Raw genomic sequence first — 57,671 nt, forward strand, 5'->3', positions numbered from 1 at the left:
CGGTGGGCGGCCGTCGCGGCGTCGGGCGCGCCGGCGCTTCGGGTGGCTTCGTCGTCTGTCATGCGTCCTCCGTGAACAAGTCTGACCCCGCGGCGGCCGCCGCGCCCGCGACGTCCATGGGATAGTCACCCGTGAAGCAGGCGGTGCACAGGGTCGAACGGGGCTGGGCGGTGGCGCGCACCATCCCGTCCAAGGAAATGTAGCCGAGGGAGTCGGCTCCGATGGCACGGCGGATCTCCTCGACGTCCATGCCGTTGGCGACGAGCTCGCCCCGGGTCGGGAAGTCGATGCCGAAGAAACACGGCCACGTCACAGGCGGCGAGGAGATGCGGACGTGGACTTCGGCCGCCCCCGCCTCGCGCAGCATAGCGATCAGTGCGCGCTGCGTGTTCCCCCGGACGATCGAATCGTCGACGACGACGAGCCGCTTGCCGTCGACTACCTCGCGCATCGGGTTGAGCTTGAGGCGGATCCCGCGCTGGCGCGACAGCTGGGTCGGCTGGATGAAAGTGCGCCCGACGTAGGCGTTCTTGACCAGTCCCTGCCCGTAGGGTATGCCCGAGGCTTGGGCGTAGCCGATGGCCGCGGGAGTGCCCGAGTCGGGGGTCGCGATGACCAGGTCGGCGTCCACCGGATGCTCCGCGGCGAGGATGCGCCCCATCTCCAGGCGGGCCGAGTTGACCGAGCGCCCGCGGATCGCCGTGTCGGGCCGGGCGAGGTAGACGTACTCGAAGACGCATCCCGAGGGGCTGGGCTCGGCCCATCTCAAGGAGCGCACGCCGCCGGCGTCGACGACCAGGAGCTCGCCGGGGGCGACTTCGCGCACGAAGTCCGCACCGACGATGTCCAGGGCCGCCGTCTCCGAGGCGACGGCCCATCCCCCCTCCAATCGGCCGAGGACGAGAGGGCGGAAGCCGTGGCGGTCGCGGGCGGCGTAGAGCGTCGTCTCGTCCATGAAGGCCAGAGAGAACGCCCCTTTCAAGCGCGGCAGGAACGAGAGGGCGGCGTCTTGGAGACTGGGGGCGTCCACGGCGCCCAAGAGCGCCGTCATGACGGCAGTGTCGGTCGACGAGCCGCGGCCGAGCTCCCCGCGCAGGTCGTTCCCCGAGGAGGCGAGGATCTCGGCCATGAGCTCGGTCGTGTTGGTGAGGTTTCCGTTGTGGGCGATGGCGACGGTGCCGGCGCCGTCGCGGCCCCCCACGGCGCCGGAGGCGGGCCGGCCATCCCCCGGCGCGGGGAACCGAGTGGGGCCGAGCGTGGGCTGGGCGTTCTCCCAGGCCGACCGTCCCGTGGTCGCGTAGCGTACGTGCCCCACCCCCAGGTGGCCGTCGAGGATCGACAGGGATTTGTCGTCGAACACCTGGGAGACCAGGCCCATATCCTTGTAAACGAGGATCGCGCTCCCGTTGGAGACGGCGATTCCGGCGGACTCCTGGCCGCGATGCTGGAGCGCGTAAAGCCCGTAGTAGGCGAGCTGGGCGATCGGCTGGCCCGGCGCGAATACGCCGAACACGCCGCATTCGTCCTGCGGCTTCTCCCCGGGGAAGAGATCGCCTGTCAGCCGCCCGCCAGCCTTCACCCGCCAATGGTCTCACAATACGGGCCGCGGCGCGCATTCGCCGTCCGCGATCCGGACAGCGGCTGCGCCCGGCCGGACCGGCCGCTCAGGCGGGCTGGTCTACGCGAACGGGCTCGAACTCGACCGTCGACGTGGAGAGGTCGACTCGCCGGAGGACGGCCGTGATCTCCCGGCCGCGCTCCAGGCCGTCTCCCACGACGGGAGCCAGGACGGCCGGCTCGCCGAGCATGACGGTGCCGGATCCGCGAAGCGGAACCACGGTCTGCTCCGACGAGCCTCCCGGGGCTTCTCCCGCCCCGCCCCTCCCGTCGCGCCGACTTTTCCGGCCTTCGCGCCGGCGCCGGTGGAACACGTCGACGACGACGCCCTCGAACTCCTCCCCCTCCCGTCCGGCCAGGACGAGGGCCTCGACGGCGTCCAGGGCTCCGTTCTCGTACTGGCAGACCACGCGCGCTCCGGCCGTCATGAGCGTGGGAAGCCGGTACAGCCCCTCGTACACCCACTGCGGGATGCCCTCGCCCGCGCAGACGCAGCGGCAGATCTCCAGCCCGTACCGATCGACGAGCCTGCGAAGCGGCGCCGTGACGTGGGCGTAGCGCGACGCCAAGGCGGCATGCTCGGGAGCAGGGACGCCGCGGTGGCGCCCTTGCTCCTGCGACCATCCGAACAGAGGGAGGGTATGGTAGCCGGCGCCGCGGAACAGACTGGCAGCCTCGGTGAGGAACGCGGCCCCGGCGGGGGTGTCCCCGCCGACGGAGCGCACGAAGTCCCTGTAGTCCACGTCGTCCGGCCAGTCGAGGCGGAGGGCGCGGGCGACGGAGCGCAGGCGGTCGACGTCGCGCGGCATGGCGGGCGGCATCGTGCGGAGGACGCCGACCGCGGCCCGGCTCATGATGTCGGCGGCGGCCATGCCGGTGACCAAGGAGATCTGGGCGTTCCACTTCTCGACGTCCGTCAGGGCCCGGAAAGCGAGTCTGTAGCCGCCATCGCCTTTTTCGACGACCTGTTCGGGAAGCGCCAGGGACACGCCTCCGCGCGCGATCTCGCGTTCGACGCGCAGTGAGCCCACGCGCCGGAGGAGCTCGGGGAAGTCCCCCGGGACGCCGGAGTCGAGGGCGGTGCGTCCATCCACAGCGTCCTGGACCTGCTCGTAGCTGAGCTTGGCGACGGAGCGGACGAGCGCCAGCTCGACCCACTTGTGGCGGAGTTCCCCGTCGGGGTTGAGGTGGAGGTACCACAGGTAAGCGGGACGGTCCTCGTTGGGGAGCAGCGAGGCCGCGCCGTGGGACAGCGCGTGCGGGTGCAGGGGAATGGAGCCGTCCGGGCCGTAGACGGTCTGGGTGCGCCGATGCGTCTCCCTCTCGAGCGCTCCCCCGGGCCGGATGAAGAGCCCGACGGCCGAGATCGCGTAGCGGACGAGGTAGCCCTCCCCCTCTCGCTCGATGTGCACGGCCTGGTCGAGGTCCATCGAATCGGGCGGGTCGATCGTCACGAAGGGGTATTCGCGGCGGTCCGCCAGCGCCATGTCGGCCAGGCCCGCCTCGGCGCTGGCCGCCGCCTCGTCGAGGACGTCGTCGGGGAAGTCCTCCGCGATCTCCAGGCGCTCGCGAAGCGCACGCAGAACCGCGCTCACCGTCTCGGAGCCGGCTGTGTTCGTCGTCATCGGGCGCTTGGGCACGTCACCCAGACTATCGGCTTGATATCGCCAAACGCCACCGTAGGTGACCTCTCCCGCCGCGCCCCGGTCAGGCGCCGATCATCGCCATCTCGCCAGGATCGCGTCGCCGTAGAGGGGGACCAGTCCGGAAAGGCTCGCGCGCACGCCCGACGCGCTGACCTCCCCCGCGGCCACGGCCTCGTCCCATGTGGATCTCCCCACACACAGGTCGACGAAGACGCCGATCGCCATCTCGACGACGTTGGGGGGAGTCCCCCGGCGATGGCTCGGACCGGGAAGGATCTGCACGGCGCCGGCGAAGGGGACGCGCACTTCGACGCTGCGTCCGGGGTGGCGCTGCGCGAGCTCCCGGAGGGCGAAGCGAGCGGCGGTGCGGGCCTGGTCCGCTTCCAGGGTCTCTCCAGCCGCCGCCCTGGCCAGGAGCGGCATGGCCTGATGCGATTCGATCGTTCCCGGCATGCTCCCCAGGCTATACCCGCGCGAGGCGGCTGGGCTGCGGGCCGCGGGATTCGACGCCCAAGAGGCGAGCGGCGTCCAAGGCGCATGCAGGCCGGCCATGCCCGGGACTGTCCGGTCGGTTAGGCGGCGGCCACCACGGCCCCGGCCACGCCCGAGGTTCCGACCCGCGGGCCGTCGAGCCGGCCCCGGGCACTCAAGTGCCATGTATTCAAGACATCAAAGGCAACGCGAACAGGCGTAAACTGACAGGCGGACGAGCGTTCAAGTCGACATCATCGATTCGAGCGGGCATACGAGTGAGCGTGCCCCGGCGAGGAGGCGACGACGCACGCCAAGGGACGCCAGCAGGCCATCGTCCAAAACGTTGGCCTCGCCATCATCGGCACCGATGGCATCGGCACGCGCTACAGCTTGCCCGCCTCACTTGCCACACATGTTCTCCGAAGTTGAACAAAGGTTCTGATTATATGATCGTCACCCTCACCCCAAACCCGTCTCTCGATCGCACCGTCACGCTGCCGGGTCCGCTGCTGCGCGGGGCCGTCAACCGTCTGGACTCCGTCACGGTGGAGCCCGGCGGGAAGGGCGTCAACGTCGCCCGCGTGCTGGCGGCCTCCGGCCAGCAGGCCACCGCCCTGGTGCCCGCCGCCCCGGGCGACCCGCTTCTCAAGGCGATCGAGTCCCTCGGCCTGGCGGGCCTGACCTGTCGGGCCGTTCCCGTAGACGGGGCGGCCCGAGTCAACACCGCCGTCACCGAGCCCGACGGGACGACGACGAAGCTCAACGAGTCCGGCGCCGGCCTGAGCGAGGCCGAGATCGCCGCCATAGAGGGCGCGCTGTCCGAGGAGCTGCGACTCGCCTCCGACGGGCGCAGCTGGGCCGTGCTCTCCGGGTCGCTGCCGCCGGGTGCCCCCGTCGACTGGTACGTCCGCCTCGTCGGCCTGCTGCGCCCGCTGGGCGTGCGCATCGCCGTCGACACCTCGGACGCCCCGCTCGTGGCCCTCGCGGCCGGGCTTCCGGACTGTGCACCGGACCTAGTCAAGCCCAACGGGGAGGAGCTCGCCCAGCTGGCCGGCCGGGGCGCGACGGACTTGGAGGACGCCGCCGTCGCCGGCGACTTCGGCCCGGTGGCCGAGGCCGCGCAGGTCCTCGTCGGGCTCGGGATCGGCACCGTCCTGGCGACCCTGGGGCCCGCGGGGGGCGTTCTGGTCACCGGCGAGGGCGCCTGGCACGCCACGGCTCCTTCGGTTCCGGTGGTCTCCACGGTCGGCGCGGGGGATTCCTCCATCGCGGGCTACATCCTGGCCGACGTCCACGGCGGCGGGCAGGCCGAGTGCCTGCGCACCGCCATGGCGTACGGTTCGGCCGCCGCGAACCTGCCCGGCACCACTCTGCCCACGCCGCGCGATCTGCCCGCGCAGGCCGCTGCGATCACCCCGCTCGCCTGAACGCGCCGATCGCACATCGACGAGATCCCGCTGCGCTCCGCCTGGACACCGCCGAGCATACGCCTCAATCCGTAAGCAAGAAAAGGAAGTAGCAAAGGAAACACTGTGACCGAACAACCACCCAGCGAGCAGACGCCGCTCATCATTCCCGAACTCGTCGCCCTGGACGCGGCGGTGGGACCCCACAAGAGGGACGTCATCAAGTTCCTCGCGCGCAAGATCGGAGACTCCGGGCGAGCCGACGACGCCAACGGCCTGGCCGGAGACGCCCTCGCACGCGAGGCGACCGCCCCCACCGGCATTCCCGGAGGCATCGCGATCCCGCACTGCCGCAGTTCCCACGTGCTCACCGCGAGCCTCGGCTTCGCCCGACTGGCCGAGCCGGTGGACTTCGGAGCGGACGACGATCAGGCGGCCGACATAGTCTTCATGATCGCGGCCCCCGACGGCGCCGACGACGTCCATCTTCAACTCCTGGCCAAGCTGGCGCGCGGACTGATGAACGACGCGTTCACCGACGCGCTGCGCGCGGCCGCGAGCGCCGAGGAGGTCACCCGCATCGTCACCGGGCAAGTCCAGCCCGAGCTGCTCGAGGCGGCGACGGAGCAGGTCGCAGGCTCGCCAGCTGCAGGCTCACCAGCCGAAGAGGGGAAGGCGTCGGCCTCGCAGGAGGCCTCGGCTCGGCAGGCCGCCGCGCCGGAGGCGGAGGCGCCGGCCCATACGCCCGCCGGGGAGGAGCCCGCCGGGGGCGGGGGATCCGCTCCGTCCGGCAAGAAGGTGATCGTGGGCGTCACCTCCTGCCCTACCGGTATCGCGCACACGTTCATGGCAGCCGAGGCGTTGGAGCGGGCGGGCCACGAGCGCGGCATCACCGTCGCGGTCGAAGGCCAGGGGTCGGGGAAGATCGACATTCTCGACCCCGAGCTCGTCAAACGGGCCAGCGCCGTGATCTTCGCCCATTCCCTTCCTGTCAAGGGAATCGAACGCTTCGCGGGCAAGCCCGTGGTCGACGTGGACGTCAAGGCCGCCGTCGACGACGCCGGAACGCTGGTCGACCAGGCCCTGGCCGCCGCCGGAGACCCGCACGCCAAGCGAGTCCAGGCCGACGCGGGCGACGCGCAGGAGGCGGACGAGGAGGAGAACGTCCACTGGGCTCGCAGGCTCCAGCAGGCCGTGATGACGGGCGTGTCCTACATGATCCCCTTCGTCGCCGCGGGCGGTCTGCTCATCGCCCTGGGCTATCTCTTCGGCGGCTACGACATAAGCGGCTTCGAGCACAACGGCGCCAAGGTCGAGGTGGCCAAGAACATCGTCTCCCATTCGTCCCTGTGGAACCTGCCCGACATCGCCGAGACCGTGAACGGGAAGGCCAACACGATGTGGGCGCCCCACGCCCTGTTCGGCTCTCCCTTCTTCGCCTATCTGGGAGCGGTCTTCTACATGATCGGCACGGCCGCGATGGGCTTCCTGGTGCCCGCCCTGGCCGGCTACATCTCCTTCGGGCTGGCCGGACGCCCGGGTATCGCCCCCGGATTCGCCATGGGCGCGGTGGCCGTCGCCGTCGACTCGGGATTCATCGGCGGCCTCATCGGCGGAATACTCGCCGGGTACGTCGCCGCCTGGTTCGCCAGGCTGCACACCGCGCGCTGGCTGCGCGGGCTCATGCCGGTGGTCGTCATTCCGCTCGTAACGACGCTGCTGGTCGGCTCGATCATGTACATGCTGCTCGGCCGGCCCCTGGAAGCGCTCATGCACAACCTCGACCACGGCTTGAAGTCGATGAGCGAGGGCGGCGGCTCCGTCTTCCTGGGGATCATCCTGGGCCTCATGATGTGCTTCGATCTGGGCGGCCCGATCAACAAGTCCGCCTATCTCTTCGCCACTGCCGGCCTGGCGGCGGAGTCCACCGCATCCTACGAGATCATGGCGGCGGTCATGGCCGCGGGCATGGTGCCTCCGCTGGCCCTCGCCCTGGCCACGGCGGTGCGCCCGCGCCTCTTCACGAGCGGCGAGCAGGAGAACGGCAGGGCCGCCTGGCTGCTGGGGGCCTCGTTCATCTCCGAGGGGGCGATTCCCTTCGCCGCGGCCGCCCCGTTGCGGATCATCCCGGCGACCATGGTCGGCGGCGCCGTCACCGGCGCGTTGACGATGCTGCTGCACGTGGGGTCCCGCGCCCCGCACGGCGGTATCTTCGTCGCTTTCGCGATCGACGGATTCGCCAAATTCGCCCTGGCGATCCTGGCCGGCATGGCCGTCACGGCGGCCCTCGTCATCCTCTTGAAGAGCCTGAACAGGGAAAAGAGCCCCGGCAAGGTTCAGGCAGCCGCCTGAACCCGACGGGCGGCTTCAACAGTTTGCGGGCGGCCGCTTCCCCCGGCCGCCCGCAAACAAATTGGGCTCTTCGACAAGGCCTTGCCGCAAGATCAGGCCGAGCCCGAGAGCTTGTTCGACACGCTCCAAACCCTTGGTCGGGTGCTGGTGATCGTTGATGGGATGCTCGCGGGAGTGGAAAGCTCAGCGGGCACGCAGCGACTGGTTGCGTGACGTGCTGCCCGGTGTACCGAGTCAAGGCTCCGAAGAGGCTTAGAATCTGACGGCAACGACGAGAGGGGACGACGTCGATGGAAGTTTCCTCCCAACAGGTGCTCGCATGGCGGCTGCACAGGCAGTGCCTGGAACCGTTGACGGACGCAGGCCCTGTTGAGATCGTCGGACGGCTCTGCGGTGTGCAGGCGCAGGTGGCTTCCGCCGCTGAGACCGCTATCGCCTTACGGCAACGCAATCCGCGACCTGAAGGCGTCAAGCGCGCGTACGCCGACCGTTCGCTTGTCAAGACTTGGGCGATGCGCGGAACGCTGCACGCGATGCGGTCTGCGGACGCAGCGGAGTACCTGTCGCTGCTGGCCGGCGCTCGTACGTGGACCAAGCCCGCCTGGTCACGGCACTTCGGCGCTACGCCAGAGGAGGTCGATCAACTGACGGAATTTGTCGCCGACCTCCTCGACGGTCAGGCGCTGTCTCGCGATGAGCTGGTGAGCGAACTGGTTCAGGACAAACGGTTCAAGGGGATGGAAGAACAACTGCGCTCCGGGTGGGGTGCTCTGCTTAAGCCGCTCGCATGGCAGGGTGCCTTGTGCTACGGCCCGAGCCGTTCTTCGAAGGTGACATTTACCAACCCTGCCGGCTTTCTAGAGAACTGGAACGGGCTGCCTGATCCCGCGGAGGCAGCACCGGCGGTCATCAAGCGATACCTCTCCGCTTACGGCCCAGCGACCCCTGAGACCTTTGACGCATGGCTTTCGCGCAACAGCAACAAAAAGTCAACGCTCAAGGACTGGTTCGCCAGCCTTGGCGAGCAAGTCGTCGAAGTGCGGGTGGAGGGCGAGGCACGATATCTGCTCGCCGAGCATGAGGACGAGCTCGCGGCCACCCAGCCCAGCCGCGCCACCTGCCTCCTAGGAGCGTTCGACCAGTTCGTCCTTGGCCCTGGGACTAAGGACACTCACATGCTGGCGAATGAGCATCGCTCGCGGGTGAGCAAGGCTGCGGGTTGGATCGCTCCCGTCCTGACCCAGGGAGGGCGGATCACCGGCGTCTGGGAAATGGATGACGGGGATCTTGTCGTCACCCCGTTTCCAGGCGAGCAGGCGCCGTCGTCCAAAGCGCTGGAGGATGCAGCTGCGCGGCTTGCAGCGGTGCATGGTTTGGTGAAGGTGACACCGCGGGTGGGATGAGCCCCCGCAGTGTCACCGCACCATTCCGCCTAGTTGGGACAAGCGCTTCCCCGGTGATTCTGCCGCCCGGTACAAGCCCATCAAGCCGACAAAACGTGGTCAAAGCAAGCGAAGGTAACGTCAGGCACGTCAAGGCCTCCCGGATGGACAGCGTCAGAACTTCCATCCTGGGAGACCTCGACCCCTACACCGGGAACGACGCGCCAGCCTCGACTACACCCCCAATTGCGAAGAGCCGCACATTGAATCAGACAATCAGATGATCCCGTGAGCGATCATGACGTCGGCCACGCGGGTGAAGCCCGTGACGTTCGCACCGAGCACGTAATTGCCCGGCTGGCCGTAGCGCTCGGCGGTCTCGACGCACGAGTCGTGGATGTCGGCCATGATGTCAGTCAGCTTGGCATTGGCGGTTTCGAAATCCCACCGGGTGCGTGAAGCGTTTTGCTCCATCTCCAGGGCGGAGGTCGCCACGCCTCCTGCGTTCGCGGCCTTGCCCGGGGCGTAGAGGATCCCAGCCTTCTGGAAGACCTCGATGGCCTCGGGAGTGGAGGGCATGTTGGCGCCCTCGGCCACGACGCCGCACCCGTTCTTCACGAGGGTGGCCGCCGCGTCGCCATCGAGCTCGTTCTGAGTTGCGCACGGCAGTGCGACGTCGCACGGCACCTGCCACACGCTGCCGCCGGTGGCCACGCGGGCGCCGGGGCGGCGCGCGGCGTAGTCGGCCACGCGTCCGCGCTCGACTTCCTTGACCTGCTTGAGCAGGTCGAGGTCGATGCCGGCCTCGTCGACCACATAACCCGAGGAATCCGAGATCGTCACGGCCTTGCCCCCGAGGGCCTGGAGCTTCTCGACGGCGTAGATCGCGACGTTGCCCGAGCCGGAGACGGCGACCGTCTTGCCCTCGAGCGAGTCGCCCTTCGTGCCGAGCATCGACTGGGCGAAAAGGACCGTCCCGTAGCCGGTGGCCTCGGTGCGCGCGAGCGAGCCGCCGAATCCGAGGCCCTTGCCGGTGAGGACGCCGGCGTCGTAGCGGTTGCGAAGCCGCTTGTACTGGCCGAAGAGGTAGCCGATCTCGCGGCCGCCGACGCCGATGTCGCCGGCGGGGACGTCGGTGTTCGGGCCGATGTGCCGGGAAAGCTCGGTCATGAAGGACTGGCAGAACCGCATGACCTCGGCGTCGGACTTGCCGTGCGGATCGAAGTCCGATCCGCCCTTGCCGCCGCCGATCCCCTGACCGGTCAGGGCGTTCTTGAAGATCTGCTCGAAGCCGAGGAACTTGATGATTCCGATGTTGACCGACGGATGGAAGCGCAGGCCGCCCTTGTAGGGGCCGAGCGCCGAGTTGAACTCGATGCGGAAGCCGCGGTTGACCTGGACGTTTCCGGCGTCGTCGACCCACGGCACGCGGAAGACGATCTGCCGCTCGGGCTCAACCAGGCGCTCGAGAAGTCCGTTCTCCGTGTACTCGGGATGTCCCTCGAGGGCCGGCGTGAGGGAGTCGAGGACCTCGCGAACGGCTTGGTGGAACTCGACCTCTCCGCGATTGCGGGCCACGACCTGTTCGTAGACCTTGTCCACCTGTGCGTTCATATCAGCTCCTTACTGTTTCGAGAAGAGAACACAAACCGAGTATAAGTGTGGGGCATGTTTCACCCGAAGGGAAGGGACTTCCGGAATGTGACACAGGCCGAACTCCCTCTCGTTTGCGTATGATTTTCACCAAAACACTCTAAAAGGCGCCGGCTTTCCGTCCGGGCGTCCGCTCGGCCCGGACGGAAAGCCGGCCCCGTTCCGGCGTCTCAGTCTACGCCCCGTCCGCGGCGACGATTCGAACCGTCCTCACCGGCGACGCCTCAGGGCCATCAACACGCCCGAGAGGGTGAGGGCGCACCATACGCCGAGAAGCGCCCAGGAGCGGCCCGGAACGGTGAAGTCGCCCGACTCTAGACCCGCTCGGAGCACCTGCGCCATGGGCTCGAAGGGGAGCCACTCGTGTGCGCTCTGCACCCACTGGGGCAGGCGTTCGACGGGGAAGGCGATCGGCGCGAAAAGCATGACGATGAAGACGCAGATCTGGCCGACGAGCATGGACAGCTGGGCCGCGAGCAGCACAGCCGCCGCATACCCCACCGAGGCGGCGATGAGCGAGACGAGCAGCGCGCCCGGAACCAGCCACCACGTGGGCGACAGGCCGATGTCGAACCGGAGTGCGCCCACGATCGCGCCGACGACGAGGCCCGGCAGGGCGAGCAGCGCCCACACGACGAGGTCTCCCAGGAGGAACATCAGCCGCCCGATGGGCAGGGTGAGCATCCACCCGTAGCTCCCCTCGGTGCGGGAGGCCGCAACGAACTGCGAGGTCAGCGCGAATCCGAGAACGAGAACGGAGATGGAGGGCCCGGCCGTCACCAGGTACAGGCTCTCCTGGCGGTCGACGTCGCCCATGATGTAGCTGTACCCGTACACGACGGCGACGGCCATGAGAAGCTGTAGAGCGATGAAGACGGGCGCCGCGATGGCCTGGCGGCGGAGTTGCCACTGCACCATCAGGCCGAGCTGCCTGAGCGGCCCCACGGAGGCCTGCGCCGCGCGCGCTCCGCCCGCACCGCGGACCAGTGCCCCGGTCCCGCGCGGTTCCTCTCCGGCCTGCGGCGCACCCCCGGCCGGTGTGGCGTCTTCCGCCGGCGCCTCGTCCGCCGCGGGCGTTCCCATCGTCGCATTCATGCCAGTCCCTCTCCGCTCGTCGTTCGCGTGGCTCGTGTTCTTTCCGCCTGTCATGCCGTTCATGCCGCCCTCGTCTCGTCCGCCTCGGTGGTCAGGGCCACGTAGACCTCTTCGAGAGAGACGGGCCCGAGTTCGTAGCGCACAATCTGCCCGGCGGCGCGGGCGTGGGTGGCCCACTCCGCCGCCTCCACACCGCCGCCCTCCGGCACGCTGACGGACCAGTGCGCGGCGTCGTGTCTGTGCACGCCCCATCCGTCGGGGAATGCGGGGACGGCCCCTCGGGCGACGTCGACGTCCAGGCGGAACCCTCCCCCGAACTCGGAGACGACGGAGGCGGTCGTGCCCTTGGTGAGGATCTTCCCGTGATCGAGGAGCACGAGGCTGTCGACGGCCCGTTCGGCTTCGCGCACGTTGTGGGTGACCAACAGGACGGCTGCGCCGTCGTCGGCGACCCTGCGGACCTCGTCCCACAGCAGCTGTCTGCGCACGGGGTCGACGTCGTTGGTCGGCTCGTCCAGGACCACCAGGGCTCCCGGACGGGCGACCGCCATCGCGAAGGCCGACAGGCGGGCCACCCCGCCCGACACCTTCTCGGCGGGCCTGTCGGCCCACTCCCCCATGTCGAGCGCGTCGATCAGACCCTTCGCGCGCTGGCGCATCGCCGAGCGCCTGCCGCCGCGGATTCTGCCGACGAGCTCGACGGCCTTTCGCGGGCTGATGCCCGTGATGGGCACGTTCTCCTGGGCCTGGACGCTCACGAGCCGTCTCGCGGCAGCGGGGTCGGCGACGACGTCCACGCCGTCGACCGCGATCCTGCCCGAGTACGGCCGGTACAGGCCGACGATCTGGTTGACGAGGGTGGTCTTGCCCGCCCCGTTGTGGCCGAGGAGTCCGACCACCTCCCCTGCGTTCACGGACATGGTGATCCCGTCATTGGCCCAGACGAGGCGCCGCCCCGATCCGAAGCGTTTGTGCAGGTCCTCGACGAGGAGTGTCTGTGACATCGCGTCTCCTTTCAACGTTCCGTTCATACTGCATGGTACATACCATACGGTACAGTATTCAAAATCGACGCGGCCTCCTTCCCCCGAATTCGCGTGTGATGAAGGCCCCCGTCCGGCTGCGGGGCGCACAGCTGGAGCGGCCGGACTCGCTAGAACGGCCGGGAGTCCACCCTTGCTCCGGTCGCGGCGGCCCGCAGGGGATCGCCGGTCCGGCTCGCCTCACACCCCCCTGCGCGACAGGAGCGCCGAGACCGCCTCCGTGCGCTCGGCGGAACGGGCCGCCTCGTAGCGCCCCAGTGTGACGTCCTCAACGACCCGACCGTCGACGAGCAGCACCACGCGATCCGCCCGGACGGCCACCGCCGGGTCGTGGGTCACGAGGACCACCGTCGTCCCCCGGGAGCGGACCCGGTCGAGGATGTCGAGTATCTGGGCCGCGGCGGCCGAGTTGAGGGCGCCCGTGGGTTCGTCGCCGATCAGGATCTCCGGTTCGTTGATGAGCGCGCGGCATATGCCGGCTCGCTGGAGCTGGCCTCCCGAGACCTGAGTGACGTCGCTCTTCGCCAGGTCCGCTATCCCCATGTCGTCCATGAGCGCCCGGCCCCGCGCGACGATCTCGGCCCGGGGTTCGTCGCCGGCGAGGAAACCGGGTAGGACGACGTTGTCGAGCAGGCTGAGGGTTCGCATGAGGTGAGGGCTCTGGAAGACGAAACCGAGCCGCCGCAGACGCAGGGCTGCGAGATCCTTCTCCGTCATCGCCGAGATGTCGTGGCCGGATACGCTCACGCTTCCGCTGGTGGGCCTGTCCATGCCGGAGAGGATGTTGAGAAGGGTGGTCTTGCCGGAGCCCGAAGGCCCCATGACCGCGACGAACTGCCCGGCCTCCACGGCCAGGTCGACGCCGCGCAACACCCGGTTCCCGACTCCGGTCCGGCCGGAGTAGTCCTTGGTCACGGCTGTGGCTTGCAGTATTGACATTGCTGTCTCCTCGCTGAGTTGTCGATGCTTGTCGCCGGCGTGCCGGCGTTCGGAACGGGGCGCGGAGCCGGCCGGTTCCTCTCCCGCGCCCCGATTTCCGAGGTTGACGGGGTCTCGGCCCGGTGCGTCGGCGCTCATTCGCGGTCCAGAACCGTCGTCATGCGTACGCGGCGCATGGCCAGCAGCACGGCGGCGACCACGGCCAGGGCCAGAGCCCCCGGCAGGACGAGCCGGACGAGCCACGGGTTCGTCATGAAAGCTATGTCCGGCGCACCCATGTATCCGAGCACTCCGCCCACGGCGGCCTCGCCGAGGGTCTCGACGACCGTCGTGCCCAGAACCACTCCGGCCAGCAGCACGGCGCAGAAGCGGACGAGGTACTGGACGCGCAGGCGCCGGGTGCTCATGCCGATTCCCCGCTGGATGCCGATCTGCGAAGATTCCCGGGCCACGACCAGCACGGCGAAGAGCGCGGCGACGAGGAAGGCCAGGGCGATCGCCACCGCCGCGGAGAAGACCGCCACCGACCGCATCTGCGACAGCGTCGCGCCGAGCGTCTGGGAGATGTACTCGCTGACCTGGGCCACGGAGGCCCCGGGAAGCCGCTGCCTGAGGGACTGCGCAGTCGCCTTCGCGTCGGCTCCGCCGGCGACGTCGGCGTAGACGACTCGCCTGAGCGGCGTCGAGGCGTCGCCGGCGACGGCGGCCTCCGTGGTCTTGGCGGTCTTCCCTCCGTTGGTGATGTCCTGATAGAGGCCCACCACTCGCAGGCTCACGGTCCTCTCCGCCGCGGCGGGCCGCCCAGGCCCGCCGGGAGAGGCGGGCAGTCGCACGTCGACGACGTCGCCGAGTCCGACCTTCGCTTCGTCGGCCTGGTTGCTCGACAGCGCGATCTCCTTCGCAGTCGCGGGAGCGCGGCCGCGCAGGTACCTCCCCGAAAAGGCGCTCTGATCGCCGCTCTCCACCAGGGCGGAGCCCCATGCGCCTCCCGGTTTCCTCATGTCGTAGCGATGGTCGGTCATCTGCACGGCGCGGCCGACGCCTGCCTCCGCCGCGACCTTGGAGTAGGCCGTGTCCAAGTCGGCCGAACCCGCCGGCACGTCGATGCGCAGGTCGGCCCGGCCTATGCCCATGTAGGAGGCGAATCCGGGGTCGCCCATCGTCGTGACGACGTTGGCGGGGAGGATGAGCACGATCGTGCACACCGTCAGGACGGCCAGGAGAAGGGCGTTCGCGGGCCGAAACGCCTCTCTCAGCCCCAACCAGACGTCGACGGGAAGCCGTCTGCTCGACGCCAGCGACAGGCGGTGGCGCCGCCGGCGGACTCTCCCGCTGACGCCGGTGCGCAAGGCCTGGACGGCCGAAAGCCTGTCGATGCGCCTGAGCAGGATCCAGCAGAAGCCGACCATCGAGGCCGCGAGCGCCACGGCGGCCGCGATGGAGCACAGAATCGGCCACGCGCCGGCGCTGGACTTGCCGAGGTAGAGGAGGACGGCGTCGCTCAATTGCGCCGCCATGGGGATGGACAGGAGGTAGCCGACGAGGGCCCCTCCGGCCGTCAAAGCGGAGTATTTGGCGAGGTAGAGCCGTTTGACGCCCCGGGGCGGCGCCCCTATCGCTTTGAGGACGCTGATCTGCGCCAGATCCTCCTCCATCGCCGCCAGGAAGGCGTAGCGCAGGACGAGCGCGGCGACGACGGCCAGTAGGATCGCCACGAGCAGGGCCACAGCGGCCACGGGGACGGTCGTCAGGCCGTTCATCAGCTTGAATATCGACGTGTCGACGGTGATCCCTTGGCTCGACAGCCCGCTGGACTCGAAGGCCTTGACGAACGCCGAGGCCTCGACGCCGTCGGCGAGCCGGAATTCCACGATGTACTCGGGCTTCAGCCGCTTGTCGAATTCGGCGAAGTCGCTGGGGTGGACGACGAGGCGCTTGGATGTGACCATCGAGGGGTTCATCTGCGGGTCGCGGACGAAGTCGACCACCTTGAGCTCGCGAACCCACGAGCCGCTCCTGACCCGCACCGTGTCTCCGACGGCGGCGGCGCCCTGCGCCTTGTAGTGAACTGGGAGGGCGATCTCGCCGGGGCCGGGGTTCGCGGGCTTCCCGTCTTGGCCCAGCAGGAGGTCGAAGCGCTTGGGCGCGGTGACGAATGCGGGTTCGAGGACGGAGTCCGCCTGGCTCTTGCCGGCTATCGTCAGTTGCTGCACGGGTACCGGCAGCGTCCGCATGAGGTGGTAGTCGGCGACGTCGGACCGGCGGTCGACCCACGCCCTCAGGGCGTTCGCGTCGGGCGTCCCGGTGTGCATGTGCGCGACATCGGGGGGCACGGCGCGTTTCCACAGCGCGTTGACGGCCGAGCCGGCGCGGATGCCGAGGGTGGTGCTCATGGCGGCCAGCGCCACCGCCAAGGCGATGAGGACCGTCAGGGCTGCGGACTGGGCGACGCCGCGGCGCAGGTCTGCGCGGAGCATGCGTATCAGCACGATGCGGCCTCCTTGCCGTCCGTCGCGTCGGCCTTCTCCGGCATTCGCCTCGCTCCACTCCCCGCGGTCGAGGCTCCCGCGCCCGTGGTCGGCGCCGCCTCCGGCCGGGCCGGCGGTCTGCCCGGACGAGCGGTCGATGCGAGCGCTCTCCTGCCGGAGATCGTCACGCAGGCCAGGACGAAGGCCAGTGCGCCGACGCATGCCACGAGCAGGGCGGTCCCCCGGCCCGGCCCGGTGCCGAGAGCTTTCCCGACGGTCGCCGCGAGTCCGCCGCCGGGCCGCAGGAGCGGCTCGAAGACGCGATCGGCCAGGGGGCCGGCGACGATGTAGGCGGCGATGTAGCCGAACTGGGAGACCATGCCGATCGCCCCCCACGCGCGCGCCTGGCGCTCGTTCGGGATGGCCATGCGCACGATCACCTCGGCTCCTGCGTTGCACAGCGCCAGCGCGGCGAAGAAGGCGAATCCGGTGGCGGCGGCCCACCACGCCGCGGGCCGCAGGGGCAGGAGGATCATGGAGACGGCCGCGGTCAGCAGCCCGGCGCACAGCAGAGTCGTCGGACGGGCGCCGGACATGAGGCCGACGAGGCCCGCCCCCGCCAGCATTCCGACGGCCATGACCGTCTCCACCGTCCCCATCGTCGACGTGGGCACGTGCGGGAGGAGGATCGGCTTGACGAGGGTCTGCACGAATCCGATCGCGAAGGTCAGGCAGGTCATGAGGGCCACGAGGCGGCGGACCGCGGAACGCGAGGCCACTGCGCGCCAGCCCGCGGCCAGCTGGGCGAGGAAGCCGCTCTCCTCCGCCAGGCCGCGCTGATGCCCGACGGCCTTGTGGACGGCCGCGGAGCAGGCGACCGTGACCACGCACGTGCTCGCGTCCAGGAGGAGGATGGCCCGCAGCCCGACGGCCGGCAGGAGCATCCCCGCCAGGAACGGCGAGAGCAGGTACCTCGCGGAGGAGGCGATCTGAAGCATGCTGGAGGCGCGGACGTACTCGTCGGGGCCGACGAGGTCGCTGACGCTGGCGCGCAGTGCGGGCTCGGTCAGGGCCGCGAAGCAGGAGGAGGCCGCGATCCCGCCGCAGACGAGCCCGATGCCGGGTCGCTCGGACGAAACGGCCGCCATGACGATGAGGAGCCCTCCGATCGATCCGCCGTCGCCGATCGCCATCATGACTCGCCGATCGAAGCGGTCGGCCAGGACCCCGGCGACCGGGGCGAGCAGCACGATCGGGGCGAAGGCGGACAGCTGCACGAGCACGACGGAGGACGCGGTGCCGTATGCGTCGAACATGAAGATCGCCAAGGCGAAAGCGCTCAGCCCCGTTCCCACCGAGTTGACGAGGGCGCCGCAGAAGAGAATCGAAAACCGCTTCATGCCCACCGCCCCGCGATCGACCCCAGCGTTCCCTCGGGGCAGCCCAGGAGCCTCTCCGCCGCTCGAACTACGCCGAGCGTGCGCCGCTGCATGTCGGCTGCGTCGCCGGGGATGATGCCCTCGTCGAGCAGCAGCCCGCCGGACGTGAGGAGGATTTCGACCGTCTCGCGCGGCTGGTCGGTGGTGAAGGCCCCCTCCTCGACGCCTTCGGCGACGATCTCCGCGAGAATCGGCGTGAGGCGCCGAACCGTCTCGACGATGGACATGAGATGGAATTCCGCGTTGCCGGGGGCGTGGAACTCGCCGACCAGCTCGGCGTCCTGCCCGTCGACTCGCGTGGCGGCGAGGACCGCGAAGAACTTCTCCACTGCCGGGCCGTCGCCTTCGGCGATGGCCTTCGCCTGGTCGGCCATCCGGTTGACCGTGCGCAGGATGAGGCCCCGGAGAACTTCGTCCTTGCCCGCGAAATGGTAGTACAGGGTCCCTTTGGCGATGCCGACGGCCGCGAGGACGTCCTCCACCGTCGTCGCCTGGAATCCCTTGGTTGTGAACAGGTGCTGGGCCGCGTCGAGGATCTCGTCCTTGCGCCGCTCGGCGGGTTTGCTCGTGCGTGGCATCCGCTTCTCCCTTCCGGCTGGATCTGCATTCCCGGTCGTCCGGCACTCAGTCGCCCTACACTTACCGACCGACCGTCGGTTCAATATTAGGCCGTTCCCGGTCCGCCCTGTCAACCCGCTGCGTCGATCCGCTCGCAGGCTCGCCGCCCGGCCGGCATTCTCGCCCCTCGCCGGCCGGAGGCTGCGGTACTGTGAGCACATGAGCAGCGACGGGAAGGACGCCCCCCGAGAAGCCGAGGACGGCGGGGAGAGCCTGGCATCGGCGACCCGCGCCCTCACAGAGGCGCTGGGGCAGCTCTCGCGCGCCGTCAAGCGGGAAGCGGGGAGAAGAACTCAAGAGACGGCGAAGAAGGCGCAGGAGACGGGGAAAAAGGCGCTGTCGTCCTCGCTCCGCAAGACCTCCGAGGAGCTCGCCGCAGTCGCGTCGTCGATCGCCGATGCGCCGGAAGACGCCCGCAACGGTCGGCGCCGCGGCCGCGGCAAGGCCGAACGCACCCGCCAGGACATCCTGGAGGCAGCCCATCACATCTTCGCGGCGAAGGGCTATGAGGGGGCGTCCGTCGCCGACATCGCCGCCGCAGCCGGATACACGAAGGGTGCGCTCTACGCGAACTTCCCATCCAAGGAGGCCCTGTTCCTGGAGATGGCCCGCGAACTGCACCGCAACCAGAAGGACCTGCTCGACCAACACCGGAAAGCCGGAACCGAGCCGCCGCTGCTCTGCGACTCTCCGGCGGAGTATTCGGATAAGGAACTCGAATCCATCCTGATCGGCCTGGAATGGTGGACCTACGCGGTCCGTCACGAGGAAGCCCGCGAGGAAGTGGGAACGATGTGGCGCGAAACCCTCCACCTGACGGCCGGCATCGTCGCGCAGGGCAACGGCAGGCCAGAGCCTTCGCCCGACGACATCAGCGCCGCCTTCGGCCTGGTGGCCGTCCACACGCTGGCGAACATCGCGGCCGCCATCATCGGCCCCGAGGAAGTGCGAGCTATGGCGGAAAGCCTGATAGAGCGGAAAGCCTGATAGAGCGGGCCGCGGAATCCCCAGGCGCCGTGAGCTCCTCGTCTCATTCACCTTTTCGGGCAACGTGTGGGCCTGACGACAACATGCACGTTGCCGCGCGACTTGTTTTCCGGTTTTATGCGAGAATTTGAGGAACAAGGCATCGAACTATGGAGGCACAAGTGGCAGAAATCGCACCGGTCCGGAGAGAGCCCGAGATTATTCCAGCCGCCGAGGCGAAGACGTATTTGGCGTCGATGGGCATCCCGCTTGAGGCGGTCTATCATGCTCTTAAAACTGGCGAAATTGAAGCTAGTAACACTTCAAAATACGCGCCATTGACTGCCGCGGGAACAAAGAGGTGGATAGCTGTAGTTGAGGTTGCACGCCGAATGCTAGACGAAAAAGAAAATTGGGTGCGAAGTGACGCACAAAACCGACCTATTGCGGTATCTTCCTCGAAGGAATACACACTCGCTTTCGTCGGTGGAAATGCTGAGACAGGAGACCCTCGGCCAGAAGCGAATCCCAAAGCAGCACGACGTAAAGGGCCAGCCACAGAAAGAGCCCACAAAATAGAACAATTATCAATTGTGCTACCAGAATCAATCACTGGAGAAATTGAACGTGCAGAGAATGTCGAGCACGAAAGGCCTCGCATAGGAAATTGGGTATTACTTTACTATCGCGATAAGGAAGAAATCCGCTGCGAGATATCGTTTCCTTCTGGAGTCGAAGACGGGCAGTTCACTGGGTGGTTTGTTCGCGTTCTTCTCGAATCTTTGCCTTACAAAGATGCTTCATTGGAAAACACCCCAGAAGACATCGGCGGAGAAGACATTGACTTCTATATCGCTTGACGATCGGCTCAACCCTGGACGCATCAAGCTCGCCCGCATGCGTCGCGGCTGGAATCAGGCAAAACTCGCCAGCCGGCTGGGACTGACTGATCGGACGGTACGCGCATACGAAACGATGGGCGCTCCACCGAATGCCCTTTCCGAGCTCGCGGATGCACTCGGCTTCCCCGAGGGATACTTCACCCTGCCATCGGAGCCGACCGTCGAGACCGAAAGCATCCGATTCCGCGCAGGCAGGGCTACTACCCGTCGTCAACGAGACGCGGCCGTCGCCGCCGGAGCTTCAGGCATCGAGGTGGATCGTTGGATCGCCGAGCGTTTCACCCTCCCGAAGGTCGACCTTCCGACGTTGGAGGGCGAAACCCCTCGGTTCGCAGCGACGATGTTGCGCAGTCTGTGGGGGCTCGGTTCCCGGCCCTTGCCGAATCTCATCCAGTTGGCGGAATTCCGAGGCATCCGCGTCAACGGGCTACCCGAAGTCGCAGCGTCAGTCGATGCGTATTCGACGTGGTATGAGGGTTTTCCCCACGTCTTCCTCGCACGAAGCAAGACGCCGGAACGGGCGCGATTCGACCTCGCCCATGAGATCGGACACCTCGTGCTGCACCGACATCGCGGCCCCGGTTCCCGTGCCGAAGAAGAGCGGGAGGCGGACGCATTCGCTTCGGAATTCCTCATGCCTGCGGAGAGCGTCGTCGAGTATCTGCCGCCCAATCCCACGATCGATGAGATTCTGCGAGTCAAGCGCGCTTTCGCCGTATCGGCCATGGCTCTGACCTATACGGTCCACAAGCTCGGGCGCATGACCGACTGGATCTACCGGACGACGTGCACGGCCCTGTCGCAGCGAGGGTTTCGGGGCGGCGAACCGGACGGCATGGTCTCCTACGAGCGATCGCGAGTGTTTCCGCAAATCCTCGCCTCGTCGAAACTCGGCGTCGTCACGGGGAAGCGCATCGCCCTGGAGCTTCGGATCCCGGTCGAGGACGTCCGGGCGGCAATGCTCGACGCCGAACTCCATGCGGTTCCCGACGGACCCGGGCAACGCCTCGTGGATCGCGTGCGGCAGAGCGCCCCCGACCGCACCGGTCGTCGACCCGCACGGTCGGGGGCGCGCGCCGAAGGCCTGCGCCCCGTCTGAGACCCGCCTACTGTGCGCCGTCCGGCGATTGCCCTCCGCGATCGGACGCCGGCGCACCCTTCTCGCCTGAGGCCTTCGACGGGTCGGTGCCGTTCACCGGCGTCTTCGACGGCTCCGGCTTTGATGTCCGCGGCGATGAACCGACGTCCGCGAGGCCGCGGGGATCCGCCTCGGCGCTGACGAAACCCGACCTTCCGGCCCCCGCCCCCGCTCGCTTCGCAGCGGTCTGCGGCGCTGCGGACGCCACACCATCCGCGCCATCCCGCGGCTCCGCGCCCGCGCCATCCCGCGAAGATTCCGCGGGCAGCTTCGCCTTCAGCTGGGAGATGGACAGGGAGAGGAAAATCGTGGCGAACAGCACCGACGCCATGTTCAGCAAGGCCTGCCTGTCCTCGCGAACCAGCCGGCAGCCCTCCTTCCAGTCCTCGACCACCGAATCCGCTTCCTTCTTGAGGTCGTCGTCGCGATCGACGTCGGAACTGCCAGAGGAGCCGTAATACTTTCTATACCGGCGTTCGACGAGGTCGGAATCCGGCTTGTCGCCCTTGCCGTGGCCTGAATGGTCGAATGCCAAAGGGGCGCAGGAGAGTTCTTTGTCATACCCCAACGGTTCGTATGATGGTGGAACGAAATACAGCCATCCGAGAACTATGATCGCCAACACAACGCAAATTGAACGTGATTTCACCACGAATACCCTTTCTCGAATTTTATTCGATTTTCTTCACGTTAAGTTAAATTATTTCAAAACGTCTTCACTTTCCTCAACGTCTTCTCCGCAAGATATCCAACCTCCGCTCTCACTTTAATCAATGACTCCGACTCCCAAAAGTCCCCCACAGGGTAGGACGCCCCGAATCGTCCATTCCCAAGCGAGATGCAAGTATCCCAGCGCCCCGTTCGCCGACGCTCCCCCATGCGGGAGCGTCGGCGCAGGCCTCGGCATCATCGGCAATCTCCTGCGGTCAGCTCCCCATGTGGAGGGAAATCGGGCGCATCCTCAACGTGACGTCGCAAGCGGCCGTCGGCTCCCCCATGGAGGGATCCGCCGAGCATGTGCGGGCCGCCGTCCACGGCGTCGGCTCCCCTATGCGGGGAGGCGTCGCACGTCGGCATGCTGAAGAGCGGGCGGTCGCGCGTTTCCCCGCACGGCTCGAAACGGCCTGCAGCCGGACTCGGCGCACGGCGGGCGGTGTTCGTCGACGATCCGGTCTTTCACGCCCGCGCGGACGCCAGGGAGTGGACGACGTCTGCGCGGGAGGCGAGGGCGTCGTCGTGCGTGGCGATGACGACGCACGCCCCGGCTTTCGCCGCGCGTTCCAGCAGGCCGGTGACGATGCGCCGGTTGTCCGGGTCGAGGGAGGCCGTGGGCTCGTCGGCGAAGACATAGGAGGCTTCCTTGTACAGAGCGCGGGCCACTCCCGCCCGCTGTTTCTCGCCGCCCGACAAGACGGACGCCGTCTCGGCCTGTCGCCCGGCGAGGCCCACAGTCTCCAGGATCCCGTCCAGGCGGGCGTCGGGGCGCGGGCGGCGCAGGAGCCCAGGAGCTCTGAGCGTGACGTTGTAGGCCAGGGTCTCCTCCTCGATCAGCCCGTAGTCCTGATAGATGAAAGCCGCTTCCCTGCGCCAGAAGCGCCGGCGCGCCCGATCCGAGGCCGCGTCGTGCCCGTCCACCAAAACAGTGCCGGCGCTGAGGCGTTGAAGCAGACCCAGGCAGTTGAGCAGAGTGGTCTTGCCGCAGCCCGACGGGCCGACGAGAGCGATCACCTGGCCGGGTCGACACGTCAGGGTGACGCCGTCCAGGATCCTGCGGCCGGCGATCGTCACGCCGAGATCGGATGCTTCGATGCTCATGTCAGTTGCTCCTTTGTCGGAACGTACGGAGAAGTCAGCGGCGTTCGCCGCCGGCGCCGGCGTGGCGGGCGGCCTTTGTCGGGGCGTACGGGGAAGTGAGGCGCGGGCTTGGCCATAGGGCAGGTCCTGCCCGCCTTCGTCGGGGCGTATGGGGAAGTGAGGGACGCATTGGTCTACGCCTTTCTGCGCAGCGCGCGGCAGAAGGCCCGCCTGGCCGCCGAGCGGTAGGCCAGAACCGCGCCCGCAGCGTAGACGGGGGCGACCGCGCAGCTCACGGCAAGGGCCCAGCCGAACGGCAGTTTGAACCTGGCGACGGCGAAGGCCGCCGCCAGCGTTCCCGCGACGGCGATGAAGGCCGCCTCCCCCAGGAGCGGGCCGGCCGCGACCCTCCGATACGAGTGCCCGGCGCTGCGACGGGCGAAAATGCGCCGCTGGTTGCGGCCCGCCCAGGTGTGGGCGGCTTGGACCGCGGCCACTGCGACGGACAATCCCGCGAGGATCGTCGCCAATGCGGCCATCCAGGCCTGCTGGGCGTATGTCTGCGCGGAGTCCAGCAGAGTTCCCACCGCGCTGTCGACCGAGGTGACCGCCGAGTCCAGCCCATACGCGTGGACGAGCCGGCGCAAGCGCTCGGCGTCGGTGAAGATCAGGTGCCCGTTGGTGATGAACGTGTCGACGGCGCTCGGATTGAAGGAGCTCAGGGGCCGGTCCACCAAGACTATGAGCGGATGGCTGACCTTCGCCGGGTCGGCGTCGGACAGCGTGGTGCCGATCGTCGGCAGGCGCTCGCCTCCCGTGTACGTGTAGTAGGCGACTTTCTGGGGGCGGTTCGAATTGGGCCACATTCGGAAGCTGTCGTGATCCCCGAACAGGTAGTTCCGAGCCGCCGCCGGAATGGCCGCGGCCGGCACGGGCGTGAGCGCTCCGTGCGGTCCGGGCCTGTTCACGCCTATGCCCATGATCGACAGGAACTTCTCGTCGGTCATGACGATGCGGTCGAAGGGGGCGATTCGCTCGGGTGGAACCTCGACCGCGCTCACCGTGGTCGACAGCGCCGCGAGCCCCTCGCCCTGCACCGCGTCGGCGAACTGCCCCAGCCGCCTCAGGTATTCCTGCCGGTAGGCGGGCTCGCAGGTCGCTTCTAGCTGCGCACTTCCCCGCTTCAGCTCGCCTTCTCGCTGCGGCGCGTCTCCTCGCCGCCGGCCGTCCTTCCGCCGCGCCGGCGGCCGGTGAACCCGTCCATCGTCGAGGAGACGCCGAAGGCTTCGGTGACGGCGTCGAGCAGGGGGACCGGGAGCGCTTTGAGGGTGAGGACGGCGTTGGCGAAGCGCGGCAGCACCCGCCGTTGATCGCCGCGTTCGACGGAGTCGAGCACCGCGTCGGCGACCTTCGCGGGTTTGAGGATCGGCAGGAGCAGCGGCACCCTGGTCCGCACGCCGTCGAACATGCCGGTGTCGATGTAGTAGGGCGCCACCACCAGCGTATGGACGTGCGAGCCGGAATGCCGCAGCTCGCTGCGCAGCGACTCGGTGAAGCCGACGGCCGCGAACTTCGAGGCGGAGTAGTCCGCCTGGCGCGCCACTCCCACGAGCCCGGCGGCCGAGGCGATCGTGACGATCGAGCCCCGGTCCCTCTCAACCATTCCGGGCAGGAAGCGGCGCACGGTGCGGTAGAGCGAGAAGACGTTCACCTGGAAGGTGCGTTCGACGTCGTCCTCGGTCATCTCCGCGAAGCGCTTCCCGGTGACGATCCCCGCGTTGTTGACGAGGATGTCGACTCGCCCGAAGGCCGCGAGGACCGAGGCAGCGGCGGCGTCCACGCAGTGCCCGTCGGCCACGTCCACCCGCCAGGCCCGGGCGGCGCCGCCGCGTCTTTCGATCTCGTGGGCTACGCGCGAGGCGGCGGCTGCGTCGACGTCCCACACGCACACGGCCTTCGCCCCCCGTTGGGCAGCGCCGACGGCCATGAGCTCGCCGATTCCCGAGCCGGCGCCCGTCACGAGGACGACGGCGCCGCGGACCGGTGCCTTCGCCGGACGGAAGAGGGCCATGTCCGCCGCTTACCGGTCGAATCCCGGGAGGCGCCTGAGGACCTCGAGGTAGGAGACGAGGGCCCGCGCCCACGTCTCCTGCCCCATCCCGCGCGGGGCCTGGAGGTTGACCAGACGCTGCACGGCGATCGTCTGGGCCTCCGTGTACTTCAGGATGCCCTCCGCCCCGTGCCGGCGTCCGAGCCCGGAGGCCTTCATCCCGCCCATGGGCGCGTCCAACGACGCCCATGCGGCGGCGTATCCTTCGTTGACGTTGACGGTCCCCGCGTGGATCCTCTTGGCGATTCGCACGCCTCGCCGCGCGTCGCGGGTCCAGACGGACGCGTTGAGCCCGTAGGCGGTGGCGTTCGCCAGGCGCACGGCCTCGTCCTCGCCGGAGACCGGATAGACGGCGACGACGGGGCCGAACGTCTCCTCGGCGAACACGTCCATGTCCTCGGTGACCCCGGCCAGGATCGTGGGGGCGTAGCCCGCCGGGCAGGCTTGGGCGACCGCGTGGCCGCCCGCGAGGAGGCGGGCGCCCTTGCCGAGGGCGTCGCAGACGTGGGCGTCGACCTTGGCCAGGTGCCCGGGGTCGATGAGCGGCCCCATGTCCGCCTCCCAGTCCATCGTGCGGGCCACGCGCAGTTTTCCGGCCGCCCGCGCGAAGGCGGGGACGAAGCGGTCCCACACCCTTTCGTGGACGTAGACGCGTTCGACGGACACGCACAGCTGGCCCGAATTCGAGAAGCACGCCTTGAGCGCGCCCGGCACCGCCCGGCCGAGGTCGGCGTCCTGGCAGACGATGAGAGGATTCTTTCCGCCGAGTTCGGCGGAGGCGGCCACGAGCCGGGCGCCGGCCTGGCTCGCCACCTGGGCTCCGGTGGCCGATGATCCAGTGAACATCAGGCAGTCGCAGGCTTCGACGAGGGGCGGTCCGAGCTCGGCTCCCTTGCCCGTGACCACTTGGAAGAGCCGGTGGTCCAGGCCTGCGCGGACCAGCAGGCTGCGCACGGCGAGGGCGGTGTGGGGCGTCTGGCTGTCCGGTTTGAGGATGACGGCGTTGCCCGCGGCGAGCGCCGCCAGTGCGTCCGAGGCTGCCAGGGTGAGGGGATAGTTCCAGGGCGCGATGACGCCCACGACGCCTTTGGGCTGGCGGTGTTCGACCGTGCGGGTCAGGGCGGGGACCAGGCCGCGGCGGCGGCGGTCGGCCAGGTGGCGCGCGGCCGTGTTCGCGTAGTAGCGGGCCGTCATGGCGACGTCGGCCACTTCCTCGAAGGCGTCGGCGCGCGCCTTGCCGCTCTCCCACTGCACGAGGTCGAGGAGCGCCCTGCGCTCGGCCAGGACGAGGTCGTGGAATGCCTTGAGGATGCGCGAACGGCGGGGCATCGGGGTGGCAGCCCATTCCCGCTGGGCCGTTCGCGCCCGGGCGGCGGCCGCGGCGACGTCCGCGGCCGTCTGGCGCGGGAGGGAGCCGATGAGGCTTCCCGTCAGACTGGAGCGGACGTCGAAGGCGGTCGGCGCTTCGGGCGACGGACCGGAGACGGCGAGGCTCTCCAGGGCCCGCCGTCCGCGCTCGTCAAGTGCGGCGAGGCCGGGGGCGTCGGCGTCGGAACGGTCGTCCATGGCCGGAGTCTATCAATCGAACAGGCCGCGCAACACGCCGTCAGAAACGGCGGCGAGTTCGGCGACGTCGAAGGCGAGCACCTCGTCGGAGCTTCCCGTCGGGCCTCCAGGATCCGACCCGGCGGCAAGTTGGATCGTGAGCAGCTCCCCGCCCGTCGTGCCGATTCGCACGGCCGGGACGCCCTCGGCCTCGGCCGCGCGCAGCACCAGGTCGAGATAGCCTTCGGACACGGCGAGCACCGCGCGGGCCTGCGACTCCGAGAAAAGCGCGGTGAAATCGTCGATCCCCGCCTCGTCGCACAGGGCCGTCAGATCGATCGATGCGCCGACCCCCGCCCGCACGGCCATGTCCGCGAGCGCCTGGACGAGGCCCCCGTTGGAGACGTCGTGCGCCGCGGCCAGGACGGGCCCGAGATCGCCGGTGTCGGCGTCGTGCAATGCCAAAAGCACGCGCCCCAACGCCATTTCCGCCTGAAGGTCCGCCTTCGGCGGCCTCCCGCCGAGATGCCCGTGGATCGCGCGCGCCCAGGCGGAGCCGTCGAGCTCGTCGCGGGTGCGGCCGAGCAGCACGACGGCGAGGCCGTCCTCCCTCCAGCCGGACGGCACAGCGGTGCGCACGTCGTCCATGACTCCGAGGACGCCGACGACGGGCGTCGGGTTGATCGACGAATCGACGCGGCCTTTCTCCTTGCCGTGCGAGTTGTAGAGCGAGACGTTTCCGCCGGTCACGGGCACGCCCATCTCCTTGCAGGCGTCCGCGAGCCCGGTTATCGCCTGGACGAGCTGCCACATGGCGTCCGGGTCCTCCGGCGATCCGAAGTTCAGGCAGTCGGTGACGGCCAGGGGCTTCGCGCCCACGGTGCAGACGTTGCGGTACGCCTCGGCCAGCGCCTGGCGGGCGCCCTCGTACGGGTCGAGCTTCGTGTAGCGCCCGTTGGCGTCGGCGGACATCGCGATGCCCCGCCCGGTCTCCTCGTCGACGCGGATCACCCCGGCGTCGTCGGGCTGGGAAAGGGCCGTGTTCCCGCGGACGAACCTGTCATACTGGTCGGTCACCCAGCCCGCGCCCGCCTGATTCGGATCGGTGAGCACGCGCAGGGCATGCTCGCGCAGCTCGGCCGGCGAACCGGGGCGGGAGAGCCGGTTCGCGCCGTCGGCGTTGAGCGCGTCCTGCCACTGCGGGCGGGCGTACGGCCGCTCGTACGCGGGGCCTTCGTGGGCGACGGACCTCGGGTCGACGTCGACGATCCTGTGCCCGTGGTGGTCGATCGTCAGCCGCCCCGAGGAGTTGACGGTCCCGATGACGGCGGCCTCGACCTCCCACTTGCCGACGACGTCCATGAACGCGTCGAGCCTGTCAGGGGCGACGACGGCCATCATCCGCTCCTGCGATTCGCTCATGAGGATTTCCCCGGCGGTGAGCGTGGGGTCGCGCAGAAGAACGTTCTCCAGGTCCACGTGCATGCCGCCGTCGCCGTTGGAGGCGAGCTCGCTCGTGGCGCAGGAGATCCCGGCCGCCCCGAGGTCTTGGATTCCCAGAACGAGGCCCCCGGCGAAGAGCTCGAGGCAGCATTCGATGAGGACCTTCTCCATGAACGGGTCGCCCACCTGCACGGAGGGCCGTTTGGCGGGCATGCCGTCCTCGAAGGCCTCGGAGGCGAGGATCGACGCCCCGCCGATGCCGTCGCCGCCGGTGCGCGCCCCGAAGAGCACCACCTTGTTGCCCTCGCCGGAGGCGTTGGCGAGGTGGACATCGCCGTGGCGCAGCACGCCTGCGCACAGGGCGTTGACGAGCGGATTCTCCTGGTAGGACGCGTCGAATTCGGTTTCCCCGCCGATGTTCGGCAGCCCGAGGCAGTTGCCGTATCCTCCGACGCCGGCGACGACGCCGTGCACAACGCGCGCCGTGTCCGCGTGGCCGACGTCGCCGAAGCGCAGCTGGTCCATGACCGCCACGGGGCGGGCCCCCATGGAGACGATGTCGCGCACGATGCCGCCCACGCCGGTGGCCGCTCCCTGATACGGCTCGACGTAGCTCGGGTGGTTGTGCGACTCCACCTTGAAGGTGACGGCCCAGCCGTCGCCGATGTCCACGACGCCGGCGTTCTCGCCCATGCCCACGAGCAGGCGCTCGCGCATCGCCTCCGTGGTCTTCTCGCCGAACTGGCGCAGGTGGACCTTCGAGGACTTGTACGAGCAGTGCTCGGACCACATCACCGAGTACATGGCGAGCTCGGCGGCCGTTGGGCGCCTGCCGAGGATGCCTTTGATGCTCGCGTATTCGTCCTCTTTGAGCCCGAGCTCGGCCCAGGGCATGGGCTGGTCGGGGCTCGCCGCGGCTTCCTCGACGGTGTCGTAGCTTTCGTTGCGGTGCTCGGCCGAAGCCATGGATTCTCCTGTTCCGAGGGAGCGTCCGGCCCTAGGCGGGGCGGCGTCCCGAAGTGTGGGCGCTGGATTCTGTGAAACTGGATTCTGTGAAATGACGGCTGCGGGCGACGGCGTTCTCGATCGTGGGCGGCTGAGCCTCGGTTGAGTCTCGTGCACCGCGCGATCGAGATCCTCGTGCGCCGCTAGGCGAGAACCGATTCGAGGACGGACGTGAAGAAGGTCAGCCCGTCGGTTCCCGAACGGAGCCCGCCGGCCCCGACCGGCCCGAAACCCGGTTCGACGGCGTGCTCGGGGTGCGGCATGAGCCCGACGACGTTCCCAGAATCGGAGGCGACCCCGGCGATGTCGTTGATCGAGCCGTTGGGGTTGACTCCGACGTATCGGAAGGCCACGCGCCCCTCGCCCTCCAGGCGGGCAACGGTTTCGGCGTCGGCCTGGAAGCACCCTTCGCCGTTCTTCAACGGAATCGTGATGACCTGCCCGCGCGTGAAACCGGAGGTCCACGGCGTGTCCGCGTTCTCGACCGCAAGCTTTTGCTCGCGGCAGACGAAGCGCTGCCCCTCGTTGCGGACCAGCGCCCCGGGCAGCAGGTGCGCCTCGCACAGGATCTGGAATCCGTTGCAGATCCCCAGCACGGGCACGCCCTTGTCCGCCGCCTCGACGACGGCGGACATGACGGGGGCCAGCGCGGCTATGGCCCCGCATCTGAGGTAGTCGCCGTAGGAAAAGCCGCCGGGCAGCACGACCGCGTCGACTCCCCCGACGTCGTCCGAGGCGTGCCACAGTGCGACGGGCGTGCCTCCGGCCAAGCGGACGGCGCGCGCGGCGTCGCCGTCGTCCAACGTTCCGGGAAACGTCACCACGCCGATCCTCACCGCTCGCCCTCCGCAGCATAGACGGCGACGACGTCCTCGATGATCGGATTAGAAAGGCTCGTCGCGGCGAGTTCGCGGGCAGACTCCAGATGCGCCTCGGTCACCGGCCCCTCCACGGAAAGCTGGAAACGCTTGCCCTGCCGCACGTCCGTGAAGACGTCCACTCCGTGCCGAAGGAAGGCACCGCGCACGGCCTTGCCCTGCGGGTCGAGGATTTCAGGCTTCGGCATGACTTCGACGATGATCAGCCCCAAGGGCTTCCTCCTGTCTCATAATTCAGGCATCACGTGATGCCTCGTGTCCATGATACGAGCGCAGGGTGGGAGCCGTCCGGCGGTCTTAGACTCCCCCGCCCCGGTTTTCACTGCCAGGCGCGGCCGGTGAGCCGCTCGTACACCTCGCAGTACCGTTCCCGCGTCTTCTCGACGACGTCGTCGGGCAACTCCGGCGGACGGGCGCCCGAATTCGGGTCCCAGCCGGAACTCGGCGAGAGCAGCCAATCGCGCACGAACTGTTTGTCGAGTGACGGCTGAGGCTTGCCCGGTGCGTAGGAGCCGGCGATCCAGAACCGGGAGGAGTCGGGAGTGAGCGCTTCGTCGCCGAGGATGATCGCGCTCTCCCCCGAGTCGGTCGACACGCCGAATTCGAATTTCGTGTCGGCGATGATGATGCCTTTCTCAGCGGCGATTTCCCGGGCACGGGCGTAGGTCGCCACCGACTTCGCCCGCAGCTCGCGGGCGACTCCTTCTCCGACGCATTCGGTCACTTCGGCGAAAGTCATATTTTCGTCGTGCTGTCCGATCTGCGCTTTCGACGTCGGCGTGAAAATGGGATACTCGAGGCGGGCGCATTCGAGGATCCCCGGCCGGAGTGCCAGCCCGCACACCGTCCCGGTTTTGCGGTATTCCTCCATTCCCGAGCCGGCGAGGTATCCGCGCACGATGCATTCGATGGGAAGCATGACCAGGCGTCGGGCGATCATGGCCCGTCCGACCACTTCCGGCGGGACGTCGGTCGACAGGACGTGATTGGGGGTGATGTCGGCCAACTGTTCAAACCACCACAGGGACAATTGGGTGAGTATCTTGCCTTTGTCCGGGATCTCGGTCGGCAGCACGAAATCGTATGCGCTGATGCGGTCGGAAGCGACGATGAGGTAGGTGTCGGCTCCGCTATGAGCGCTCACCCCCGAAGGAACGTATACGTCGCGTACTTTTCCTGAATATACGTGGGTCCAGCCGCTCAGTTTCGCGATGCCGAGTCCGCTCATACTTCACACTCACTTCCTAGTGGGTCCCCAGCACAGCATAATCGCTGCGCACGCGAATAGCACGAGTCGCCGATTTCCGTCCGCCAGGTGGACTCGCCCCGAGATGCCTCTCAACACGAGGAGTGGACGTCGGCGGCGATGTCGCCGCGGAAATGAGCTCCTTCGAGGTTGATTTTGCGCAGCGCTGCGTATGCTGCGTCGCGCGCCTCGGGGACGGACGGCCCGATTCCGACGGTGGCCAGCACGCGTCCGCCGGCGCTGACGATGCTCCCGTCCGGGCGCTCCTCGGTTCCTGCGTGGACGACGTAGGCGCCGTCCGTGGCCTCCGCCTCGCGCAGTCCCCGGACCGGATCTCCCGTCCGAGGAGCGCCGGGGTATCCCGCCGCGGCGAGCACCACCGTCACGGCGGAGGACTCCGACCAAGCGAGCACGGCCCCGCCGAGATCGCCGCAGGCCGCGTCGCGGAGAAGCCCCGCCAGCGGCGTGACGAGCCGGGCCAGGACGCACTGCGTCTCCGGATCGCCGAACCGGACGTTGAACTCCACGACCCTCAGTCCGCGCGAGGTGAGCGCGAGCCCGCAGTAGAGCAGTCCGACGAACGGAGTGCCGCGTCGGGCCATCTCGTCCACGACGGGCTGGGCCACCCTGGCGAGGACGTCCTCGGCCAAGTCGTCCGGAGCCCACGGCAGCGGCGAATACGCACCCATGCCGCCGGTGTTCGGCCCCTGGCCGCCGTCGTAGGCGCGCTTGAAATCCTGAGCGGGCTGCAGGGGAACCGCCACATGCCCGTCGCACAGGCAGAACAGGGACACCTCCGGCCCGTCGAGGAACTCCTCGATCACGACCGCCCCTCCCGGTTTGCCCAGACAGGCCCGTGCATGGGCGAGAGCCTCCTCCCGGGAGTCGGTGACCACGACTCCCTTCCCCGCGGCGAGGCCGTCGTCCTTGACGACGTGCGGCGGACCGAACTCAGCCAGCGCCGCCTCCGCCTCGGCCTCGGTGGAGCACACGCGCGCCGCTGCGGTGGGCACATGCGCGGCAGCCATGACGTCTTTGGCGAACGCCTTCGACCCCTCCAGTCTGGCCGCCGCGGCGGAAGGTCCGAAGACGGCGATCCCCCTGCTGCGCACGGCGTCGGCGACTCCGGCGACGAGAGGCGCCTCGGGCCCCACGACGACGAGGTCGATTCCCCGAGACGCAGCCAGATCGGCGACGGCTCGCCCGTCGAGGACGTCGACGGCGACGAGGTCGCCGAGCGCCGCCATACCGGGATTGCCGGGAGCGATGACGAGTGTGGAGACGGAGGGATCGCCGCTGAGCGCGCGGGCGATCGCGTGCTCACGTCCCCCGGACCCGAGGAGAAGGATGTTCACGCCTTTAGGATACGTGAGACGGCGCACGCCCAGCCCGGCGCGTCCAGAAATAATCCAGAAAGGCGGAAAAGGCCGGTGTCCCCGCTTCCGTACGGAAGCGGGGACACCGCATTGCCTCCACTCGCGAGGGCCCGGGCCGACGCGTAACCGGTTAGGGCGGGCCGGCCTCAGTCAGCCAAGGACCTGCGCTGCGAAGGCCCAGCTCAGGCCTTCTTGGCCGCGGCGATCCGCTCGCGGAACTTGGCCAGCTGGTCCTTGACGGCCTCGGGTAGCTTGTCGCCGAACTGCTTGAAGTACTCCTCGGTGCCGTCCATCTCGGCGGCCCAGGCGTCGGGGTCGATCTCGAAGAGCGCGGCCCATTTGGCCTCGTCGACGTCGAGCCCGTCGAGATTGAAGTCCTCGAACTTCGGATAACGGCCGGTCACGCCGTCGATCGCATCGACCTGGCCGGAGGCGCGCTTGACGATCCAGTCCAGGACGCGCGAATTCTCGCCGTACCCGGGCCACATGAACTTGCCGTCGGGGCCCTTGCGGAACCAATTGACCTGGTAGACCTTGGGGAACTCGTCGCCGAGCTTCTCCTGCATCTGGAGCCAGTGGCTCCAGTAGTCGGCCATGTGGTAGCCGCAGAAGGGAAGCATGGCGAAGGGGTCGTGGCGCAGCGATCCGGCCTTGACGTCGGTGGCGGCGGCCGTGACCTCGGAGGCCACCGACGCTCCGATGAACACGCCGTGGGCGGGCTCGTACTGCTCGGCCACGAGCGGCACATTGGTGGCGCGGCGGCCGCCGAACAGGACGGCGTCGACCGGCACGCCCTGCGGAGCCTCCCAGTCTTCGCAGATGATCGGGCACTGCGACGCAGGAACGGTGAACCGGCTGTTGGGGTGGGCGGCCTTCTTGCCCTCGGCTGCGTCGGCCGGGGTGAAGTCGTTGCCCTGCCAGTCGATGACGTGGTCGGGGAGCGGGGCGTCGATGCCCTCCCACCACACGTCGCCGTCGTCGGTCAGGGCGACGTTGGTGAAGATGGAGTTGGCCTTCATGGTCTCCATCGCCATCGGGTTGGTGTCGTAGGACGTGCCGGGCGCGACGCCGAAGAAGCCGGCCTCGGGGTTGATTGCGTACAGGCGGCCGTCCGGGCCGGGGCGCATCCAGGCGATGTCGTCGCCGACGGTCTCGACCTTGTAGCCGGGGATGGTGGGCTGGAGCATGGCGAGGTTGGTCTTGCCGCAGGCGGAGGGGAAGGCGGCCGTCACGTGGTACTGCTTGCCGGTCTTCTCGTCGGTCAGTCGCAGGATGAGCATGTGCTCGGCCATCCATCCCTGGCGGCGGGCCATCGTCGAGGCGATGCGCAGCGCGTAGCACTTCTTGCCGAGCAGAGCGTTGCCGCCGTACCCGGAACCGTAGGACCAGATCTCATTGGTCTCGGGGAAGTGCGTGATGTACTTCTCGTCGTTACAGGGCCAGGCGACGTCCTCGCGGGTCTTGTCGTCGGCGTCGCGCAGGGGGTAGCCGACGGAGTGGACGGCCGGCACCCACTCGCTGCCCTCGCCGATCAGCTTGAGGGCTTCACTGCCCATTCGGGTCATGATGCGCATGTTGGCTACCACGTAGGGAGAGTCGGTCAGCTCGATGCCGAGCTTGGAGATCGGTCCGCCGAGCGGGCCCATCGAGAAGGGAATGACGTACATCGTGCGGCCGCGCATGGCGCCGTCGAACTTCTCCTTGAGGATCGCCTTCATCTCGGTCGGGTCGTACCAGTGATTGGTCGGGCCGGCGTCCTCTTCCTTCTCCGAGCAGATGAAGGTGCGGGACTCGACGCGCGCCACGTCCGACGGAAGCGAGCGGGCGAGGAAGGAGTTGGGGCGCTTCTCGGGGTTGAGGCGGGTGAACATCCCGGCATCAACCATCTCGGAAGTAAGGCGATCCCACTCCTCCTCGGAACCGTCGGCCCAGTGGATGGAATCCGGCTTGGCCAGATTGGCCGTCTCGGTCACGAATGTGATGAGATCCTCGGGAGCCTCTGCTGGTGCCCCGGCCCGGACCTCGTCAACGGTGTAGGTCTTGTCCGTCATCGCTGTTCCTTCCTTAGTGCGATGTGTTGCCTCGGCTGTGAGGCCTCGGCGCGATCAGCACATATTCTTCCAAAGGAGCCGATTCTTTCCCGTGCTTTTCGTCCCGGACGTGCGGCGTTTCACGTCGCGCGAAATGAGCGGAACGGCACCGATCCGAGGCCGTCGCTCCGAGGAGCCGCACACCCTCGGTCCGCCCGGGAAGGCCGCTGTGTCCTTCCCCATGGCCTCCCCGAGGAGCAGGCTGTCTAGTCCCTTCTTCGGCTTGGTAGTCTCAGGCCATGAAAACGAAAGTACCGCGGGCACGCATGCTCGCGCTTTTCCTCCCCTTCCTCGTCGTCCTCGGCGGGTGCAGGTCGGAGGCCACTCTGGACGTGACCGATGGCGACCAGCAGACTTTGACCTTCGACATCGACTCGGAGATCGGATCCAACGACGGGACGATGTGCGAGAAGGCCAAGATGCAGCTCGAGGCGCAGAAAAGCGTGCTGGGAGAATCGACAACCGCTCCCGTTCCGGGCGCCAAGGGAGCCAGTTGCCGCATCACGTTGAAGCTCTCCAGCTCCTTGAAGCAACTGCTCTATTCGAAGAGCGGGGACAAAGTGACCGCAGAGATCCCCGGCCAGTTCTGGAGCAGCTTCAACTCGGCCTTCGCCGGAAAATCCGGCATAAGCCAGAGCGACCTGGAGTCCGCGAATTTCTCGATAACGTTCAAACTGCCCGGCAAGGTGACCAAGGCCTCCGACGGCGGGAGAATCGACGGGAACAAGGTAACCTGGACCGATTACAAGATCGTCAGCAGAGGCATCAAGGCCGAGTCCGACTCCTCCGCGTCCGACGATTCCGCGACGGGTGACGACGACTCCACGTCGAGCGACCCCGGCGACGACGACTCTACGGCCCCCTCGAAGTCGAGCAAGACCGATTCGCCTGCTGCCGACGCGAAGGACGAATCCGACGACGGCGGCTTCCCCATGTGGGGGTGGATCGCGATCGGCGCCGGTGCGATCGTGGTGGTCGGTCTCATCGCATTCCTTCTGACGCGCAGGAAGGGCGACGACACCGGGTTCCCCGGTCCGGGATATCCGGGGGGAGTGCCTCCGGTGGGTCCGCAGTACGGGCAGCCCGACGGATCCTTCGGCCAGCCCGCGCCTTACGACCAGCAAGCTCAGGGCTTCCAGGGATACGGGCAGCCCCCAGCCGGATACGGCCAGCAGAACGCAATGCCCGGCCAGCAGTTCCAAAACCCCGGCCAGCAATTCCAAAACCCCGGGAACAATCCTCAGAACCCCATGTACCCGTAGAATCGACCTTTCCCGGCCTCAGCGAGGAAAGATCGAGGCCGCGTTACGAGCCGTAGGCGCATCCAAGCGCATTCGCCGCTGCGCCTACGGCTTTCGTTGACTTCACTCCGTTTTCACTCGGCTTCGATTCGATTTCTCCATGGCCTTTCGGCGCCCTCATGCGTCAATGCACCGACAGGCGGCAGATGAGCCAGACTGCTGCAGACGGTGCGAACCTCCATCCACCTTGCTAGGCTCAAAGCATGAATTCGACAGCCCCCCGAAATACAACAGACACTAGACGGCGAGCACTGCCGCTGATCCTCCTATTTCCCGTTGCGATCGCTCTGAGCGCGTGCCGATCGACGTTCGCCTTCAACGCTTCCGACCCGAACAACGCCACCCTCGTCATCGAATTCGATACGGAGATCCGTGGCTCGACGGCCAAATGCAGCAGCTTGCAGCCTATACTGGACAGGCAGCGGAATTACATAGGCGAAGGAACCGTCGAGGAAGTCCCCGGATCGGTCGGAGCGGGCTGTCGCGTGACCTACAGCAAGTTCACAGCATTCGGCAGGGTCATGTTCATGAGGCAACGCGGCGACGAGATCACCGTGGAAATACCCAAGCCGTTCTGGGATGCCATCGTGACCCAGCTGAAGCAGGCCAACGTGCCGGAAAGCAGGTTCGCCTCCTTCAATTTCAACGTCACCTTCGAGCTTCCCTCGGACGTCCTCTCGGCTTCCGCCGGCGGGCAGATCAATGGGAAGAAGGTTTCGTGGAGCGGTTTCACCACCGTGCTCAACGGTATCCGGGCGGTTTCCAAGAATCCCTACAGCACCGCCTATCCGTCGACTTCGCCTCACAGGACTCCCAGTCGCACACCTTCGAGGGCCCCTTCCAGCGTTTCCGCGGATTCATCCAAGGAAGAGGACGGCGAGTCCGGTGGCTTCCCTGTGTGGGGATGGGTCGCCATCGGCGTCGGCGCTGGAGCAGCGCTCGTGGTGGTCATCGCCCTCATAGCGCGCAGGAGGAAAAACGGGAACGGCGGTCACCCGGGCTCCCACGGCGGGTTCCCCGGAGGCCTCCCACCGGCGGGGTCGCCTTTCGGACAATCCTACGGCCCCCAGCAGGCGCCGCCCGGCCCCGGCCAAGAGGCCCCGAATCCGTTCGGCTCCCCTTACGGCCAGACCGGACCGGGGGATACTTCGGCCTACGGGCACGGGCAGCAGCCCGGCCAATGGGGACCGGGCCAGCCCTGACGGGGATCGGCCGCGTCGCGCATTCGAGAATGCACGGATCGACCGGGCGGGCCAGCCAGCGGAGGAACCTCCATCCGCGCGCCGGCATCGAGAATTCGGCCCAGCCGGTAGTCGGTCAGGGCGATGGGCCGGCGGGAAGAATGCGCTTTGCCTCAGTTCCTCAGTCCAGGAGACTGCGGCGCACGATCGTCTGCTCTCGGTCCGCACCGACCCCTATGAGGGAGATCGGGCACCGGGAGAGCTCTTCGAGGGCGAGCACGTAGTCGCGTGCGGCTCGCGGCAGGTCGCCGAAGGTCCGGCAGGATGAGATGTCCTCGTCCCATCCGGGGAAGCTCTCGAAGACGGGTTCGACGCGCCGGTAGTCCCGTTGGAAGGCGGGCACGTCGCCGACGCGCACCCCGTCGATCTCGTAGGCGACGCACACGGGGATCTCGTCCCGTCCGCCGAGAACGTCGAGCTTCGTCAGCACCAGGTCCGTCAATCCGTTGACGCGCACTGCGTACCGTGCGACGGGAACGTCATACCATCCGCACCGGCGAGGGCGTCCGGTGGTCGTCCCGTATTCCCCGCCCCGTTGGCGCAGGCAGTCGCCCTCGGCGCCGAGGAGCTCTGTGGGAAAGGGGCCCTCCCCCACCCGCGTGATGTACGCCTTGACGACGCCGACGACGCGGTCGATCCGGGCCGGCCCGACTCCCGTCCCCGTGCACGCTCCGCCGGCGGTCGCATTCGAGGAGGTGACGTACGGGTAGGTGCCGTGGTCGATGTCCAGCATGGTCGACTGACCGCCTTCGAAGACGACCGCCTTCCCCTCGTCGAGGGCGTCGTTGACGAGGCGGCTCGTATCGACGACCATGGGGCGGATACGTTCGGAGTGGGAGAGGAGCTCGGCGGTCACGGCGTCGGCGTCCATCGCATCCGCTCCATAGACCGCGAAGAGCTCGTTCTTCTGCTCCAGGGCGCGGGCGACCTTCGCCCGCAGGGAGGATTCGTCGAGGAGGTCTTGGACGCGGATTCCCGTGCGCGAGGCCTTCTCGGCGTATGTCGGCCCGATGCCGCATCCCGTCGTGCCGATCCTGTGGGAGCCGAGCGCTCGCTCGTGCAGGCTGTCAAGCAACTTCGCATAGGGAGTGATGACGTGCGCGTTCGCGGAGATCTTCAAGCGCGACGTATCGACGCCGCGGGAGGCGAGTTCGTCGATCTCTTGGAAGAGCACGCCCGGATCCACGACGACGCCGTTGCCGATCACCGGCGTACAGCCTTCCGTGAGGATCCCCGAGGGAAGGAGGTGGAGCGCGAACTTCCGCCCGCCGACGATGACGGTGTGGCCTGAATTGTTGCCGCCGTTGAATTTCACGACGTATTCAGAGCGGGTACCGAGCTGATCGGTGGCTTTTCCCTTGCCCTCGTCGCCCCATTGGGCTCCCAGGACGATGATCGCAGGCATGCTGTCCTCCTCTTCGCCGACGTGCGTAAAGGGGCGCGCCGGGGTGCCCGCTTTACGGCCCAAGCATAGGCGAAGGCCCGACTGCTCGCACTCGATCTCCGCATGTCCTCACTGCGTTCTCCGAGGCCGGCCTCTCCTCTCCTCTCCAAGGCGGATCCCATCGCGGCGCCGGCGTCGGCGAGTCGGGACCCGGCGCCATCCCCCCGCTGGGATGGATCGGATCGGCGGCGTACGTCCTCCAGCTCGATTTCCACCCGGAGGGCGACCGGAGCAGCACGCGTCGAATCCGACGGCAGGCGGTCCCGCCGGCGCATTCAATCCGTCCGACCGGATCTCTTTCCCCATTCTCGCTTGTTCTGCAAGGAAATGTGGCCATTCTCATTTCCAGCCTGTAAGCTGAGAAGCGACGTGCACGTCGCGATGAAGCCTGCCGGGCATCATCGCCGTCGGTCGGGATATATCGCGCCTTCGATTTCACAAGGAGAATTATGTCGACCGACCTGACGCAGCCTCTGGGAGCATTCGTGCGCTCGGTATCGGGGAAAACCACCCGGAACGCCACGCCGATGGAGTTCTGGCAGGGCCTGTCCAGCCTCGTCGTCGAGCGTATCGCCGACGCATGGCACGCCACCGAGCGGACCTATGAACTGGGGCGCCGCGCCGCCTACTTCTCGGCGGAATTCCTCATGGGTCGCGCCCTGCTCAACAACTTGACCAACCTCGGCCTACTCGACGACGCCCGCGAAGCCCTGACCTCCTACGGCCAGAACCTCACCGACGTCTTGGAACAGGAACCCGACGCCGCCCTGGGCAACGGCGGCCTCGGCCGCTTGGCGGCCTGCTTCCTCGACTCCTGCGCTACCCTCGAACTCCCGGTCACCGGCTACGGCATCCTCTATCGCTACGGCCTGTTCAAGCAGACGGTCGACGACGGCTTCCAGAACGAGCACCCCGACCCGTGGATGGAGGAGGGATACCCCTTCGCCATCCGTCACGAGGAGGAAGCGAAATACGTTCATTTCGCCGACATGGACGTCCGCGCGGTCCCCTACGACATGCCGATCACCGGCTACGGGACACGCAACGTCAACAACCTGCGGCTGTGGAAGTCGGAACCCATCGAGGAGTTCGACTACGCGGCCTTCAACTCCCAGCTCTTCACGGAGGCCATCGTCGAACGCGAGCGCGTGGCCGATCTGTGCCGGGTCCTCTACCCCAACGACACCACCTACGAGGGCAAAGTCCTGCGGGTGCGCCAGCAGTACTTCTTCGTGGCCGCCTCGCTCCAGTCGATGATCGAGACGTACGTGAGGGTCCACGGCGACGACCTGCGCGATTTCGGCAAGTACAACGTCATCCAGCTCAACGACACCCACCCGGTCCTCGCCATTCCCGAACTCATGCGCCTGCTCCTGGACGAATACGGCCTGGGCTGGGAGGACGCCTGGAAGGTCGTCCAGGAAACCTTCGCGTACACGAACCACACGGTCCTCGCCGAGGCCTTGGAGACGTGGGAGACGTCCATCTTCCAGCAGATCTTCCCCCGCATCTTCGAGATCGTCGCAGAGATCGACCGTCGTTTCCGCGCGGAGCTGGCGGCTCTGGGCTACGACGACGGGAAGATCGACTACATGGCTCCGCTCTCCGGCGGACGCATCCACATGGCGTGGATCGCCTCCTACGCGGCGTTCTCGATCAACGGCGTCGCCGCCATCCACACGGAGATCCTCAAACGCGACACCCTCCACGATTGGCACGACGTCTGGCCGGGGAAGTTCAACAACAAGACCAATGGCGTGACCCAGCGTCGCTGGCTGAACTCCTGCAATCCGCGCCTGGCCTCGCTTCTGACCCGTCTGCTCGGCTCAGACGCCTGGGTGCGCGACCTCTCCCTGCTCACGTCCCTCGAGCCTCTGGGCACGCCGCAGGTGCTCGACGAACTGGCAGAGATCAAGCACGGGAACAAGGAGAGATTCGCCCAGTGGCTCATTCGCCACCAGGGCGCTGCGATTCCGACCGACGCGATCTACGACGTTCAGATCAAGCGCCTGCACGAATACAAGCGCCAGCTGATGAACGCCCTGTACATCCTCGACCTGTACTACCGGGTCAAGGACGATCCCTCGCTCGACGTCACTCCGCGGGTCTTCATCTTCGGGGCGAAGGCAGCCCCCGGATACAAACGCGCGAAGGCGATCATCAAGCTCATCAACGAAATCGGCCGGGTGGTCAATTCGGATCCCGAGGTCGACGGCCTCCTGACGGTGGTGTTCGTCGAGAACTACAATGTGACCCCGGCGGAGTACATCATCCCGGCGGCCGACGTCTCCGAACAGATCTCCACCGCCGGCAAGGAGGCATCGGGGACCTCGAACATGAAGTTCATGATGAACGGAGCGCTGACGCTGGGCACGCTGGACGGGGCCAACGTCGAGATCGCGGACGCGGTCGGCGAGGGGAACGCCTACATTTTCGGCGCGAAGGAAGAGGAGCTCCCCGAGCTCCGCCAGACGTACGACCCCCGCGAGGCCTACGAGACCGTGCCCGGGCTCAAGCGCGTCCTCGACGCCTTCGTCGACGGAACCCTGGACGACGGCGGCACCGGCGACTTCCACGATCTGCGCAAATCCCTGCTGGAGGGCATGGCCTGGGAGTCCCCCGACCTCTATTACGTCCTGGGGGATTTCGACTCCTATCGTCGGACCCGCGACCGCATGTCGGTCGACTACCGTGACCGGCGGTCCTGGTCGCGCAAGTGCTGGGTGAACGTCTGCCGCTCGGGCATCTTCAGCTCGGACCGCACGATCAGCGACTACGCCGAGGACGTGTGGAGGATCGAACCGACGTCCATCTAACCGCTGCAATCCGCCGGAAGAGTATGCCAGGGGCAGGCTGCAGACGCCTGCCCCTCGCTCTTTGGCGCGCAAACACATGCCTTTACCCGACCTACCCGTCCGTTGGTGACTTTTGCCATCATGTTGCCGTTGCGCAAAGGATTTCATTCAGGCGGAGAACTGTGGTAGGAATGACAGTGCACAGAGTCCCCGACGGGGGTCACGTACATATCCTGGGGTGGCCGAAACCATCCCAGTTTGTCCAAAGGAGGGCACTTTCATGCGGCGCATGACAAAGTTTGCGGCGGTGGCAGCGGCGGCCGCACTATCGATAGGCGGGTTCACAGCCTGCTCGAATTCAGACGAGGGCGGTGGCAAGGGAACCGTCTACTATCTCAACTTCAAACCCGAATCCGAGGCGGCGTGGAAGGAGATAGCCAGCACTTACCAGAAGAAGACCGGCGTCAAGGTCAAGATCGTCACCGCCGCTTCGGGAAAGTACGAGGAGACTCTCAAGTCCGAGCTCGGGAAATCCGGCGGGCCGACTCTCTTCAACCTCAACGGCCCGGTCGGGTTGAAGATCTGGCAGAAGTACGCCGCGAACCTCACCGATACAGACTTCGCTAAGAAGCTCACCGACAAATCGCTCGCGCTGAAGGGCGACGACGGGAAGACATACGGCGTGCCCTTCGCCTTGGAAGGCTACGGCATCATCTACAACAAGGCCATCATGGACAAGTACTTCGCACTGCCCGACGCGAAGGTCAAGTCCATCGACGAGATCAAGAGCTTCGACAAGCTCAAGGAAGCGGCCGAGGACATCCAGGCCCACAAGTCCGATCTGGGCATCGACGGCGCCTTCGCGTCGACTTCGTTCTCGCCCGGTGAGGACTGGCGGTGGAACACCCACCTGGCCAACTACCCGGTCCACTACGAGCTCAAGGACAGGAAGGTCTCCGACGCCAAAGAGCTCAAGGGAACCTACTTCGAGAACTTCAAGAACATCTTCGACCTCTACCTGAAGAATTCGACGGTGAAGCCGTCGGAGACCTCCGCGAAGAACGTGACCGACTCGATGTCCGAATTCGCCCTCGGCAAGGCCGCCATGGTCCAGAACGGCAACTGGGCCTACAGCCAGATCTCCAAGGTCAACGGCAACACGGTCAAGCCCGACGACGTGCACTTCCTGCCGATCTACGTCGGCGCCAAGGGCGAGGACAAGGCCGGCATCGCCATCGGCACCGAGAACTTCCTGGCGGTCAACGCCAAGGCCTCCAAAGCGAGCCAGAAGGCGTCCATCGACTTCGCCAACTGGCTCTTCACGAGCTCCGAAGGCGCGAAGCTCGTCTCCGAGAAGCTCGCCTTCATCGCCCCCTTCGAGGCGTTCAAGTCGCTGGCACCCGCCGATCCGCTCGGCAAGGAGGTCGCCGAGACCATGAACAAGAAGGACGTCGACCCCGTGAAGTGGGACTTCACGGTCTTCCCGAGCAAGGAGTTCAAGGACGGACTCGGCCAGCACCTCGCCCAGTACGCCGCGGGCAAGGAGAAGTGGTCCGACGTGACCGACTACTTCAAGAACGAATGGAAGACCCAGAAGGAATCCTCTAAGTAGGTTTGCGTGTGGGCCGGGGCCTGCGCCCCGGCCCACACCGACCCACCGGACGCCCGGTCACTCTTGGAGACGAAACAATGGTCAGATCCCTCAAGCCCTATTTCGTGGTTTTCGCGGGCCCGACATTCGCCGCATTCGCAATCGCCTTCCTCGTGCCCTTCGGCATGGGCCTCTACCTCTCGTTCACCGAATTCACCACCCTCAACGACGCCGAATGGGTGGGCTTCGACAACTACGTCGCGGCCTTCTCCAGCCGGCAGCACTTCATCCAGGCTCTCCTGTTCACCGGACTCGTGGCGATCGTCTCGATCGTCACGGTCAACCTCGGCGCGTTCACACTCGCCTACTTCCTGACCCGCAAGCTTCGGGGCACGAACTTCTTCCGCACGGTCTTCTTCATGCCGAACCTCATCGGCGGACTGGTCCTGGGGTACACCTGGCAGGAAATCCTCAACGCGATCCTCAAGAACTGGGGCCAGACGGTCATCAGCGACTGGCGGTTCGGCTTCGCCGGGCTGGTCATGCTGATCAACTGGCAGCTGGCCGGCTACATGATGATCATCTACATCGCCGGCCTGCAGAACGTTCCGCCGGAGCTCAACGAGGCGGCCGAGATCGACGGCGCGGGCAGGTGGCGCAGGCTCCGTTCGGTCACGATCCCGATGATCATGCCCTCGATCACGATCTGCCTCTTCCTCACATTGGCCAACACATTCAAGATGTACGACCAGAACCTCGCCCTGACGAGCGGCAGACCGGGAAAGGAGACTGAGATGGCTGCTCTCGACATCGTCTCTACCATGTACAACAAAGTGGGCCAGGAAGGCATCGCGCAGGCCATGGCCGTCGTCTTCTTCCTCATCGTCTCGCTCATCGCCCTGGTGCAGCTGCGGGCGACCCGCTCGAAGGAGGTCGACCAGTGAGCGCCACCCCGAGCACCCTCCTCGGCGAGGCTCCGGGCCGGGCGAAGCCCGCCATGCCGCTCCTCGCGAAGAGGAAGCCGTCGCGTCCGGGCCACGTCGCGATCGTCAGCGTCCTCGGCGTCCTGACATTCGTCTTCCTCATCCCTTTGATCTTCATCCTCGTCAACTCTTTCAAAGGCAAGTTCTATATTTCCAACAGCCCCTTCTCCCTGCCCGGCGGCAAGACCTTCGCCGGCCTGGACAACTATGCGACGGGGCTGAGCCTCTCCGGCTTCGCGCGGGCGATCGGCTGGTCGTTCTTCATCACGGCGGCTTCGGTGGTCGTCATCGTGTTCTTCTGCGCGATGACCGCCTACTACATCACTCGCGTGAAGAACAAGTTCACGTCGATCCTGTACTACATGTTCGCCTTCTCGATGGTCGCCCCCTTCCAGATGGTCATGTTCCCAACCGTCAAGGTCGCCGACCTTCTGGGTCTGGCGACGCCGTGGGGCATGGTCGTCCTGTACTTGGGCTTCGGCGCAGGGCTGTCGGTGTTCCTCTTCTCCGGCTTCGTCAAGTCCATCCCCCTCGAGATCGAGGAAGCCGCCTACATCGACGGATGCTCGCCGCTGCAGAACTACTTCACGATCGTGATGCCTCTGCTCAAGCCCACGGCCATCACCGTGGCGATCCTCAACACGATGTGGGTGTGGAACGACTTCCTGCTGCCCAACCTGGTCATCGGTCAAAATGAGAAGTATCGGACGATCCCGATCGTCATCCAATCGCTGGTCGGCACGAACGGCAACCGGGACATGGGAGCCGAGATGGCGGTTCTGGTCATGGCGATCGTCCCGATCATCGTCTTCTACCTGACATGCCAGAAGTACATCATCGAAGGCGTCGCCGCGGGCGCCGTCAAGGGATGACCGCACGCGCGTGCGGCGGTCGGCGCTCCCGCCTTCCGCCGCACGCGTCGGCGTTCCCGGCGGCGCCGGAGCTTCGCGCACCCGCGATCCCGCCTGAGGGACGGGGAAGGGAGAGGCCATGGCCGGACTGCTCTCGCCGGACTCCTCGTTCTACCGAGCGCTGAATTCGGCGACGGATCTCGTGATCCTCAACGCGCTGACGATCCTCGGCTGCGTCCCCGTCGTGACGGCGGGAGCCTCCCTCACCGCATGCGCACGCGTGACCGCGGACATGGTGCGCGAAGAAGACGAGTACATCGTCCGCTCGTGGTGGGCTTCCTTCAAAGGGAATCTCCGCCAATCCTTCGGGTGGTGGCTGCCGGTGCTCGCCCTCCTCGTACTCGCGGTGGCGGAGAACTGGCTCATCGGCGGCATCAGGGGCGCCACGCTGGCCGGAGCGCTCACCGGGCTGATCGCCCTCGGCACGGCGATCGTCGTCGGAATCCTGTCGTGGCTGTGCCCGCTCGTCGCCCAGTTCGACAACACCGTGGCCGGGCACGTCTCCAGCGCCTGCATCCTGGCGGGAGCGCACCCCGTGCGCACCGCGGCGAACCTGGCGGTGGGAGTCGCCCCCCTCGCGTTCTTCCTCCTCGTTCCGGACGCACGAGGGGCGGTCGCCTGGTTCGCGGTGTTGATCGGCTTGAGCTTCACGGGCTACGTGCACGCGCTCATCGAGAAAGGGCCCTTCGACCGGCTGCGCTCCGCGCAGGATCCATCCGGCGCGTGAGGCGCGCATGCCCCGCGCAGTCGATGCGGATGGCGTTGGCGTGGGTTGGCCTGCCTCGCGCGGCCTGCTGGAAGCCCACACACCGCAAGAAGCACGCGAGCCGTCCTGAAGCGCATTCGCCTGCCGGACGCGCGGGTGCCCCGTCGCCCTCGGAGTTTTAGAATAGATTCTCTATAACTCTTGAGGAAGCGAGGAAGCAATGATTCGCAACGTCCATGAACGCGTCGTCGATGCGCCGATCGAGCGGCTGGGCGCTTTGCTCGACGGGCTGGGCCGGAAGGGCGACCGCCTGTGGCCTTCGCGAAACTGGCCGCCCATGGTGCTGGACCGGCCGGTCTCCGCGGGCGGCGAGGGAGGCCACGGGGCCATCCGCTATCACGTGACCGAGTATGAGCCCGGCGCGAGGGTCCGTTTCGCCTTCGACCCTGCCACGGGGATCGAGGGCGCCCACGAGCTGAACCTCGACGCGCTCTCAAACGGTCGCTGCCGCATGAGGCACGTGCTCGTCGGGCGCGCCCGCGGCCGCATGCGGCTGCTCTTCCCCCTGGCGATCGAGCCTCTTCACGACGCCGTCGTCGAGGACATGTTCGACAACGCCGAACGAGAGACGACGGGAACGCTCGCCCACCCCGCACAGTGGACTCTGCGGGTGCGCTTGCTCCGGTGGCTCTTCCGCGAAGGGAAGACGGCGACGGGAAGTGAATAGGCCTGGGGAATCCCGCCGCGGCTGGTGATGCGGCGGTAGATGGTCTCATCGGTGAGCAGCCCGTGATCTGCAGCTCCAGGCGCCTTTCCTTGGAGAACCCCGGCTCGCGGAAACCGTCGGCCTTGTCGGTCTCGAAGCGCGGAGTGGCGGGAAGTCGACGCTTCAGGGCCAGCGCCGGAATCCGCCCTCGGAGTCGATGACTTGGCCGACCACCCACCGCCCGGCGTCCGAGGCGAGCCATTCGATCAGCCGCGCCGGATCGTCGGGCTCGCCCCACCGCCCCTGGGGGAAGGCTCGCGGCAATGCAGCCGTGACTTCTCCGGGATCGCAGTAGCCGGTGTCCACGGGGCCCGGGTTGACCGCGTTGAGGATGATCCCCCGGTCGATGAGCTCGTCTGCGGCGGTGGCCACGAGCCCGGCCAAAGCGGCCTTGGACGCGGCGTAGGCGATTTCACCGGGCACGGGCCCTTTCCCTGCCCGGACGACATCCAGATCACGCAGCCTCCCTCGCGTCCGTCGTGCTGGGCGGCGAAGGCCTGTGTGGCGAGGATGCTCGCACGGGCGTCGACTCGCCAGTGTAGATCGAGGACCTCGGCGGTCACCTCGGCGAGCGCGCCGTCGGGACTGGACTGGGCCTGGTTGCACACGAGGACGTCGAGATGGCCGAGTGCCCCGGCCCGGTCGATGAGCGTCGCGGGGCCGGTGGACGTGGACAGGTCGATCGACGCATGGCCCATGCGCGCTCCGGGCGTCAAATGCCGGCGGACGCCGGCTACGACCTCGTCGACGTCGTCGGCGCCCCAGGGCTGGGCGGCGTCGTGGGGCGAATAGTGCTGAAGGAACACGCTCGCACCAGCGCAGGCCAGCCTGCACGCGATCGCGTAGCCTATCCCCCGCCTGCGGCTGACTCCGGTGACGACGGCGACGCGGCCGTCCAGCCCTCCGCTCATGCGCCATCTCCCTCCATCGGACCGGCTGGCATCCCAGCCTATCGGAGAGGCATCGCAAGCGCGGGCGTGTCAAGCGCCTGTCTCCATGCCCATGCCGTAGAGCCGCAGGGGCCTGCGAAGTCTCGGCGAAACGAGGAGGGGAGGCATTCGCCTCCCCTCCTCTGGCTGCTCACCTCAATTCAGCCTCATGTGGTTACGACCGGCGACGCCGTGCCGTGAGCGCGGCACCCGCGGCGAGCGCGCCCAGACCGAGGGCCGCCAAACCGATGATGCTCGCACCCGTTCGGGGCAGCGAACCGCCCTTCTCGGCTGTGGCCGACGGGGAGGACGCGCCCGGCTGCGACGGCTGAGTCGACGCCTTCGGAGTGGGCTCCCCAGCCTTGGGGGTAGGCTTGGCCACCAGCGTGTAGTCGTTGACGAAATCAGCTTCGACGATCTGGCCCTTCTCGCCGACGGTCACCTTCTGAGCCGCGGGGGCCTTGAGGGTGTAGCCGGCGAGTTCAGCGGATCCAGACCTCTCCATGACCGTGCACTGGGTGCCGACCGGAAGCCTATGGCCGGATTTGACGGCGACGCCGTCGCCTTTGGCGATCAGGCTCCCCTTGACACCGTTGGTGCACGCGTAGTCGAAGGCGAAGTCCCTGCCTTCCTGGCCTGACGCGCCCGAGACCTTCTTGGCGACGGCGAAGTCGCCGACGTGGCGCGTGTAGGCGTTCGTGAAGCTCAGGGCGACCACGGAATCCTTGGCTCCGATGGTCACGGTCTGAGTTTGCGGAGCGGCGAGGTCATAGCCCGCGACCTGGGCGGCAGCGGCGTTCTCCCTGACGGTGCACTTCGCTCCGGACGGCAGCCGATGTCCGGCCTTGACCGGGGAGCCGTCGGCGCGAGCCGTGAGGGATCCGGAGACCTTGCCTTCGTGCGATTCGCACACGTAGTCGAACGTGAAGGCCTTCGCCTTCAGGGTCGAATCCTCCAGGCCCTCGGCCTTCTTCACCACGGAGAAGGCGCCGCGGTCGAGCGTGTAGGTGTTGGTCGCGTTGACGGCGATCGCCGCCCCATCGGTCACGTTGAAGGTGACGGAACCGTCCTTGCCCGCCTTCCCGTTGGCGGAGATCGCCGTGGAGTGCTTGGCGTTCTTGGCGGCGGCGTTCTTCTCGGTCACCGTGCAGGAGCCGGTCGGAACGTCGGCGACGGACTGCGACTTGCCGGCCGCCACCGTCACGGTTCCCTCGATCGTCTTGGCGCCCGAGGAGTCGACGCAGGCGTAGGCGAAGTCGAACGCCTTGGGCGCCAGGCCGGCGCCGTCGCCGTCAACGGTCTTTCCGATCGTGAAGCCGCCGACCAAGCGGGTGTAGGTGTTCGTCACCGTCACCGGAGTCTTCGCCCCCTTGGCGATCGTCACCTTGGGGGTGTCGACGGCGGTGGCCAGCGAATAGCCGTCACGCTGAGCGGAGGCCTGCCTTTCGGAGATGTCGCATGACGTTCCCACGGGCACGGCCGGGCCCTGGACCAGGGTGCCGTTCCCGGGAACCTTGAGGCTGCCCTTCGTACCGTCCGTGCACGCGTAGTCGACGTCGAAGACGCCCTTGGCGAAGTCGGCGCCGTTGGAGACGACGGCTTTCCTCACGGTGAAGCTGCCCATGTCGCGAGCGTAGGTGTTCTTCGCGGTGACCGTGACGGTCGAGCCTTTGGCGATCGTCACCTTGCTCTGGGAAAGCTCGGCTTTCAGGGAATGGTCGGCGATCTGGGCGGAGGACTCCTCCTCGGCGATCGCGCACGTGGCGCCGGCGCGCAGCGAGGGGCTCCTGACGGCTTTTCCATCGCCGGGGACGCTCAGCCTGCCCTTGCCGTCCGGGCCGCAGTCATACGTGAAGGCGTAGGAGCGGGCCTTGCCGGCGTCGTTGCCCGCCACGGACTTGGCGATGGAGAAGTCGCCGACCTGCGGGGTGTAGGCGTTGACGAACGCCAGGGGAACGACGCCTCCGGCCTTGGAGATCGTGACCGTCTTGGCGGCTTCGGCCTTCAGATCGTAGCCGGGGACGCCGGCCGACGCCTGGTCCTCGGTCACCTTGCACGTCGTTCCGAGTTTGGCCTGGACTCCGGACTGGACGGCCCGGCCGTCGCCCTTGACCTTGATCTTGCCGGACTGCCCGTCGGAGCACTGGTAGGCGAAGGCGAACTCTTTGGAGGTCACGTTCGCGCCGGTGCCGGACTTGACCACGGAGAAGGTACCGAGCTGCTGGCTCACGGCGTTGGTCAGCTCGACGGCGGTCGACTTCCGGTCCTCGACGGCGAAGGAGTTCTTGACCTGGCCACCCACCTTGAACTCAGGAGTGCCCCATGCGATCCCGGGCACGGCCGGAGACGCCGAGGCCGGGTCCTCGCTCAGCTCGATCGTGGTTCCCTTGGGGAAGGTCGCGGCCGTGAAATTCGCTTTCTGCCCTGCAACCACGGTGAAGTCGACCGTGCCGCCCGTCCTGGAGGCGTTCACAGCCCCCGGAGCCTTCCATCCCTTGTAGGATTCCACGGTCGCTCCGCCGGGAAGCGTGTACTTGACCTTGACGGTGAACTTCGTTCCCTTGGCGACCTTGCCGGAGCCCTCGCCCTCCAGGAGCTTGGTCACGTTGAAGGTTCCGAAACCGGCTTCCATCTTGACGTCGACGGTGAAGGAGTCCGAGTAGTAGCGCTCGAACCTGGCTGCGCGTTCGGTTCCCGCGAGGGTCGCCTGATTGACGTACTTGAAGCCGGGCTGGATGAGGCCGTTGTGCGTCGTGGGCCTGGTCAGGTAGGAAATCCTGTAGTTCGTATTCGGCGCCCACGGTCCGGTGGCCGTAATCGTCGCGGTGTTCCCCCGCTTGGTCACGGTCAGGTCGAAGTCGCCGTACTTGGTGGTCCAGTCCTTGCCCGTGGCCGCGGTCAGGACGATGTCCCTGTCCTTGGGCTCGGAGGCGCTGGAGCGTATCGACAGCTGGTAGTGCTGGAGATCGTCGATGAAGGCCTGGCCCGGTCCGAGGACGTCCGTGAACGTGATGCTCGAGCGCGTCTTGCCGTCGAACTTCGTCGGCTTGCCCGCCTGGCTCAGCGCCTGGGCGGCGTAGTCCGAGCCGAAGTTGATCCCCCAGTAGATGAGGTTCGACTTCGAGTTGATGTCTCCACCCACCTTGTCGAGAGTGCCGGGCGTGTACGCGGATTTCGGCCTCTGCTTTATCCCGCCGCCCGGAATGTCGACGCTGACGGTGCTGCCGTCGACGGTGACGGCGGCCTTGCCGGAGCTCATCGCCTCGGTGACGCTCAGCAGAGCGGTGGCGCTGCCGTGGAATCCGGTGAAGCCCTGCCTGCGGAGCTCGTCGACTTTGCCGTTGAACGAGCAGACGATGTCCTTCTTGGTCAGGTCGCATTTGCCGACCACAACCTGCGTGCCGTTGTGGTCGACCTTGAGCTCCCTCGTGTGGGGGTGTTCGAGGTTCTCGAAGACCTTGGGGAGCTTGACTGTGAAGGAATCGCCCGAGGTGAGGGTGGTGTTGCGGGCATCCCAGTCGAATGTGAGCTTGGCGATGTCGCGAGTGTACAACGGGGGTTTCAGTTCGTTGCCGTTGGCGTCGGATTTGGTGAGCTTGAGATTGGCGATGGTCACCTTGCCGGCCGCGTGTGCGGGAGCGACGAAGCCGATCAGCGGAAAGAGCGTGGCGAGCAGGACGGCCATGACGGCCGGCGCTCGGCGACGCCCGGAAATGACGCTGGAGGTCACAGTATTCCTTTCATACGCGTGAAATATGGCGCAGGTACGCCATGAAGAAAGGTGCCGCCCCGCTGCGTGACGGCGAGGCGACGTTTTAGCGTGATGAGATTACCATCGGGATGTCGACGTGGCAAAACGCTGCGGCGCGACAACGCCGCGGGAGGATGCGCGTACCGCCTTCCATGACATGCCGTGCACTGCGCCGAGGCGGCGATCGCGAATGCCCGCGGCAATCTTCAGTTCCGGGTGGATGCGCCTGCGCGGGCTGCGCCCGCCTGCCTCCGGCACCGGACGATTCCGTCGCGGCCGGGCCGGTCTGCCGCTGCGGCAGATTCGTTGAGGCCGCCGGCTGCCCGCTCGCACATGCGTCCGCAGGCATGGCGATGGGGTGGCGATTCGCACGAATCGCCACCCCATTCGGCCGATGCAGGATTACTTCATCTTCGTGCCCACGGAACCGAGGCGCTGACAGGCCTCGAGGACGCGGGCGGCCATGCCCGCCTCGGCCTCCTTGCCCCACGAGCGCGGGTCGTACTTCTTCTTGTTGCCGACCTCGCCGTCGACCTTGAGCACGCCGTCGTAGTTGCGGAACATGTGATCGGCGACGGGCCGGGTGAACGCGTACTGGGTGTCGGTGTCGACGTTCATCTTGATGACGCCGTTGGCCACGGCGAGCGCGATCTCGTCCGCCGTGGAACCGGAGCCGCCGTGCATGACGAGGTCGAAGGGGCGGTTGTTCTTCCAGCCGACCTTCACGGCGACCTCTTCCTGGATGGTGCCGAGGATCTCCGGGCGGAGCTTGACGTGGCCGGGCTTGTAGACGCCGTGGACGTTGCCGAAGGTCAAGGCCGTCAGATAGCGGCCCTTCTCGCCCAGTCCGAGGGCCTCGACGGTCTTGAGGGCGTCTTCGGTGGTGGTGTAGAGCTTCTCGTTGATCTCGCCGACCACACCGTCCTCTTCGCCGCCGACGACGCCGATCTCGATCTCCAGGATCGTGTTCGCCTTCTGGGACAGGGCGAGCAGCTCCTGGGCGATCTCGAGGTTTTCGGCGAGGGGGACGGCCGAGCCGTCCCACATGTGGGACTGGAAGAAGGGAAGGCGGCCCGCCTTGTGCTCTTCGGCTTCGAGCTCCAGGAGCGGGCGGACCCATGAGTCGATGTTCTGCTTGGCGCAGTGGTCCGTGTGGAGAGCCACCGTCACGGGGTAGTTCTTGGCCACTTCGCGGGCGTACGCGGCTATGGCGAGGGAGCCGGCGACACGGTCCTTGACGGTGGGGCCGGAAGCGTATTCGGCACCGCCGACGGAAATCTGGATGATGCCGTCGGACTCGGCTTCGGTGAAGCCCCGAAGGGCGGCGTTCAGAGTCTGGGAGGATGTCACGTTGATGGCCGGGTAGGCGAACTTGCCTTCTTTGGCGCGGTTGAGCATCTCTGCGTATACTTCGGGAGTTGCGATACCCACGAAAAATCTCCTTAGCGATAGGTGCCTGGACCCTCTTATTCTCTCATTTCACCGGATAAATACAATAGCCTTAGGACCCGGCGCAATTGGCAGCCCATGAGGTTTGGATCACAAGGGCGTTCGAAGGGCGGGCCGGTTGCGGATCCAGGCCGGTGCGGGAGAGAGTCCGCCTCGCACACCGGCCCGAAAGAGCTGCGCACACCAGTCGGTCCCGGCTAGGTCGATTCCCCTTTCCGGCGGCGGACCGCAAAATACTTGATTCCGACGTCCGCGAGCTTCATGGTCAATCCCATGAAGAAAACGGCGATGTAGACGGAATCCACCTTGACGCTCTCTATCTCTTGCAGCGCAAGAACCCCGTACACTGCGAAGAACGCGATGAGACCCGAGATCGAGGTGAAGATGAGAATTTTCCCCTTGTCCTTCATCGGCATCACCTCCTTCGAAAGCCAATGCCTACTGCATTGTACCAATCGGAATGGCCCGATGGTTGCAACTCGTCGCAGTCATCGCACCGGAGGCCGTCGGTGCTGGACGATCCACCAGTGCATGGCGATGGCCGCGGCTGCGGCGACGTTCATGGAGCGGGTCGAACCGTACTGTTCGATGCGCACCGCCCTCTGGCAGGCCGCGAGAAGACCGGCGGATATGCCCGCCGATTCCTGGCCGAAGACGAGCACGCACCGTTCGGGCAGCCGCGTGGACTCCAGCGGCGCCGAGTCGGGCGGGTTGTCGACCGCGACCATCATGTAGCCGTGGCCCCGCGCCCACTCGGCGAGGTCGGAGACGCCGGGCCGGTGGTGGACGTCGATGTATCTGTCGGTGACGAGCGCTCCGCGCCGATTCCAGCGCCGTCGGCCGACGATGTGCACTCCTCCGACGTTGAAGGCGTTGGCGGTGCGCACGATCGAGCCGATGTTCAGGTCGTGCTCGAGGTTCTCGATGGCCACGTGAAGGGCCGAGCGGGTCGGGGCGAGGTCGTCGCGTATGGCCTCGACGCTCCAGTAGCGGTAGCGGTCGACGACGTTGCGCCGGTCGCCTTCGCGCAGGAGTTCGGGGTCCAGGCGCGGGTCGTCGGGCCAGGGCTGCGGGGCCGGGCCCACGCCGACGCCCATCCGAGCGGTCCCGAGCGAGGGGTCGCCGGGCGGGCCGGAACGCAGGCCGCCTTTCTCCGAGGGGACGGCCCGCCGCGGGGAGCCCCCTTCACCCGGGTCGTCGGCCGTCACCGGCCGGGAGCCTGCGGAGACGGGCCGGGCTGGCCGTACGGGGCCGGGCCGGGTTGCTGGCCGGGAGCCTGCGGGCTCTGCGGCGCCTGACCGTACTGGACGCCCGGAGCTGCCCCGTACGCGGCGGCCGGCTGGCCGGCCTGGCCGGGGGTCGGCCCACCGTACGGAGATCCCTGGCCCGGCTGGGGCTGCCCGCCGAAGCTCACCTGGGGGACGGCGCGGGAGGCTTCGTCGTGGACCTCGAAGTATTCGGCGTGCCGGAAGTGGAAGATCGAAGCGATGATCAAGGAGGGGAACTTCTCGCATTTCGTGTTCAGATCGCGCACATTCGAGTTGTAGAATCGGCGGCCGGCGGCGATGCGGTCCTCGGTGTTGGTCAGCTCCTGTTGGAGCTGGAGGAACGAGGAGTCGGCGCGGAGCGTCGGATAGTTCTCGGACAGGGCGATCAGACGGGAGAGGGCCCCGGAGAGCGCGTCTTCGTTCCGGGCGCGCTGGGCGAGGTTGGCGGCGGGCGCCTCTGCGAGCCTGCGGGCTTCGACGACGGCCTGCAGCGTGGACTGCTCATAGGACATGTATCCGCGGACCGTCTCCAAGAGATTGGGGATGAGGTCGTGACGGCGGTTGAGTTCGACGTCGATCTGGCGCCAGGCCTCCTGGACGAGGTTGCGCAGACGCACGAAGCCGTTGTGGGAGACGATCACCCAGAGGATGATGACGAGGAGGAGCAGGCCGGTGCAGAGCAAGGCGATGGTCAGGGGGGACATTCTTCTCGCTTCCCTTCACTTCTTCAGGTTCACTTCTTCAGGGCGTTTTCGCGTGAACATCCTGCGGCCCTCAGGGCGAACCGGCCGCGGAGGCCAGGCCCAGGTCCGTCAGGTCGAGTGCGGCGTGATAGGGGACGCCTTCCGCTTCGATGCGCTCCCGAGCGCCGGTGGCTCTGTCCACGACGACGGCGACCGCCAGCACGCGCGCCCCCGCCTCGCGTGCGGCGTGGAGAGCCCGGATCGGCGAACCGCCGGTGGTGGACGTGTCCTCGAGGACGACGACGCTGCGACCCTCGACGTCCGGACCCTCGATTCGACGCTTCATGCCGTGGTCCTTCGCCTCCTTGCGGACGACGAAGGCGTCGATGTCCAGGCCACGGGAGGCCGCGGCGTGCATGATCGCGGCGGCGACGGGATCCGCGCCCATCGTCAACCCGCCGACGGCGTCGACGACGCCCGCTCCGAGCCCGGCCTCTTCGAGCATGTCGAGCATGACGTGCCCGATGAGCGGACCCGCCTCGTGGTGGAGCGTGGCCCGGCGCATGTCGATGTAGTAATCCGATGTCCGGCCGGAGGCCAGCGTGAAAGCGCCCCGCTGGACGGCCAGGGTGTCGACGAGCTCGACGAGCCGCCTTCGCAGTGAATCGTTCACCCTCCCAGCCTAGCGGCACCGATGGGCGAGCTCGCCAGACGCGATGGGGAGAGTTGGCCTTTCCCTCCGCCGCGCCGATCCCTCCGCCGCGGCCAGCGCAGGCTCAAACCCTCCGCTGAAGCCCTGCGGATCCGATGGCGGATCCTGTTGAGGACCCTGCATCCGGTGCGGAGAGGCACCGCTAGGCGTGCTCATCCCCGCCCCGATATCCCCGGTCCGGCGATCCTTCGGATGAGCGAGCGCGGGGAGAGGCGAAGGACGCCCGCCAGCGCGCGGTAGCGTAAGCCGGGCGTGACGATCACCCGGCCGCGGCGCACGCCTTCGACGGCCTCTTCGGCGACGACGTTCGGGGGGATGAAGGCGGCCGCGGGCCACTGTCCGGCGTCGACGTCAACCCTTTCGTGGAATCGCGTGTGGACCAGCCCCGGGCACACGGCGGTGACGTTGACTCCCGTACCCCTGAGCTCGGCGGCCAGGCCCTCGGAGAAAGTGCGGACCCAGGCCTTGTGGGCGGAGTAGGTGCCCTGCGCGGTGAGCGCCGACATCGAGGCGACGTTGAGGATCCCCCCTCCCCCGCGCATGACCATGCCGGGGGCGGCCGCATGGCACGTCATGAGGACGGCCCTGACCATGACGTCGAGCGCCTCGAGTTCGCGTTCGACCGAGCCTCCCACGAAGTCCTGGCCCAGGCCGAAGCCCGCGTTGTTGACCAGCAGTCCGATGGGGCGCGTCTGGCTGCGAAGGCGCGTGCAGACGGCCTCGACGCCCTCCGTCGTGGACAGGTCGGCGGCCAGTGCCTCGGTCCGTACTCCGGCGACCTGCCGCATCCTTTCAGCTGTCTCCTCGAGCCGTGCGGCGTCGCGTGCGACGAGGACGAGGTCGTTGCGTTCGGCCGCCAGGTGCCAGGCGATCTCCAGGCCGATGCCCGAGCTCGCCCCCGTGATGAGTGCGCTTCCCATGCTTCAAGCCTAACCGCAGCCGCGTCTGCTGCCGGTTTCCGACCGGGTGTCGGACAGGCCGCGCATGCGGGGCCGACGGGACCGGAGGGCGCCGGGGCGATGGCAGTGAGTCACCGCAACCACTCCTGGGGCCGTGAGCGCTCCGGCTGCCGGCGGGCCCCTGCGGCGCGGGTAGGCCGCGGTAGGCTGGAATCATGCGTATCGCGACGTGGAACATCAATTCCGTCAGGGCGCGCACCGAGCGGGCCGTCGGCGTGCTGGGCCGCTGGAACCTGGACGTGCTGCTCCTCCAGGAGACGAAATGCAGGCCCGAGCAATTCCCCGTCGAAAGCTTCCGGGACGCCGGATACGAGGTCGCCGCGCACGGACTGGATCAGTGGAACGGCGTGGCGATCGTCTCCCGGGTGGGGATCGAGGACCTGGCCGTCGGATTCGACGGCCAGCCCGCCTTCGCCAAGGAGCACGACGACGGCGCCCTCCTGGCCGCTCCCCGGCTGGAGGCCCGGGCCATCGCGGCCACGTGCGCGGGCGTGCGAGTGTGGAGCCTGTACGTTCCCAACGGCCGGTCCGTGGACGACCCCCACTACCGGTACAAGCTCGACTTCCTGGCGCGCCTGAGGGAGGAAGCCGCCTCGGCGCTCGCCGCAGACCCGGGCACCCAACTGCTCCTAGCCGGAGACTGGAACGTGATCCCCGAGGACGGCGACGTATGGGACCCCGAGCTCTTCAGGGACGGGCTGTACGCGAGCGGCCCGGAGCGCCGAGCCTTCCAGGCCTTCGGCGAGGCGGGGTTCGTCGAGGTCACGCGTCAAGCGGAAGAGGCGCCCTACACGTTCTGGGACTACCAGCGGCTCCGCTTCCCGAAGAACCACGGCATGCGCATCGACTTCGCCTGGGCGGCTCCGAAGCTCGCCTCGCGGGTCACCGGCGCCCACATCGACCGCAACGAGCGCAAAGGAAAGGGCGCCTCGGACCACGTCCCCGTGATCATCGACATGGAGGATTGATCGAAAGCCGCAGCTTAGAGCCGTCCGCGCCTGTCGAGTGAGAATTCCAGCGATTCCTTGCCCTCAGTCACCAGAGGAAGTAGGCTCATCGCGTCATCCGATTTCTCGCATGCCACCAGACGGAATCCATAGAAGAGCGGCGGTGAAGAATGGGCTTGCTGCGATCGAATCCCACTTTCCGCACGCTTATGCTCGCCTTCACCATAAGCTCCGCCAGTGTCGGCTGCGCCAGTTTCTCACTTCCCGTGGCGTACATATACGCCACCCACAACTTGGTGCAGACGGCCTTCCTGACCACGACGAACACCATAGGGAACTTGTGCGGGACTCTAGTGGGCGGCGTCCTCGCCGACGCCTATTCGCGCCGCCTCATCCTTCTGATCTCCGGGGCCGCGTCGGGGGTGAGTTGGGCGGGAGTCTCGTTGACCGCGGCCAACGGCGTCTCCACCGTGTGGCTGTGGGCCGGGTCGGTGCTGATCGCCGGATTCGCCGGTTCCGCCGCGTCCGCGGTCGAAGGCGCCTCGATTCGCGCCATCGTGGACACGGACGACTTGGCGCAGGCGGGGCAGGACCGGCAAGCCCGCGCCTA

The 57,671-nt window shown here is 67.4% G+C and carries 45 protein-coding genes and 1 pseudogene (1 of these 46 running past the window's edge); 16 read left to right on the forward strand and 30 right to left on the reverse strand.

Annotation, left to right across the window (positions count from 1 at the left end):
• Positions 1 to 58: 58 nt before the first annotated feature.
• From purF to HMPREF0043_RS05350, 3 genes are all read right to left on the reverse strand, one after another.
• Complete coding sequence (purF, locus tag HMPREF0043_RS05340; RefSeq protein ID WP_021601899.1) at positions 59 to 1,579, reverse strand: amidophosphoribosyltransferase; 1,521 nt, start codon at positions 1,577 to 1,579, stop codon at positions 59 to 61.
• A gap of 85 nt (positions 1,580 to 1,664) precedes the next feature.
• Positions 1,665 to 3,257 (reverse strand): RNB domain-containing ribonuclease, encoded by a 1,593-nt coding sequence (locus HMPREF0043_RS05345; RefSeq protein ID WP_051317457.1) that lies wholly within the window; start codon positions 3,255 to 3,257, stop codon positions 1,665 to 1,667.
• 78 nt (positions 3,258 to 3,335) lie between these two features.
• Complete coding sequence (locus tag HMPREF0043_RS05350; RefSeq protein ID WP_021601901.1) at positions 3,336 to 3,716, reverse strand: sterol carrier family protein; 381 nt, start codon at positions 3,714 to 3,716, stop codon at positions 3,336 to 3,338.
• Positions 3,717 to 4,183: 467 nt separating this feature from the next.
• Here HMPREF0043_RS05350 and HMPREF0043_RS05355 point away from each other — a divergent pair, with 467 nt between their 5' ends.
• From HMPREF0043_RS05355 to HMPREF0043_RS05365, 3 genes are all read left to right on the forward strand, one after another.
• Entirely contained in the window at positions 4,184 to 5,164 is a 981-nt protein-coding gene (locus HMPREF0043_RS05355) for a 1-phosphofructokinase family hexose kinase (RefSeq protein WP_021601902.1), read from the forward strand.
• Between the two features lie 105 nt (positions 5,165 to 5,269).
• Positions 5,270 to 7,495, forward strand: a complete 2,226-nt coding sequence (locus HMPREF0043_RS05360) for a PTS fructose transporter subunit IIABC (protein ID WP_021601903.1) — start codon at positions 5,270 to 5,272, stop codon at positions 7,493 to 7,495.
• 290 nt (positions 7,496 to 7,785) lie between these two features.
• Entirely contained in the window at positions 7,786 to 8,898 is a 1,113-nt protein-coding gene (locus HMPREF0043_RS05365) for a winged helix DNA-binding domain-containing protein (protein ID WP_021601905.1), read from the forward strand.
• Positions 8,899 to 9,153: 255 nt separating this feature from the next.
• On the opposite strand, the gene gdhA is transcribed toward HMPREF0043_RS05365, so the two are convergent.
• From gdhA to HMPREF0043_RS05400, 7 genes are all read right to left on the reverse strand, one after another.
• The gene (gene gdhA / locus HMPREF0043_RS05370; RefSeq protein WP_021601907.1) at positions 9,154 to 10,491 is read right to left on the reverse strand and encodes an NADP-specific glutamate dehydrogenase; all 1,338 of its coding nucleotides are present in this window, start codon (positions 10,489 to 10,491) and stop codon (positions 9,154 to 9,156) included.
• 249 nt (positions 10,492 to 10,740) lie between these two features.
• Positions 10,741 to 11,688, reverse strand: a complete 948-nt coding sequence (locus HMPREF0043_RS05375) for an ABC transporter permease (RefSeq protein ID WP_021601908.1) — start codon at positions 11,686 to 11,688, stop codon at positions 10,741 to 10,743.
• Positions 11,685 to 12,629, reverse strand: a complete 945-nt coding sequence (locus tag HMPREF0043_RS05380; RefSeq protein WP_040317924.1) for an ABC transporter ATP-binding protein — start codon at positions 12,627 to 12,629, stop codon at positions 11,685 to 11,687. The genes HMPREF0043_RS05375 and HMPREF0043_RS05380 overlap by 4 nt, the downstream gene beginning before the upstream one ends.
• Positions 12,630 to 12,848: 219 nt before the next feature.
• Positions 12,849 to 13,607, reverse strand: coding sequence for an ABC transporter ATP-binding protein (locus HMPREF0043_RS05385; RefSeq protein ID WP_021601910.1), 759 nt, complete (start codon positions 13,605 to 13,607; stop codon positions 12,849 to 12,851).
• Positions 13,608 to 13,741: 134 nt separating this feature from the next.
• Positions 13,742 to 16,096, reverse strand: a complete 2,355-nt coding sequence (locus tag HMPREF0043_RS05390) for an FtsX-like permease family protein (protein ID WP_040317925.1) — start codon at positions 16,094 to 16,096, stop codon at positions 13,742 to 13,744.
• Positions 16,090 to 17,475 carry an MFS transporter gene (locus HMPREF0043_RS05395; protein ID WP_021601912.1) on the reverse strand — a complete coding sequence of 462 codons (1,386 nt, stop codon included), beginning with the start codon at positions 17,473 to 17,475 and terminating at the stop codon, positions 16,090 to 16,092. Before HMPREF0043_RS05395 ends, HMPREF0043_RS05390 begins: the two co-directional genes overlap by 7 nt.
• Positions 17,472 to 18,092 carry a TetR/AcrR family transcriptional regulator gene (locus HMPREF0043_RS05400; RefSeq protein WP_021601913.1) on the reverse strand — a complete coding sequence of 207 codons (621 nt, stop codon included), beginning with the start codon at positions 18,090 to 18,092 and terminating at the stop codon, positions 17,472 to 17,474. The genes HMPREF0043_RS05395 and HMPREF0043_RS05400 overlap by 4 nt, the downstream gene beginning before the upstream one ends.
• 199 nt (positions 18,093 to 18,291) lie before the next feature.
• Here HMPREF0043_RS05400 and HMPREF0043_RS05405 point away from each other — a divergent pair, with 199 nt between their 5' ends.
• The 3 genes from HMPREF0043_RS05405 (at position 18,292) to HMPREF0043_RS05410 (ending at position 21,099) form a co-directional block, all read left to right on the forward strand.
• The gene (locus tag HMPREF0043_RS05405) at positions 18,292 to 19,119 is read left to right on the forward strand and encodes a TetR/AcrR family transcriptional regulator (protein WP_021601914.1); all 828 of its coding nucleotides are present in this window, start codon (positions 18,292 to 18,294) and stop codon (positions 19,117 to 19,119) included.
• Between the two features lie 161 nt (positions 19,120 to 19,280).
• Complete coding sequence (locus HMPREF0043_RS11060; RefSeq protein ID WP_021601915.1) at positions 19,281 to 19,958, forward strand: hypothetical protein; 678 nt, start codon at positions 19,281 to 19,283, stop codon at positions 19,956 to 19,958.
• The gene (locus HMPREF0043_RS05410; protein ID WP_084432242.1) at positions 19,894 to 21,099 is read left to right on the forward strand and encodes an XRE family transcriptional regulator; all 1,206 of its coding nucleotides are present in this window, start codon (positions 19,894 to 19,896) and stop codon (positions 21,097 to 21,099) included. Before HMPREF0043_RS11060 ends, HMPREF0043_RS05410 begins: the two co-directional genes overlap by 65 nt.
• A 7-nt stretch (positions 21,100 to 21,106) precedes the next feature.
• Here the strand turns inward: HMPREF0043_RS05410 and HMPREF0043_RS05415 are convergent, their stop codons facing one another.
• From HMPREF0043_RS05415 to HMPREF0043_RS05465, 11 genes are all read right to left on the reverse strand, one after another.
• Entirely contained in the window at positions 21,107 to 21,673 is a 567-nt protein-coding gene (locus HMPREF0043_RS05415; protein WP_021601917.1) for a hypothetical protein, read from the reverse strand.
• A gap of 641 nt (positions 21,674 to 22,314) precedes the next feature.
• Positions 22,315 to 22,953 (reverse strand): ABC transporter ATP-binding protein, encoded by a 639-nt coding sequence (locus HMPREF0043_RS05420; RefSeq protein WP_021601920.1) that lies wholly within the window; start codon positions 22,951 to 22,953, stop codon positions 22,315 to 22,317.
• A gap of 173 nt (positions 22,954 to 23,126) precedes the next feature.
• Positions 23,127 to 24,029, reverse strand: coding sequence for a hypothetical protein (locus HMPREF0043_RS05425; protein ID WP_021601921.1), 903 nt, complete (start codon positions 24,027 to 24,029; stop codon positions 23,127 to 23,129).
• 86 nt (positions 24,030 to 24,115) lie between these two features.
• A complete protein-coding gene (locus tag HMPREF0043_RS11065) occupies positions 24,116 to 25,003 on the reverse strand; it encodes an SDR family oxidoreductase (protein WP_021601922.1) in 888 nt (295 codons plus the stop codon).
• 9 nt (positions 25,004 to 25,012) lie between these two features.
• On the reverse strand, positions 25,013 to 26,608 hold the full coding sequence (locus HMPREF0043_RS11070) for a succinic semialdehyde dehydrogenase (protein ID WP_021601923.1): 1,596 nt from the start codon (positions 26,606 to 26,608) through the stop codon (positions 25,013 to 25,015).
• Positions 26,609 to 26,620: 12 nt separating this feature from the next.
• The gene (purL, locus tag HMPREF0043_RS05440; RefSeq protein WP_021601924.1) at positions 26,621 to 28,996 is read right to left on the reverse strand and encodes a phosphoribosylformylglycinamidine synthase subunit PurL; all 2,376 of its coding nucleotides are present in this window, start codon (positions 28,994 to 28,996) and stop codon (positions 26,621 to 26,623) included.
• 182 nt (positions 28,997 to 29,178) lie between these two features.
• Positions 29,179 to 29,871, reverse strand: coding sequence for a phosphoribosylformylglycinamidine synthase subunit PurQ (purQ, locus tag HMPREF0043_RS05445; protein WP_021601925.1), 693 nt, complete (start codon positions 29,869 to 29,871; stop codon positions 29,179 to 29,181).
• Complete coding sequence (locus HMPREF0043_RS05450) at positions 29,868 to 30,125, reverse strand: phosphoribosylformylglycinamidine synthase subunit PurS (protein ID WP_021601926.1); 258 nt, start codon at positions 30,123 to 30,125, stop codon at positions 29,868 to 29,870. Before HMPREF0043_RS05450 ends, purQ begins: the two co-directional genes overlap by 4 nt.
• A gap of 107 nt (positions 30,126 to 30,232) precedes the next feature.
• Positions 30,233 to 31,141, reverse strand: a complete 909-nt coding sequence (locus HMPREF0043_RS05455) for a phosphoribosylaminoimidazolesuccinocarboxamide synthase (RefSeq protein WP_040317926.1) — start codon at positions 31,139 to 31,141, stop codon at positions 30,233 to 30,235.
• 110 nt (positions 31,142 to 31,251) lie between these two features.
• Complete coding sequence (gene purD, locus HMPREF0043_RS05460; RefSeq protein WP_021601928.1) at positions 31,252 to 32,514, reverse strand: phosphoribosylamine--glycine ligase; 1,263 nt, start codon at positions 32,512 to 32,514, stop codon at positions 31,252 to 31,254.
• A gap of 203 nt (positions 32,515 to 32,717) precedes the next feature.
• Positions 32,718 to 34,586, reverse strand: coding sequence for a phosphoenolpyruvate carboxykinase (GTP) (locus HMPREF0043_RS05465; protein ID WP_021601929.1), 1,869 nt, complete (start codon positions 34,584 to 34,586; stop codon positions 32,718 to 32,720).
• A gap of 278 nt (positions 34,587 to 34,864) precedes the next feature.
• Between HMPREF0043_RS05465 and HMPREF0043_RS05470 the strand changes: the two genes are divergently transcribed.
• Both HMPREF0043_RS05470 and HMPREF0043_RS05475 read left to right on the forward strand, forming a co-directional pair.
• Positions 34,865 to 35,887: a hypothetical protein gene (locus HMPREF0043_RS05470; protein WP_156897526.1), complete on the forward strand. Its 1,023-nt coding sequence runs from the start codon at positions 34,865 to 34,867 to the stop codon at positions 35,885 to 35,887.
• A gap of 524 nt (positions 35,888 to 36,411) precedes the next feature.
• Entirely contained in the window at positions 36,412 to 37,128 is a 717-nt protein-coding gene (locus HMPREF0043_RS05475; protein ID WP_021601932.1) for a resistance to Congo red protein, read from the forward strand.
• A 160-nt stretch (positions 37,129 to 37,288) separates the two neighbouring features.
• Here the strand turns inward: HMPREF0043_RS05475 and HMPREF0043_RS05480 are convergent, their stop codons facing one another.
• Complete coding sequence (locus HMPREF0043_RS05480; protein ID WP_040317927.1) at positions 37,289 to 38,572, reverse strand: adenylosuccinate synthase; 1,284 nt, start codon at positions 38,570 to 38,572, stop codon at positions 37,289 to 37,291.
• A gap of 488 nt (positions 38,573 to 39,060) precedes the next feature.
• Here HMPREF0043_RS05480 and HMPREF0043_RS05485 point away from each other — a divergent pair, with 488 nt between their 5' ends.
• The 6 genes from HMPREF0043_RS05485 (at position 39,061) to HMPREF0043_RS05510 (ending at position 46,324) form a co-directional block, all read left to right on the forward strand.
• Positions 39,061 to 41,427, forward strand: a complete 2,367-nt coding sequence (locus tag HMPREF0043_RS05485) for a glycogen/starch/alpha-glucan phosphorylase (protein ID WP_021601935.1) — start codon at positions 39,061 to 39,063, stop codon at positions 41,425 to 41,427.
• Positions 41,428 to 41,686: 259 nt separating this feature from the next.
• Entirely contained in the window at positions 41,687 to 43,018 is a 1,332-nt protein-coding gene (locus tag HMPREF0043_RS05490) for an ABC transporter substrate-binding protein (RefSeq protein WP_040317928.1), read from the forward strand.
• A 77-nt stretch (positions 43,019 to 43,095) separates the two neighbouring features.
• On the forward strand, positions 43,096 to 43,941 hold the full coding sequence (locus HMPREF0043_RS05495) for a carbohydrate ABC transporter permease (protein WP_021601937.1): 846 nt from the start codon (positions 43,096 to 43,098) through the stop codon (positions 43,939 to 43,941).
• Between the two features lie 53 nt (positions 43,942 to 43,994).
• A complete protein-coding gene (locus tag HMPREF0043_RS05500) occupies positions 43,995 to 44,852 on the forward strand; it encodes a carbohydrate ABC transporter permease (protein WP_051317463.1) in 858 nt (285 codons plus the stop codon).
• 118 nt (positions 44,853 to 44,970) lie between these two features.
• Positions 44,971 to 45,618 carry a DUF624 domain-containing protein gene (locus HMPREF0043_RS05505; protein ID WP_021601939.1) on the forward strand — a complete coding sequence of 216 codons (648 nt, stop codon included), beginning with the start codon at positions 44,971 to 44,973 and terminating at the stop codon, positions 45,616 to 45,618.
• 199 nt (positions 45,619 to 45,817) lie between these two features.
• The gene (locus HMPREF0043_RS05510; RefSeq protein ID WP_021601940.1) at positions 45,818 to 46,324 is read left to right on the forward strand and encodes a hypothetical protein; all 507 of its coding nucleotides are present in this window, start codon (positions 45,818 to 45,820) and stop codon (positions 46,322 to 46,324) included.
• Positions 46,325 to 46,486: 162 nt separating this feature from the next.
• Here the strand turns inward: HMPREF0043_RS05510 and HMPREF0043_RS11945 are convergent.
• From HMPREF0043_RS11945 to HMPREF0043_RS05550, 8 genes and pseudogenes are all read right to left on the reverse strand, one after another.
• Positions 46,487 to 47,274 (reverse strand): annotated as a pseudogene (locus tag HMPREF0043_RS11945) (SDR family oxidoreductase).
• A 193-nt stretch (positions 47,275 to 47,467) separates the two neighbouring features.
• Positions 47,468 to 51,022, reverse strand: coding sequence for a DUF5979 domain-containing protein (locus HMPREF0043_RS05520; protein ID WP_051317458.1), 3,555 nt, complete (start codon positions 51,020 to 51,022; stop codon positions 47,468 to 47,470).
• Positions 51,023 to 51,445: 423 nt separating this feature from the next.
• Positions 51,446 to 52,474: a class II fructose-bisphosphate aldolase gene (gene fbaA, locus HMPREF0043_RS05525; RefSeq protein ID WP_040317929.1), complete on the reverse strand. Its 1,029-nt coding sequence runs from the start codon at positions 52,472 to 52,474 to the stop codon at positions 51,446 to 51,448.
• 215 nt (positions 52,475 to 52,689) lie between these two features.
• Positions 52,690 to 52,902: a hypothetical protein gene (locus HMPREF0043_RS05530; RefSeq protein WP_156897527.1), complete on the reverse strand. Its 213-nt coding sequence runs from the start codon at positions 52,900 to 52,902 to the stop codon at positions 52,690 to 52,692.
• A gap of 78 nt (positions 52,903 to 52,980) precedes the next feature.
• Positions 52,981 to 53,589 carry a TrmH family RNA methyltransferase gene (locus HMPREF0043_RS05535; RefSeq protein ID WP_021601946.1) on the reverse strand — a complete coding sequence of 203 codons (609 nt, stop codon included), beginning with the start codon at positions 53,587 to 53,589 and terminating at the stop codon, positions 52,981 to 52,983.
• Between the two features lie 107 nt (positions 53,590 to 53,696).
• Positions 53,697 to 54,464 (reverse strand): LemA family protein, encoded by a 768-nt coding sequence (locus tag HMPREF0043_RS05540; protein WP_021601947.1) that lies wholly within the window; start codon positions 54,462 to 54,464, stop codon positions 53,697 to 53,699.
• Between the two features lie 70 nt (positions 54,465 to 54,534).
• On the reverse strand, positions 54,535 to 55,116 hold the full coding sequence (gene pyrE, locus HMPREF0043_RS05545) for an orotate phosphoribosyltransferase (protein WP_021601948.1): 582 nt from the start codon (positions 55,114 to 55,116) through the stop codon (positions 54,535 to 54,537).
• 191 nt (positions 55,117 to 55,307) lie between these two features.
• Entirely contained in the window at positions 55,308 to 56,075 is a 768-nt protein-coding gene (locus HMPREF0043_RS05550; protein WP_021601949.1) for an SDR family NAD(P)-dependent oxidoreductase, read from the reverse strand.
• Positions 56,076 to 56,269: 194 nt separating this feature from the next.
• Between HMPREF0043_RS05550 and HMPREF0043_RS05555 the strand changes: the two genes are divergently transcribed.
• Together HMPREF0043_RS05555 and HMPREF0043_RS05560 are read left to right on the forward strand one after the other, a co-directional pair.
• Entirely contained in the window at positions 56,270 to 57,082 is an 813-nt protein-coding gene (locus tag HMPREF0043_RS05555; protein WP_021601950.1) for an exodeoxyribonuclease III, read from the forward strand.
• A gap of 188 nt (positions 57,083 to 57,270) precedes the next feature.
• Positions 57,271 to 57,671, forward strand: the start of a protein-coding gene (locus HMPREF0043_RS05560) for an MFS transporter (RefSeq protein WP_021601951.1). The gene runs 847 nt beyond the window's last position; 401 of the gene's 1,248 nt are visible here — the first part of the coding sequence; the start codon lies at positions 57,271 to 57,273; its stop codon lies off the right edge, out of view.

It is taken from the genome of Actinobaculum sp. oral taxon 183 str. F0552, assembly GCF_000466165.1.
Classification (GTDB): Bacteria; Actinomycetota; Actinomycetes; order Actinomycetales; family Actinomycetaceae; genus Peptidiphaga.

Coding starts and splice junctions, on each gene's coding strand:
- HMPREF0043_RS05350 (WP_021601901.1), bottom strand. CDS start 3,716: ATGCCGGGAACGATCGAATCGCATCAGGCCATGCCGCTCCTGGCCAGG.
- HMPREF0043_RS05355 (WP_021601902.1), top strand. CDS start 4,184: ATGATCGTCACCCTCACCCCAAACCCGTCTCTCGATCGCACCGTCACG.
- HMPREF0043_RS05365 (WP_021601905.1), top strand. CDS start 7,786: ATGGAAGTTTCCTCCCAACAGGTGCTCGCATGGCGGCTGCACAGGCAG.
- gdhA (WP_021601907.1), bottom strand. CDS start 10,491: ATGAACGCACAGGTGGACAAGGTCTACGAACAGGTCGTGGCCCGCAAT.
- HMPREF0043_RS05375 (WP_021601908.1), bottom strand. CDS start 11,688: ATGAACGGCATGACAGGCGGAAAGAACACGAGCCACGCGAACGACGAG.
- HMPREF0043_RS05380 (WP_040317924.1), bottom strand. CDS start 12,629: ATGTCACAGACACTCCTCGTCGAGGACCTGCACAAACGCTTCGGATCG.
- HMPREF0043_RS05385 (WP_021601910.1), bottom strand. CDS start 13,607: ATGTCAATACTGCAAGCCACAGCCGTGACCAAGGACTACTCCGGCCGG.
- HMPREF0043_RS05395 (WP_021601912.1), bottom strand. CDS start 17,475: ATGAAGCGGTTTTCGATTCTCTTCTGCGGCGCCCTCGTCAACTCGGTG.
- HMPREF0043_RS05400 (WP_021601913.1), bottom strand. CDS start 18,092: ATGCCACGCACGAGCAAACCCGCCGAGCGGCGCAAGGACGAGATCCTC.
- HMPREF0043_RS05405 (WP_021601914.1), top strand. CDS start 18,292: ATGAGCAGCGACGGGAAGGACGCCCCCCGAGAAGCCGAGGACGGCGGG.
- HMPREF0043_RS05410 (WP_084432242.1), top strand. CDS start 19,894: ATGCTTCATTGGAAAACACCCCAGAAGACATCGGCGGAGAAGACATTG.
- HMPREF0043_RS05420 (WP_021601920.1), bottom strand. CDS start 22,953: ATGAGCATCGAAGCATCCGATCTCGGCGTGACGATCGCCGGCCGCAGG.
- HMPREF0043_RS11065 (WP_021601922.1), bottom strand. CDS start 25,003: ATGGCCCTCTTCCGTCCGGCGAAGGCACCGGTCCGCGGCGCCGTCGTC.
- HMPREF0043_RS11070 (WP_021601923.1), bottom strand. CDS start 26,608: ATGGACGACCGTTCCGACGCCGACGCCCCCGGCCTCGCCGCACTTGAC.
- purL (WP_021601924.1), bottom strand. CDS start 28,996: ATGGCTTCGGCCGAGCACCGCAACGAAAGCTACGACACCGTCGAGGAA.
- HMPREF0043_RS05455 (WP_040317926.1), bottom strand. CDS start 31,141: ATGAGCGGACTCGGCATCGCGAAACTGAGCGGCTGGACCCACGTATAT.
- HMPREF0043_RS05465 (WP_021601929.1), bottom strand. CDS start 34,586: ATGACGGACAAGACCTACACCGTTGACGAGGTCCGGGCCGGGGCACCA.
- HMPREF0043_RS05470 (WP_156897526.1), top strand. CDS start 34,865: ATGAAAACGAAAGTACCGCGGGCACGCATGCTCGCGCTTTTCCTCCCC.
- HMPREF0043_RS05480 (WP_040317927.1), bottom strand. CDS start 38,572: ATGCCTGCGATCATCGTCCTGGGAGCCCAATGGGGCGACGAGGGCAAG.
- HMPREF0043_RS05485 (WP_021601935.1), top strand. CDS start 39,061: ATGTCGACCGACCTGACGCAGCCTCTGGGAGCATTCGTGCGCTCGGTA.
- HMPREF0043_RS05490 (WP_040317928.1), top strand. CDS start 41,687: ATGCGGCGCATGACAAAGTTTGCGGCGGTGGCAGCGGCGGCCGCACTA.
- HMPREF0043_RS05495 (WP_021601937.1), top strand. CDS start 43,096: ATGGTCAGATCCCTCAAGCCCTATTTCGTGGTTTTCGCGGGCCCGACA.
- HMPREF0043_RS05500 (WP_051317463.1), top strand. CDS start 43,995: ATGCCGCTCCTCGCGAAGAGGAAGCCGTCGCGTCCGGGCCACGTCGCG.
- HMPREF0043_RS05505 (WP_021601939.1), top strand. CDS start 44,971: ATGGCCGGACTGCTCTCGCCGGACTCCTCGTTCTACCGAGCGCTGAAT.
- HMPREF0043_RS05510 (WP_021601940.1), top strand. CDS start 45,818: ATGATTCGCAACGTCCATGAACGCGTCGTCGATGCGCCGATCGAGCGG.
- HMPREF0043_RS05530 (WP_156897527.1), bottom strand. CDS start 52,902: ATGAAGGACAAGGGGAAAATTCTCATCTTCACCTCGATCTCGGGTCTC.
- HMPREF0043_RS05535 (WP_021601946.1), bottom strand. CDS start 53,589: ATGGGCGTCGGCGTGGGCCCGGCCCCGCAGCCCTGGCCCGACGACCCG.
- HMPREF0043_RS05540 (WP_021601947.1), bottom strand. CDS start 54,464: ATGTCCCCCCTGACCATCGCCTTGCTCTGCACCGGCCTGCTCCTCCTC.
- HMPREF0043_RS05550 (WP_021601949.1), bottom strand. CDS start 56,075: ATGGGAAGCGCACTCATCACGGGGGCGAGCTCGGGCATCGGCCTGGAG.
- HMPREF0043_RS05555 (WP_021601950.1), top strand. CDS start 56,270: ATGCGTATCGCGACGTGGAACATCAATTCCGTCAGGGCGCGCACCGAG.